Raw genomic sequence first — 57104 nt, 5'->3', positions numbered from 1 at the left:
ATGTCGCTGCAACCACTGCGCTTCGGTACGCGTCAGTCGAAGCTTGCGATCGGTCAGAAGCAGATCGCTGCCTGCGCTCCAGCGTTTGAATATGCTCGACCGCAGGGCGGAGGACTGACTGTCGAGCGTCGCATTGACCAGCGCGAGCAGCACCGTTTCTTGTTCGCGCAGGGCGAAGCCGAAGCCAAACGCTTCATGGTTGCCAAAGCTGGCCATGCGCAGCCTTGGAAGGTGACCGCGGTTGAGTTGGTAGTGGGTGGAGATCGTGTCGCCGATGAAGACGTCTGCCTGGCCGAACGCCACCGCATTCAGGGCTTCGCTGGATGACCCGAAGGCCAGGACCTTGGCATCGGGATAGACACTGAGTACCTCTTTCCTCGGCAGGTAGTGATACAGCATGCCTAGGCGCATGCCTGACAGGCCAGTATCCAGCGCCCGGTGTTCGTCTTCGCGGGTGACCAGCACGGGTTGGTCGATGGCGTAGGCGTGCGACAGCACCACGCCTTCATAGTTGGCGTCATAGCCGTTGGCACTGCCCAGCAGATCGATGTCGCCTTGTTTGAGCGCTTGCAGCGCCGTTTGGCGGCTTGAATAGCGCAGCACGCGGACCGGCAGATCAAGCGCCTTGCCCAATAGGCTGGCGTACTCTGCGGTGAGGCCCTGATAGTCGCGCCCGCCACTGCTGATGTCGAAAGGTGGATAATCCGGAGCAGATGTGCCAATCACCAGTTCGTGGCGAGCATTCAACCATTGCTGCTGTTCTGGGGTAATTGCAGGTATGGCGGGTCGCGCAGTGGAGCGGGCGACCAAGGACAACTGGGACGCGCCTTGCTGCCCGGCGTTAGCCAGGTTGCCCAGCAGCATGGCGACCAGGAGCAGGAGGGCGATAGAACGTGCCATGGAGCCCTCAGACCAGTGCGTTGCGCTTGGCCATGTCGATCAGGTCGACCAGCGTGCTGGCTTCGAGTTTGTGCATGAGGCGTTTCTTGTAAGTGCTGACCGTCTTGCTGCTTAGAAACATGCCCTTTGCAATCTCCTTGTTGGTCCGCCCTTGTGCAAAAAGTTGAAGAACCATCAGTTCCCGATCATTGACAGTGCTTAGAAGTTGCAAGTCGTTGTCAACAGGTAGATGAGGCTGCATGGCCTGGCTGGGAAAGTAATTGTACCCAGCCAATACCGCCTTTACCGCGCTGAGCAGTTCGCTCAGGTCTTCCTGCTTGCAGACATAGCCCGCCGCCCCTGATTGCATGCAGCGCACGGCGAACAGCGCCGGCGACTGCGCGGTCAGCACAAGGATTTTCTGTGGCATTGCCAGGGATTGAAACCTTGCCAACACTTCCAGGCCATCGAGCTTGGGGATGCTGATATCCAGGATGATCAAGTCTGGGTTGGTTTCGCGGATCATCTGCATGGCGTCCACGCCGTTGTCCGATTCGCCAGCGATTGTGTAATTCTGATTTTCCAGAAGCATGCGCACTGCCAGCCGGATCACCGGATGGTCGTCGACGATGAATATGGAGTACATGTTTTACTTCCCTGCTATCAATGAGGGTGACAGTTGGCACCTTAACCCAGTTGAAAGCGGCAAGTAATGCGAGGGCGGCTCAATAACCGTATATAGGAAATGGCCTACAAACTTAACCAAAACTACTTACGTACAATTGCATTAATAGCTAAAGTCAAACCTTGTTTGTTAACTGATGTTTAGGGTTTCAACTCAGTGTCCAGCGTTGGTTGAATCTGAAGTAAGGTTTTCCCTACTGGACCGTTTGAGGCGAAGGTCGGCGACTTTCCAGGCGTGTTTAGGCAGGACCGGAACGACCTGTCATCTCCCGTGCCATTTCGGTGGCGTAACTGTCCGTCATCCCGGCTATGAAATCGATCATGCGCAGGAAGGCCTGATAAAGCGAACCATGGGGGTCGGGGGCATTGTTGCCGAGCAGATCCAACACCCTGCGGCTCTTGAACGAGGGCGTGCGGCCACCCTGTTGTTCCAATGCGGCGCCACAGAAGGTGTTCAACAGGATCTCCAGCGTGGTGTAGGCACCGATCTCGTGAAGCGTTTTGCGCTTGTCCTGGAAAATCTTGTTCCGCGCCATCGCCTTGGCGTGCAGTACACAGCGTTTGGCGGGGCCGTGCATGTGCTCGACAAGATCGCCGGTCAACTGGCCGGCAAGCAGTGCATCTTGCTGTTCCACGAAGGCATATGCCGCCGCATTGGTCAGATGTTCGATCGCCTTGCCGCGCAGGATCGCCAACTTACGACGCCTTGAGTCACCTGGACCGAGCTGCCTGTAGGTTTCTGGCAGGTCGTTGCCCACCAGATCGAGTAGCAGCGCTTCGACTTCAGCGTACTGTAGAAGCTCCATTTCCAAGCCATCTTCCAGGTCGATCAGGCCATAGCAGATGTCATCGGCAGCCTCCATCAAATACACCAGGGGATGACGTGCCCAGCGCTGATCATCTACCTGGGGCAGGCCCAGACGACTCGCAATCTGCTCCAACAGAGGCAATTCGCTTTGGTAACACCCGAACTTGTGCTTTTTGTAGCCCAGGGCATCGGCATGACGAGCGCTCCAGGGGTACTTGAGATAGGTTCCGAGGGTGGCATAGGTCAAGCGGGTGCCCCCATCGAACTGGTGGTACTCCAGCTGCGTCAGTACCCGAAAGCCTTGGGCATTGCCTTCGAAATTGAGGAAGTCAGCCCGTTCATCGTCGCGCATGTCGTCCAGCCAACCACGATTGGCGGCCTGCTGAAACCAATGACGGATGGCATCTTCGCCGGAGTGTCCGAAGGGGGGATTGCCGATGTCATGGGCAAGGCAGGCTGACTGCACCACCATGCCCAGATCACTCGGTTCACACCAGTCGGGTAGGCTCGTACGTAGCGTTTCCCCAACGCGCATGCCAAGCGAGCGGCCTACGCAACTCACCTCCAGCGAATGCGTCAGGCGCGTGTGGATATGATCGTTGCTGGTGACAGGATGAACCTGGGTCTTGCGCCCCAGGCGACGAAAAGCGCCGGAGAAAATGATGCGGTCATGGTCTTTGTGAAAAGGGCTGCGCCCCAATTCTTCAGCACTGTATAGCGCTTTGCCCAGGCGTTCGCGGGTAAGCAGGGTATGCCAATCCAAGGCGCAGTCTCCTGAAGGGGTAGAGCCGAGCATACGCCGTGTCAGGGGTTCCTGTGCGCGATGAACCCCTGACGCGGCGTGAGGTGTGGGTTACCGGCGCCGACGGTTGCTCTGCATGAACAGCTTCACCAGGGGAATCAAACTGGCACCCAGGCGCACTAGGCGGGGAAGGCCACCACTTCGAACACCCTTGCCAGTCAAAAAGCCCATGGCCACTACCGCCCCTATGCCCCACAGTGGCGCATGCTTGATGCCGAGCCCGGCATGCAGCGAGCTTCCCATGCCGCGTATGCGCCGTACAGGTTCGAGCAGTTGGCCGGTTTCATGGCGGATTTCCTGGCGGTGCATTTCCATGCGCAAGCGCAGCAGCGCCTTGCGCAGTTCCCGCGGGTTACGTGTATTGGGCAAGTCAGGCAGGTTCATGGCAGAAGGCGCTCCCGATCTTTGGCCAGTTCCTCAAGCGTGGAGTGGAAGGGCGAGGACTCGTCGAACACCGCGCTCTTGAGGCGCAGGCCACAATACAGCGCTGCCAGTCCATAAAACACGCACAGACCAATGATGCCGGCCAGGCGGTAGGTGTCCCAGAGCAAAACCAGCACCAACCCGGAAAGCGCTGTCAACAGCAGCAGCGCGAAAACCAGTGCCAGACCTGCGAACAGCAACAGGCGTAGTGTGCGTCCTTTCTGCTCCTGCAGTTCGATGCCGAACAGTTCTATATGGCTGTGTAGCAGCCCCAGAACAGCTGCACCGAGCCGTTTGCCGGTGGCGCCGGTGCCGATGGCGTCATTGTCCATGAAAACCCCTCAACGACGGTTCGCCAGCAGGCCGATCACCAGGCCCACGCCGGCTGCGATCCCAATGGCGTGCCAGGGTTTCTCCTGGACATACTGCTCGGCGCTGCCCAGTGCTTCCTGGCTGCGTTCGCGCAACGATTCCTGTGTGACTTCCAGCGTTTCGCGTGCCTGCGCCAGGCGCTCGTGCATCTGTTCGCGCAGCGCTTGCGCCTGGTCACCTGCCAAGTTGGCGGTATCGGCCAGCAGCTTCTCCGTGTCGCGGACCAGTGCCTGGAAGTCAGCCATCAGTACATCTTGTGCATGCTTTGCCGAATTGCTGGCCATGTGTCTCTCCCTGTCGGTTGATGTTGGTACTTCGAGTGACGTGGCTGCTGGAAGGTTCAAGTCACCACACTGGTACAGGCTTTGCTTAAGTTTTGCATCGTTGCAGGGCATCTGTTGAATGCACTGCGCCGCTTCGGGGCGTGTACCCACCGCCATGCCTAAACATTAACCCAAAATGCCCAGACTGCCAGATACGGCGTCCATCCATTCGTGGCAAGCGCCCAACCCGCCTTGCCTGGCACCGAATCGGTGCAGGGTGAGCCTCGACTGAGCGTTAATGGTGCCGACAGGTGCTTTTGCTTCATGGATATGACATCAAGCGCGATGCAGTCTCAGGTCAACGGTGCAAACACGTTGTTCATTCTGGTAGGCGCCATTCTGGTGCTCGCCATGCACGCCGGCTTCGCGTTTCTTGAAGTCGGCACCGTGCGCTACAAGAATCAAGTCAACGCACTGTCGAAGATTCTGAGCGATTTTGCTGTGTCGGCAATTGCCTATTTCTTCATCGGTTATTGGGTAGCCTACGGGGTCGAGTTTTTTCAGCCTGCTGCCACGCTGGCTATCGATAACGGCTACAGCCTGGTCAAATGCTTTTTCCTCCTGACGTTTGCAGCGGCTATACCGGCGATCATCTCGGGCGGGATCGCGGAGCGAGCGCGCTTTGCACCGCAACTGTGCGCCACGGCGTTGATCGTGGCATTGGTGTATCCGTTTTTCGAGGGGATGGTGTGGAATGGCAACTTCGGTGTCCAAGGGTGGTTGCATGAGCACTTTGGAGCGCCGTTCCATGATTTTGCCGGCTCGGTAGTGGTGCATGCCATGGGCGGCTGGCTGGCACTGGCTGCGGTCCTGCTGCTGGGCCCCAGGCGCGGGCGTTACCGTGAAGGGCGATTGGTCGCGTTCGCGCCATCGAGTATCCCTTTTCTGGCCTTGGGCTCCTGGATACTGATCATCGGCTGGTTCGGCTTCAACGTGATGAGTGCGCAAACCTTGCAGGGCATCAGCGGCCTGGTCGCTATCAATTCATTGATGGCCATGGTCGGCGGCACCTTGGCCGCCTTGCTGGTCGGTCGCAACGACCCGGGTTTCCTGCACAACGGCCCGCTGGCCGGGCTGGTCGCCATTTGTGCAGGCTCCGACCTCATGCATCCCGTGGGCGCGCTGACTACGGGTCTGGTGGCGGGAGCGTTGTTCGTATGGGCATTCACCGCTGCGCAGAATCGCTGGAAGATCGACGATGTCCTGGGTGTCTGGCCCCTGCATGGGTTGTGTGGGGTGTGGGGCGGTATCGCCTGCGGCGTTTTTGGCCAGGTCTGGATGGGTGGCTTGGGTGGGGTCAGCGTCTGGAGTCAACTATTGGGAACGTTGACCGGGGTAGGGGTGGCACTGATCGGCGGCCTGGCGGTCTACGGCGCGATCCGCAAGGTGCTGGGGTTGCGGCTCAGTCACGAACAGGAGTTCGAAGGGGCTGACCTGTCCTTGCATCGCATAGGCGCCACAAGCCAGGACTGACAGGCTAGAGGTGCAGGCATCGGCAGTGCGGCCTAGAATAATGACCTGCGAAAGCCATTGGGGATGCGTGTCATGTTGCCAGAATGCCAGCTGTTCAGCACCTTGGGATGCCACCTGTGCGAGGTGGCGGAGGCCGTGCTGATGCCTTTCGTCGACCATGGGTTACTGGTCGAGTTGGTCGACATTGCCGAGAGCGAAGCGCTGTTTGAACGCTACGGTCTCGTCATCCCCGTCCTGCGCCGCTGCGATAACGAGGCTGAATTAGCCTGGCCGTTCGATGCCGATCAAGTAGCGGCCTTCCTGAGGTAATCAACCCTCTATAGGAGCCGTGACCCTGCTCCATTGCAGCGGGCGCCTGTCCGATGATCGCGTCCAGGCACCTACCAAGCCTCTGGTGCCGACCTCGCCAATCGCCATCGGACCTCTATGCCATGTTGCTCACTCCACATTTTACGCTCGATGAAATGATCGTTTCTCGGGTCGCCGCTCGGGAAGGTTTGGACAACACCGCACCGCAACCGGTCATCGACAACCTTCGAATGCTCTGCACCACCCTTGAGCAGGTGCGCAGATTGCTCGCGGCGCCGATCATCATCAGCAGCGGCTATCGCAGCGAGCACCTCAATCGGCTAGTGGGTGGCGCCGCCAGTAGTCAGCACCTGCAAGGGCTTGCCGCTGATTTTACGGTCAGCGGGCTATCCCCCAGGAACACGGCGCGCCGGATAAGCACAAGCCTGATCGCATTCGATCAGCTCATACTGGAATTCGACAAATGGGTGCATCTGTCCGTGACCCATGGCGTACCACGCCGACAGGTACTCACCTTGCGCGGGGGGGACGGTTACCTGCCTGGGCTGGTATGACATCGATTGACGGCAACGGAAGGATATTCGTATGCTGTACATAAATACAGTATTAGGGTGAGTCCATGCTCAACGTCGAGCAATTGAAGTACAGCGTCAACCGGATGCCCGTCGACAGGGTGGCCGACGCTGTCCTGGAGCTTCGGTTTGAAGGCCTGGTCACCGATGATCGCACGCCTTTCGGCAAGGTGCATTTCAATACCTGCTTCGCCGAGGTCGAGGCGCTGTTTCAGCGGGCTGGCTATCACCGAGGACTGGATGTGGTGGGTTATGAAGGGCTGGTGTATGCGCTGTACGACCCCAGCCGCTGGGAGCCTGTTCAGGTGCTGCGCTGGCTCAAGGCGCGCAGCGAGTCGCTGGCCCAGGCTGGCTGATCGGCGGGGCTTGAAGGATAATACGCCGCCAAGCCAGGTTCCGAGCCCAACGATGACCTCATTCGACCCCGCCCGACTGCAAGCCAGCACGGTATGTCTGCCCCCAGGTCAATGGGCTACGGTGCTCGATTGCCTGTGCGATCACTTCAAGGCCATCGACCGTAGCCAGTGGGTGGACCGTTTTGCCCGGGGGCGTGTGCTGAGCGCCGACGGCCAGGCTATTTCGGCAAATCATCCCTATAAGCGCGGCCTGCGCCTGCACTATTTTCGCGAGGTACCCAACGAGCGTGTGATTCCCGTGCAGGAAGCGATACTGCATGTGGACGAACACCTCGTTGTGGCTGACAAACCCCATTTTCTGCCGGTGACGCCGGGGGGTGAGTACGTGGAGCAGACCTTGCTACGCCGTCTCATTCATCGTCTGGACAATCCGCACCTGGTGCCCCTGCACCGTATCGATCGGCACACGGCCGGGCTGGTACTGTTTTCAGCCAACCCTGAGTCACGCAGCGCTTACCAACGCTTGTTTCCAGAGCGGCGGATCGATAAACGCTACCAGGCCATTGCTGCCCCCCTTGAGCAACACGTGTTTCCATTGGTGCACCGCAGCCGCCTGGAACACGCAGAGCCGTTCTTTCGCATGCATGAGGTGCAGGGGCCGACCAACAGCGAGACGCACGCCCGCGTATTGGAAAAGAACGGGGAGCAGTGGCGGTATGAGCTCTCGCCCATCACGGGCAAGACGCACCAGCTGCGGGTGCACATGGCTGCGCTGGGGGCGGGCATCAGCAATGATCCGTTCTATCCGTCATTGCTCGAGGGTCAGGATGACTATCAACGGCCGCTGAAACTGTTGGCGCAAAGTCTGCGCTTCGATGACCCGTTGACCGGGCAAACTCGCCATTTCGAAACCCAACTGCGGCTTGATTGGTAGCGCTGGTCAATACGAGGGGCCGGCGATGCCGACCCCTCGCAGGCTGTCAGGTCTAGCGGTTGAAACGCTCAACCAGTGAATATTGACTACCCGCCGTGCTGTTGAGGGCCTCGCTCAACACCGCCGAATGCTGTGCCTGTTCGGCCGTCTGGTCGGCCAGGTCGGCAATGGTGCTGATGTTGCGGCTGATCTCGTCGGCTACCGCAGTCTGCTCCTCGGTCGCAGCGGCAATTTGCGTGGCCATGTCGGTGATGTTCGCCACAGCTTCACTGATGCCCACTAGCGCCTCGTCAGCCTGCATCACCCGATCGACACCCTCCTGGGCCTGGCGGTGACCACTTTCCATGGTCGTCACGGCGTTGCTGGCGGTTTGCTGGAGCTTGGCGATCAGGCCGTGAATCTGCCCGGTCGACTCAGCCGTGCGCTGGGCCAGCTGCCGCACTTCGTCGGCAACCACGGCAAAGCCCCGGCCCATTTCGCCTGCCCGTGCCGCTTCGATGGCGGCGTTCAACGCCAGCAGGTTGGTCTGGTCGGCAATGCCTTTGATGACATCGACCACACCGCCGATCTCGTCACTGTCCTTGGCCAATTGCGTCACGGTCTGCCCAGTTTCTCCAACGGCCGCCGACAGGCGTTCGATGGCTGCCCGGGTCTCACCGGCAATTTGACGGCCCTGGCCTGTCAAGCGATTGGCCTGCTGGGTCGCATCGGCGGTGCGTTGCACATGGTTGGCCACCTCCTGGGTGGTAGCAGCCATCTGGTTCACTGCGGCAGCGACCTGCTCGGTTTCCACGCGCTGGCGTTCCAGGCCTGATGAACTCATATGCGCCAGCTCGTCGGACTGACGGGCCTGATCGCTCAGATGCTCGGCGCTATCCTGCAACCGTGTCAGGCAGGTCTTCATCCGGGCATCCTGGCTGAGCATGGCCATTTCCAGGCGCGCCTGCACGCCGCGGCTGTCGGTATACATCTGCGCAATCAGCGGATCGGACGTGGTCTGCTCGGCCAGGCGCAACAAGCGCTTGAGCCCACGTTGTTGCCAGGTCAGCCCAAGCAGGCCCAGGGGGACAGATAACGCTGCTGCCAAGGCAAAGCCCCATGAGTGTCCAAGCCAGTTGCCGATCAGGAAGCCGATCTGGCTGATCAGGATGAAGGGCAACCAGTCCTGCAAGATGGGGAGCCACCGGTCACGCCGCGGTACTGCCGGTTTACCTTGGTTGATACGCAGGTACAGGGCCTCGGCACGACGAATCTGCTCAGCGGTGGGCTTGACGCGCACCGACTCGAAGCCGACGACTTGGTTGTTGTCGAAAATCGGTGTGACATACGCGTTGACCCAATAGTGGTCACCCGACTTGCAGCGGTTCTTGACGATGCCCATCCAGGGCTGGCCCTGCTTGAGGGTCTGCCACATGTGAGCAAACACGGCGGGCGGCACATCAGGATGACGCACCAGGTTGTGCGCTGCGCCCATCAATTCGTCGCGGGTGAAACCACTGATTTCGATGAAGGCATCGTTGCAGTAAGTGATCACACCTTTGGCATTGGTGGTGGAAATCAACCGCTGCTTGGCAGGGAAAGTCCGTTCTCTCTGGGTAATGGGCTGGTTGTTGCGCATGGCTAGGATGTCCGCAGGGCTTTGGACTGGTATCGGCACGGTGCGCGGATTATTGAGGGGATATTTACAGGGGTTGATCCATGGCAGTGCATGGCAGGTACGGGTGAGCTACTGGCAGTTGCTCGCCGTTGGTTCGCACGGGGTTCTACATGAGTACCTTGAGGTGGCATGGGCTAGCAATGCCCGCTTGGGAAGAGGGTGCCAGCCTGCGCGCAGACTGGCACCCTCGCGGGGCCTACGCGGCGATCAACTGACGCAGCACATAGTGCAGGATCCCACCCGCCTTGAAGTACTCGACTTCATTGAGGGTGTCGATCCGGCAGAGCACTTCGATCTGCTCCTTCGTGCCGTCTTCGCGGGTGATGGTCAGTGCCAGGCTCATGCCCGGCACAATGGCCGTCCCCTCCAGGCCAGTGATATCGATCTGCTCTCTGCCTGTCAGGCCAAGCTGTTTACGATCCTGGCCTGCCTTGAACTGCAACGGCAGCACGCCCATGCCAACCAGGTTGGAGCGGTGAATACGCTCGAAACTTTCGGCCAGCACTGCTTTAACGCCAAGCAAGTTCGTGCCCTTGGCAGCCCAGTCGCGGCTGGAGCCTGTGCCGTATTCCTGGCCGGCGATCACGACCAGGGGCGTGTCTTGCTCCTGATAGCGCATGGCGGCGTCGTAGATCGACAGCTTCTCGCCGCTTGGCACATGCACGGTATTGCCGCCTTCTTCGCCTGCAAGCATCTCGTTGCGGATGCGAATATTGGCGAACGTACCGCGCATCATGACTTCATGGTTGCCGCGCCGTGACCCGTAGGAATTGAAATCGCGAGGCTCCACGCCCTTTTCGCGCAGGTAACGACCCGCAGGGCTATCGGCCTTGATGTTGCCGGCCGGAGAGATGTGGTCGGTCGTCACCGAGTCGCCCAGCAGGGCCAGGATGCGGGCGCTGTGGATATCGGTGATCCGCGGCGCCGGTCCTTCGATGCCTTCGAAGAAAGGCGGGTGTTGAATGTAGGTCGAGTCCGGTTGCCACACGTACGTGGCAGCCTGTGGCACTTCGATAGCCTGCCATTGCTCGTCGCCTGCGAACACTTCGGCATATTCCTTGTGGAACATGGCTGTGCTCACCTTGGCCACAGCCTCGGCCACCTCTTGCTGGCTAGGCCATATATCCTTCAGATAGACCGGCTGCCCCTGCTTGTCAGTGCCCAGTGGGTCGTGTGTCAGGTCGACTTTCACGCTGCCAGCCAGTGCATAAGCCACGACCAGGGGCGGTGAGGCGAGCCAATTGGTTTTGACCAGTGGATGCACGCGGCCTTCGAAGTTGCGGTTGCCGGACAATACCGAGGCGACGGTCAAGTCGGCGCTGCTGATGGCGTTTTCGATAGGCTCGTCCAGCGGACCTGAGTTGCCGATGCAGGTGGTGCAGCCATAACCGACCAGGTCGAACCCGAGCTCATCGAGGTAGGGCGTGAGACCGGCCGCGTCGAAGTATTCGGTGACTACCTTGGACCCCGGTGCCAGCGAGCTTTTAACCCATGGCTTGCGCTGCAAACCTTTCTCGAGGGCTTTTTTGGCCACAAGCCCAGCCGCCATCATCACACTGGGATTGGAGGTGTTGGTGCAGGAGGTGATGGCCGCAATGACCACGGCCCCGTCGCGCAGCGTATGGGTCTGGCCTTGATGGCTGTAGTCGGCTTCGCCCGCCTGATCGGCATTGCCCACGGCAACGCCCCCTCCGCCCTCGCTCTCGAGCCTGCCGACTTCCTTGGCGGCAGGTTTGGGTTGCAGCTCGACGAACTGCTCGAAGGCCTGCTTGACCTGGGCCAACGCAACCCGGTCTTGTGGGCGCTTGGGGCCCGCCAGGCTGGATTCGACGTCATTCATGTCCAGCGCCAGCGTGTCACTGAAGGTAGGCTCCTGGCCAGGTAGGCGCCACAACCCCTGGGCCTTGCAATAGGCCTCGACCAGTTGCACGGTCGCTTCAGGGCGACCCGACAGGCGCAGGTAATCCAGCGTTACTTGATCGACCGGGAAGAAACCGCAGGTCGCACCGTACTCTGGCGCCATGTTGGCGAGGGTAGCGCGGTCGGCCAAGGGCAGCTCGGCCAGACCGTCGCCATAGAACTCCACGAACTTACCTACCACGCCTTTCTTGCGCAGCATCTGGGTGACCGTCAGGACAAGGTCGGTGGCAGTGATGCCTTCGCGCAGCTTGCCCGTGAGCTTGAAGCCGATGACCTGTGGGATCAGCATCGACACCGGCTGGCCTAGCATGGCAGCCTCCGCCTCGATGCCGCCCACGCCCCAGCCCAGCACGCCCAGGCCATTGATCATGGTGGTGTGGGAGTCGGTGCCGACCAGGGTGTCCGGGAAGGCATAGGTGCGGCCGTCGGCTTCGCGGGTCCACACGGTCCGCCCCAGGTATTCGAGGTTCACCTGGTGGCAGATGCCAGTTCCAGGCGGTACCACACTGAAATTGTCGAAGGCACTCTGGCCCCAACGCAGGAACGCATAGCGCTCACCATTGCGCTGCATCTCGATGTCGACGTTCTCGCCGAAGGCCTGCGGTGTACCGTATCGATCAACCATCACGGAGTGGTCGATCACCAGGTCCACGGGCGATAGCGGGTTGATGCGCTGGGGGTCGCCGCCCGCTTTGGCCATGGCCGCGCGCATGGCGGCGAGGTCCACCACCGCAGGCACACCGGTGAAGTCTTGCATCAGTACCCGCGCGGGGCGGTACTGGATTTCACGGTCTGAGCGCTTTTCACCGAGCCACTGGGCCAATGCTTGCAGGTCTTCACCGGTGACGGTCTTGCCGTCCTCCCAGCGCAGCAGGTTCTCCAGCAGGACCTTCAGCGACATGGGCAATTGCTGCAGGTCGCCGAGCTGTCGAGCAGCTTTCGGCAAGCTGAAATAGTGATAGTTCTTGTCACCGACATCGAGCGACGTGAGGGTATTCAGGCTATCGAGCGAGGGCATTGCCAACTCCTTCTGAGCCGGTGCCCGGCAACGTCTCGAAGGGCTGCCGGTAGCACCGCTGTGTACAGGCCCGCACGGCACGGGTCCGACTGAATGGTCAGGTTAGTCCTGTTTGCCTGACCTGACCCTTTTCTGGACCAGCGGGGCATGTCCCAGGTTCCGATCTTCCTTTATCATCGCCGCCCTGCCGGCGCCTGTGTCGCGCCAGCCGTAGTGGAGTAAGAGATGGAAACCCTGTTCATGCATTGCCGGCCCGGCTTCGAGGGTGAGGTGTGCGCCGAAATCAGTGAACATGCCGCTCGCCTGGGAATTGCCGGCTATGCCAAAGGCAAGCCTAGCAGCGCCAGCGCCGAGTTCGTCTGCAGCGAGCAAGGCGGTGCCGATCGGTTGATGCACGCGGTGCGGTTCAATCAGCTGATTTTCCCAAGGCAGTGGGCGCGTGGCGCGTTCATCGAGCTGCCCGAGAGCGATCGCATCAGCGTATTGTTGGCGCACTTGGCGGACCAGCCGGTGTTCGGCAGCCTGTGGCTGGAGGTGCTCGACAGCAACGAGGGCAAGGAGTTGTCGACGTTCTGCCGCAAGTTCGAAGCGCCGTTGCGCAAGGCGCTGGAAAAGGCCGGTCGCCTGGTGGACGACTCGAGTCGCCCGCGTCTGTTGCTGACGTTCATCAGTGGCCGCCGGGTGTTCGTCGGTCAGGCTCTGGCTGACAACAGTGCATTATGGCCGATGGGCATTCCCCGCTTGAAATTCCCGCGTGAAGCGCCCAGTCGCTCGACCTTGAAGCTAGAGGAGGCCTGGCATCAGTTCATCCCACGCGAGCAGTGGGAGCAGCGGTTGGGCGATGACATGACCGGTGTCGACCTGGGTGCGTCGCCGGGTGGGTGGACGTACCAGCTGGTACGGCGCGGTATGCTGGTAACGGCCATCGACAATGGCCCGATGGCCGAGAGCCTGATGGACACGGGGCTGGTCCAGCATTTGATGGCCGATGGCTTTACGTGGCAGCCCAAGCACCCGGTGGATTGGATGGTGTGCGACATCGTCGAGAAACCGGCCCGGACGACGGCGTTGATCGAGACGTGGTTGGGGGAGGGGTTGTGCCGCGAGGCGGTGGTGAACCTGAAGCTGCCGATGAAGCAGCGGTATGCTGAGGTGCGGCGGTTGCTCGATCGCATGGAGGCGACGTTCAAGGCCCGGAAGGTGAGGGTGCAGATTGCGTGCAAGCAGCTGTATCACGATCGGGAGGAGGTGACGTGTCATTTGCGGCGGGTTGATTTGAAGGGGCGGTGAGGGTCTGGCTGGCCTGGGAGGTTGAGTCAGTTGTAGCTGTACTGCCTTCAACTAAATTGACATTAGGCTGGAAAGCAGGCCGACTCTTGTCGTTGTCGTTGTCGTTGTCGTTGTCGTTGTCGTTGTCGTTGTCGTTGTCGTTGTCGTTGTCGTTGTCGTTGTCGTTGTCGTTGTCGTTGTCGTTGTCGTTGTCGTTGCTTTGGCTTTTGCTTCTAAGCGCGCGGTAGTCCAGGCAACACAGATCGCGACTTCAGGAGGCCGAGCGCAGGGCTTGCGGAGGGAGGTGACAGGCATGGATGCCTGTCAAGCGCTGGGCCCCAGGATGGGGCCTGCAGCGCGGTCCTCCCGGGAGCAAGCCCGGAGCGAGGGGACCCCGGAGCGTAGCGTAGGGGCCGGATGATAGGAGCAGGCGGTTTTTGCTTACTTTTTGACAAGACAAAAAGTGAGCCGCCGTAAGGGCGGAAGGGTGACTGTGCGCCACCCGCGCCAATGAATACCAACTTGCTGTATGCGCCTACGCTTTGAAGTTTGAAGTTTGAAGTTTGAAGTTTGAAGTTTGAAGTTTGAAGTTTGAAGTTTGAAGTTTGATTGGGTTGGTGTGGGTGTTGATAGAGAGCATAGTCCGTTTGCGATGGCGACGCTTAATCACCTTTTCGCCCTTACGGCGAGTTACTTTTTGTCAAACGCCACAAAAAGTAACCAAAAAAGGCTGCGCTCCGTTCATACGGCCCCTACGCTGCGCTTCGGGGTCCCCTCACTCCGGGCTTGCTCCCGGGAGGACCGCGCTGCAGGCCCCATCCTGGGGCCCAGCGCTTGACGGGCATCCATGCCCGTCACCTCCCTCCGCAAGCCCTGCGTTCGGCCTTCTGAAGTCGCGAAGATCAAGATCAAGATCAAGATCAAGATCAAGATCAAGATCAAGATCAAGATCAAGATCAAGATCAACAGCAACAGCAACAGCAACAGCAACAGCAACAGCAACAGCAACAGCAACAGCAACAGCAACAGCAACAGCAACACGCATCGAGCATTTCATCCTGGCCGATATCATGATCTGTAATGTAAGGGCCGTGATCTATCAAAAGAAGGAGTTGGGTGAACTGGCAATGCCATACAACATGCATCTTACAAACTTTGGCAAACTCTTCCACTATGCATGGAGCGTCCGCCTTGCACCGTACTCCAAAGGCAACGAATTCCGCGTGGGAGCGGCCTCGTGCCGCGATGGGGCGCGCAGCGGCCCTGGCAATATCAGGTGCGAAGCTGAACGCTTGAGGCCACCGCGCCCCCCTCAAGCCCGGTCAGGCGCCCCTGAACCCGCGGGTGCCCCGACAGCCCCACTTGGCCCGCGTCCCTAGAATGCGCCACAATACCCATCATTTGCGGAGCCCTTCATGACCGACCTCACCCCCGATGCCACCCTCGACGCCACCGGCCTCAACTGTCCGGAGCCGGTGATGATGCTGCACCAACACGTGCGTGACCTCGCCGCCGGCGGTCTGTTGAAAGTCATCGCCACCGACCCCTCGACCCGACGCGACATCCCCAAGTTCTGTAACTTCCTGGGCCACCAACTGCTGGAACAACAGGAAGACGCCGGCACCTTCCTCTACTGGATCCGCAAGAAAGCCGACTGAGCCGCTCTGGAACACGCTCGGCGTTGAGCCTACACTGCGTTCCCCAGACAGGAGAGCGCCATGCTGATAGTTGCCGACGAAAACATCCCTTTGCTCGATGCCTTCTTCCAAGGGTTTGGCGAGATTCGTCGCTATCCTGGGCGTAGCCTCGACGCCGCTAGCGTCCGGGAGGCCGACATCCTGCTGGTCCGCTCCGTGACCAAGGTCGATCGGCACCTGCTCGAAGGCAGTCGCGTGCAGTTCGTTGGCACCTGCACCATCGGCACCGATCACCTTGACCTCGACTACTTCGACCAAGTGGGTATCCGCTGCAGCAGTGCCCCCGGTTGCAACGCCCGGGGTGTGGTGGACTATGTGCTGGGTAGCCTGCTGACCCTCGCTGACCTTGAGGGTGCATCGCTGCCCGAGCGCGTCTACGGTGTGGTGGGTGCAGGCCAAGTAGGCGGGCGGTTGGTGAGCGTGCTGCGCGCCTTGGGGTGGAAGGTGATGGTCTGCGATCCACTGCGCCAGGCCGCTGAAGGCGGTGATTACGTCGAACTCGATACGCTCCTGCAAGCCTGCGACGTCATCAGCCTGCACACGCCCCTCGAACGCGGTGGCCAGTACCCGACCTGGCACCTGTTAGGCCCTGCGGAACTGGCGAAACTGCGCCCCGGCGCCTGGCTCATCAACGCCAGTCGAGGGGCGGTGGTGGACAATGGCGCGTTACGAGCGCTCCTGCAGCAGCGCGATGACCTGCACGCGGTGCTGGACGTGTGGGAAGGCGAGCCCCAGGTCGACTTGCAGTTGGCAGACCTGTGTACCGTTGCCACCCCCCACATCGCCGGCTATAGCCTCGATGGCCGTCAGCGTGGCACCGCCCAGATCTACCGCGCGCTGTGTCAACATCTGGGCGTGAATGAGGTCATTCAGCTTGCCGACCTGTTACCGCGTCCACCCGTGGCGCAGATTGAATTGGATGCCGAGGTCGATCTGCAATGGGCACTGGCGATGCTGTGCCGCGCCGTCTACGATCCGCGCCGCGATGATGCCGATTTCCGCCGTAGCCTGAGCGAAGACGTGCAGCATCAACGTGCCGCTTTCGACGCGTTGCGCAAACATTATCCGCCGCGCCGTGAGATCGAAGGACTGTCCGTGCGCATCCGTGGGAGCTCGCCCGAGCTCGCGCGGCTGATTGACGCCCTGGGAGCCAAGAGGGTCTGACGCTCGGATGCAGCCCCAGGGCAGAGCAGCATGCATAAAAAACCCGGCGCGAGCGCCGGGTCAGGAATAGGGTGATCAGTTTTTCTGCGAGCGCTCGACCCGGCTTTCTTCCAGGGCCTTGCAGGCCTGCTGGATCATTTGCTCGGTGATCGGCACCTCCCGCCCTTGGGCGTCGATCAGGGCGCCGCTTGCCTGGGGCGACGGTGCGTGACGGGGCGTATGGTGTTCGCGGTCATGGTGCAAGCTCATGCAGGGTCTCCTCTTCAAATGACGACTGGGGTCAACCTTGCGCCTGGCAGATCGTCGACGCGGGTGCGGCGCAACCTGGGGCAGGGCCTTAGTCCACCAGAGATGGCGAAAAAGTGCCAGAGCGCGGTTAGAACAATAGGCTATAGCAGCACCGGACAGTTCCGTTCTGCGGCATGAATGGTAGGCTGCACGTTCCGCCTTCGTGAGCAGATCCATGGCCTCTACAACTCCGCGCCCTAGCCGCGCTTTGCGCCTTGGCTGGCATTTTGTTCGTCCGTATTGGCGGCGCCTGGTGATGGCCTTGCTGGCACTGGTGGTGACCGCCGGCATTACCTTGTCCATGGGGCAGGGCATCCGCCTGCTGGTGGATCAGGGGTTCATGACCGGTTCTGTCCATCAGCTCAACCAGACACTTGGGCTCTTCCTGCTGCTGGTGTTGGCCCTGGCGGCAGGGACCTTCAGCCGGTTCTACCTCGTCTCCTGGATAGGTGAGCGGTGCGTGGCGGACATTCGTCGCGCTGTTTTCGACCATCTGCTCGAGCTTCACCCTGGTTTTTTCGAAGACAACCGCAGCTCGGAAATTCAGTCTCGGTTGACGGCCGACACCACGTTGCTGCAATCGGTGATTGGCTCTTCCCTCTCCATGTTCCTGCGTAATGCGCTCATGGTGGTGGGCGGTGTCGCCTTGCTGTTCATCACCAACCCCAAGCTGACCAGCATCGTGGTCGTGGCATTGCCGGTGGTGCTGGCCCCGATCCTGCTGTTCGGTCGCCGTGTGCGCAGCCTCTCACGCCAGAGCCAGGACCGGGTGGCAGACGTGGGTAGCTACGTGGCCGAGACCCTGGGCCAGATCAAGACCGTGCAGGCCTACACCCATCAAGCCCATGACCGGGCACTGTTCGCCGATACGGTGGAGTCGGCATTTACAGTGGCCCGCCAGCGCATCGCGCAGCGGGCCTGGCTGATCACCGTGGTGATCGTGCTGGTACTGGGCGCTATCGGCACCATGCTGTGGGTCGGCGGCATGGACGTCATCGCCGGGCGCATGTCGGGGGGTGAGTTGGCGGCGTTCGTGTTCTACAGCCTGGTGGTGGGCAGTGCGTTCGGTACACTCAGCGAAGTGATTGGCGAGCTCCAGCGCGCTGCTGGGGCAGCAGAGCGTATAGCCGAATTACTGGCAGCGCAAAGCCAGATTCTGGCCCCGTCCAGTGGGCGGCAGCTGGCGGGAGGCCGTGCACGGGGCTGCCTGGCGTTTCAGCACGTGGTGTTTGCCTATCCGTCGCGACCCGAGCACAAGGCTATCGATGACCTGAGCCTGGTCATCCAGGCAGGCCAGACGCTTGCATTGGTCGGCCCTTCCGGTGCAGGTAAATCCACCCTGTTCGACTTGCTTCTGCGCTTCTATGACCCCCAGCACGGGCAGATTCTGCTCGATGATCAACCCATCGACCAGCTCGACCCCGACCACCTTCGCCAGCAGTTTGCACTGGTCGCACAGCAACCAGCACTGTTTCGGGGGACAGTGGCGGACAACATTAGCTATGGACGCCCTGACGCTTGCCTGGCCGACATCGAAGCTGCAGCGCGCGCAGCCCATGCCGACTCGTTCATACGCCAGTTGCCAGAGGGCTACCAGACTCGCCTGGGGGAGGGCGGGGTGGGTTTATCGGGTGGGCAGCGCCAACGGTTGGCGATCGCCCGTGCGTTGCTGGTGGATGCGCCGATCCTGCTGCTTGACGAGGCGACCAGCGCGCTCGACGCTCACAGTGAGCACCTGATCCAGCAAGCTTTGCCGCGCCTGATGGCAGGGCGGACGACAGTGGTGATTGCGCACCGTCTGGCCACGGTACAGCACGCCGACCGCATTGCCGTGGTCGACCAGGGCAAAGTGGTGGCCATTGGTACCCACAGTGAGCTGATAGAAACCAGCCCTTTGTATGCACGGCTGGCGGCGCTGCAATTCACGTCAGCCTGAAGGGCTAGCCGACTGATGCAGGTTGCAGGTACGAGCCTGAACCGTGAGTAACAAAAAACCCGCACAAGGCGGGTTTTCGAAAGGATTTGGTCGGAGAGACAGGATTCGAACCTGCGGCCTTCTCGTCCCGAACGAGACGCGCTACCTGGCTGCGCTACACTCCGATGAACAAAATCCTACTGCATCCGAAATTCGCCCGCAAGTCCTTGTAAAAGAACGAAGCTTTGGCCAGGTCGGATGGGCTATCAGAGTTCTTTGACGGTGCGAATCTGGTCTTTATTCAGACGCATGCGCTTGCCATCGAGCTGCTCGAACTCGTAGAAGCCGGAATCTTCATCATAGGACGGCTTGTCCACCGCCTGGATTTCGCGACCGTCGTTCAAGGTGATGACGGTTGGGGTCGAGCAGCCGGCCAGGGCAGCCAGGCCCAGGGCGAGCATGAAGGCGGGAAGGGTCCGTTTGATCATCGTGTTTCTCCAGTGCGATGGTGCAAGATGACTGTTAAGACGCGGGACGTTAGTGCAAGTTCCTTGCGCGTGCAGCATAACGGCATTCGCTTGACGCAATCCAGTGCAGGCAGCGCTCCCGCACGCCGGCGGGAGTGCCCTGTGATATAACTGCCGTCATTGCCATTACCAGTGACGGATACCTATGAAAGCCTCGGCAGACACCCCGTTCGTTCCCCTCAACATCGCAGTGCTCACGGTCAGCGACACGCGCACATTCGATAACGATTCGTCGGGCCAGGTCTTCGTTGACCGGCTGACAGCGGCAGGCCACCGGCTCGCCCAGCGCGTGCTGCTCAAGGATGATCTCTACAAAATCCGCGCCCAGGTCGCGACCTGGATCGCCGACGACAGCGTGCAGGTGGTGCTCATCACCGGCGGTACCGGTTTTACCGGACGTGACAGTACGCCCGAGGCGGTCACTTGCCTGCTCGACAAGCAGGTCGACGGCTTTGGCGAGCTGTTCAGACAGATCTCCGTGGCGGATATCGGTACCTCGACTGTGCAATCGCGGGCACTGGCAGGGCTGGCCAACGGTACCCTGGTGTGTTGCCTGCCTGGCTCGACCAATGCGGTGCGCACCGGTTGGGACGGTATCCTTGCCGAACAGCTCGATGCACGGCACCGTCCCTGCAACTTCGTCGCCCATCTGAAGCAGGCGGCGGCCTGTGAAAGCCGTGGCTGAGGCCGTGCAGCCCAGGCCACTGATGCCGGTGGAGCAGGCCCTTGAGCAATTGCTGGCTTTGGCCGATGCCGCGCCGATTCGCGAGACCGAGCACGTGCCGCTAGCCGAGGCACACGGCCGTGTGCTGGCCACTGCCCTAGTGGCTTCGCTCGACCTGCCGCCCTGGCCCAATAGCGCAATGGACGGCTATGCGCTGCGCCGGTCCGACTGGCAGGGGGCGCCGCTGCCCGTCAGTCAGAGAATCTTCGCCGGGCACGCACCTGAGCCACTGCAGCCTGGCACCTGTGCGCGGATCTTCACGGGTGCACCGGTTCCCGAAGGCGCCGACTGCGTGGAAATGCAGGAAAACACCCAGGTTCACGCCAATGGCCATGTGGCGTTTTTGCACCCCCTCAAGGCGCTGCAGAACATTCGTCCTCAAGGTCAGGAAGCCCGCAAGGGCGAGCAGGTGCTCGACGCCGGCACGCGTCTTGGGCCAATCGAGTTGGGCTTGGCCGCCACCCTGGGTTATGGACAGCTCGATGTGGTACGCAAGGTGCGGGTGGCGGTGCTGTCGACCGGGGATGAGCTGGTCGAGCCAGGGCTGCCGTTGGGGCCTGGGCAAATCTACAACAGCAACCGTCGCTTGCTGGTCAGTTGGTTGCAGCGCCTGGGATGCGACGTCACCGACGCCGGTATCCTGCCTGATGACCTGGCTCGCACCCGCGCGAGCCTGGCTCAGTTGCAAGGCGTGGACCTGATCCTCTCGACAGGGGGCGTCTCGGTGGGCGAGGCCGATTATCTGGGCGCGGCCCTGCGCGAGGCCGGTGAGCTGGCTTTGTGGAAACTGGCGATCAAACCCGGCAAACCGTTGACCTTCGGTCACTTCCAGGGCGTGCCAGTGATCGGCCTGCCCGGTAATCCGGCCTCTACACTGGTCACGTTCGGCCTGCTGGCGCGCCCCTACTTGTTGCGCCGCCAGGGCGTGATCGATGTCACCCCCCTGCGCGTGTGCCTACCCGCCGGTTTCGATTGGCCCAAAGCCGGGTCACGGCGTGAGTACCTGCGGGCGCGCATCGAGCAGGGCAGGGTATGCCTGTACCCTAACCAGAGCTCCGGCGTGTTGCGCAGCGCGGTGTGGGCCGATGGGTTGGTCGAGGTGCAGGAGGGCACTACGCCCAGCAAGGGTGACCTTGTACCCTTCATCCCCTTCAGCGACATCCTCGGTTGACGCGCGCCAGTGGCGCAGGCTCGCTGCAGTGCGCGAGCCCTGCGCCGCAATATTTGAACGGCCGTGCAACAATTAGTAACGGCTGAGCGTCAAGATGCAAATGGTCAATTATGGAGACACCCACATGCAAGCGCGCAAGGCAATGCTGATTCTGCACGGCAAGCAAGCCATGAACGAAGACGTACGTACCGCCGTGCACGACCTGCGCGACACTGGCTGGGCATTGGACGTGCGTGTGACCTGGGAGGGCGGTGATGCCCAGCGCTTGGTCAAGGAGGCACTTGCCGCTGGATACAGCCACATCGTCGCCGGCGGTGGTGATGGCACCTTGCGGGACGTGGCCGAAGCCATGGGGCTCGCGGGCACCGAAGCCAGCCTCGTCTTGCTGCCGCTTGGAACCGCCAACGACTTCGCCAAGGCGGCCGGTATTGCGCTTGAGCCTGCCCAGGCGCTGGCGCTGCTCAATGAGCCGGCCCAGGAAGTCGATCTTGGGCAAGTGGGCGAGCAGCTGTTCCTGAACATGGCGACCGGCGGCTTTGGTAGCCAGGTCACAGCCAGCACATCCGAAGACCTGAAGAAGTTGATGGGTGCCGCCGCCTATGTGTTCACCGGCTTGTCACGCTTCAGCGAACTGGAGGCTGCCTCGGTCGAGTTGAAAGGCCCTGACTTCCATTGGCAAGGGGAGCTGCTGGCGCTGGGGATTGGCAACGGTCGCCAAGCCGGGGGAGGGCAGGAGCTTTGTCCGGATGCGGTGGTCAATGACGGGTTGCTGGATGTTGCGATCCTGCCCAAGCCGCAGGAAGTGGTCGGTGCATTACGCGATTTGCTGGCAGGCGATGGCCTGTTCATCCGGACGCGATTGCCGTGGGTGGAGATCAACAGTCAACAGGGCCTGGATATCAACCTCGACGGCGAACCGCTCAAGGCGGACAGCTTACGTTTCGAGGCGCGTCCCAAGGCCTTGCGCCTGCACCTGCCGCAAGGGTGCCCATTGCTCAGTCATCGAGGCTGATGATCTTCTCGCGCACGGCAAACAGTACCAGTCCGGCGACGTCGTGAATCTGCAAGCGTTTCATCACTTGCGAACGATGGGTTTCGACCGTCTTGATCGACAAGCCCAATCCATTGGCGATTTCGCGGGTAGACTTGCCGCGCACGATCAGGCGCAGAATCTCCAGCTGCCGGGCTGTCAGGTTGTGTCGCTCGCATGCCGGGCGTCTGGCTGGCCTGGTATGACGTAAAGCCTGATTGATGACGGTGTGGGCAATGGCTGGGCTCAGGTAGCGCTCCCCGTTGCGCACAGCGCGCAGCGCTTGCTCAAGCTCCGATGCGCTGGTGTCCTTGAGCAGATACCCATGGGCACCGCCCTCGAGGGCGCGCATGATCAGCTCAGGGTCGGTGTGCATGGAGAGGATCAGCACTTTGCAGGCGCTGCCGCTGGAATTGAGCTGGGTGAGGGCGTCCAGCCCGCTGGTTGATCGCATGGAGAGGTCCAGCAGGATGATGTCAGGCATCAAGGTTCGCGCCTGATCCAGCAACTGCCCGCCATCGTCGGCCTCGCCGATTACCTCGTACCCGGGTATGTCACTGACCAGGGCGCGGACGCCCGCTCTGATCAACGAATGGTCATCCACAAGCAACAATCTACAGTTCATGGGTATCCACTCGGTCCGCGCGTTGCCGGCTGCGGGGCGGCCAAGGGAAGACGGCCTCGATCCGGGTGCCCTGGCCAATATCGCTGGTGATCTGCAGGCTGCCGTTCAGGGCAGTGACCCGCTCCAGCATGCCAGCCAGCCCACGCTGACTGGCAAGGTGCGGGTGCCTGGCAGGCTTGAAGCCGCAGCCATCGTCCTCGATCAATAAAGCCAGGCCCAGCTCGGTACGCTGCAGGTGGATGACAAGGTTGCGCGCTCCGGCGTGACGCAACATATTGGTCACCGCCTCCTGGGTGATGCGAAACACTGCCATTGCGACATTTTCGCCAATGCCCCCAAGGCGTTGCTTGCAAGACAGGCTCCACTGCACGCCGCTGCCATCCAAAGTGCGCAGCAAGTGCGCGCGCAGGCTGGCCTCAAGGCCAAGGCTTGCCAACTGACGGGGGTTGAGCAGGGCAGAAACGTCGCGCACAGCGCTCAACGTATCGTCCAGCGTGGCATGCAAGGCATCGCAATGCCCCTGCACATCCCCGGGCATTCGTCGCTGCAGCCATTGCAACTGCAATTTCGCAGCGGTCAGCAGTTGGCCGATGTCGTCATGAAGCTCCCTGCTCAGGTGCTGGCGCTCCTCTTCTTGCACTTTTAGCAGGCGCTCGGCGAGTTCCGCAGGGCGCAAGCTGATCGAGCGCGCCTCCCTACGCAGTTGCACGGCAGCGACCAAGGCAGCGGTCAGTTGCAGCAACACCAGGCCGATGGGCACAGGTCGCTCCGCCAGGTGTAACGCCAGGCAGGCGAGGCAGGAGACCACGCTGATGCCTGCCGTGGCCCAGCACAGACTGGTGTACGGGGCGCTGCAACGAAAAGAGGTCATCAAGCGTGGGAACATAGGTAGGGGAGCCACTGAAGTATTGCTGATGGAGGCCTTGCACATTACTGCTCAGAGGCTTTTGCGCCGTACTTTCGATGTTTTTCGACCACGTGTTCATTCAACCTTGCGTCAAGTTGAAGCGTTTCGGTGGGGCATACTACCACCTCGAATTCCTGCGGTCGCCGCCGAATACGACTTCCTCAAGGCAAAGCTTATTTGTGGTGAACTAGTACGTAGCATCGACGGACTTGCTTGGTTGAGGCTATTTCCTACAACTTTGTAAATCGAAGCTACAACTTTCAGTTTCATCAAAGTTGCACTTCTGGCATGCAACTGCGCGATGGCAATTTGCCCTACGGCTTGTCGCTGAGATCGGGCTGCTGACAGTCATGCGCTGCGCCTTCATCTGTGACGCAGGCTAATGCCAGAGAAGGTCGAGCTGCATTGGCCAGTTCGCCGAGCAACACAAATTGTTCTCCAGCGTCCAGGTCCAGCCGCCCCGTGTGCGTGTCCAGCAGCTCGAGCTGCCAGGCCAGGAGCCTTAGGCACGCAGCCGTAATGCGCAGCGTTGCGCGATGCAGGCACGCGCCTTGGCAACAGGGGGCCAGTATCTGCTGAACGGAGGTCGTGAAGTGGGCTACTTCAAGCAGCCCCAAACGCTGTGCGTCGTGTGCCAAGTCGCTTAACGCGGCGTCCAGGCACCTGCAGGCATCAGGGTCATTTTCGATGAGCTCAAGATGCTGCAAGCAGTCCTCTGCTCTGTTGAGGCGCTTCTGGGCCCTCTCGCGAAAACCCCTAAGCGCCTCGCAGAAGGGTAAGGCACTGTCCATCATGGTGTCTCCATGGGCAGGACAGGCGGTAGAGACGGGCACGCCGTTACGATAGCTAGCAAAGCCTGACTCCATTCATGCAGTGAGAATGGCGTCACATTAATGGCTAAAGGATAGAGCGAACATCAGGTTGTACCTGATTGCCACTAGGGGTTTCCCTGATAGGCAAGAAAAAAACGGAACTTTTCAGCGTGTGCGAGTGGAATTAGGAAACCAGTTAAGCATGCTGTTAAAGTGATATCAAATTAGGCAAGGGTGTGGCGTTTCTTGGGGTCAAGATGCTACTCCGGCTGCCGATATACACACAATCGCGCACATTTTCGACATGAGCCTGGGGGCTTACCAATGGCTGGCATTCTCGACACAGTAGACCAACGCACACAACTGGTAGGGGAGAACCGGCTGGAAATCCTGATGTTCCGGCTGGCTGGGCGTCAGCTTTTCGCGATCAACGTCTTCAAGGTGCAGGAGGTGTTACAACTGCCCAAGCTGACACTGATGCCGCAACGTCACGCGTTCGTCTGCGGTGTGGTGAACCTGCGAGGCCAGACACTCCCGGTAATCGACCTGTCCCAGGCGATCGGCATGCGCCCCATTCAGCCAGGCCCCGACAGCACCATCATCGTCACCGAATACAACCGCTCGGTGCAGGCGTTTCTGGTGGGCGGGGTCGACCGCATCGTCAACCTCAATTGGGAATCCATCATGCCGCCACCGACCAGTGCCGGCCGTCAGCATTACCTGACTGCCATCACCAAGGTGGACGACAAGCTGGTGGAGGTGATCGATGTGGAAAAGGTGCTTGCCGAAATCGTGCCTTACAACGCCCGCGTTTCGGGTGAGAAATTGGCCGATCCGGTACTGGCGAGGGCGCGTGGTCGCGAGGTGCTGCTGGTGGACGATTCCAGTGTGGCCCTGGCCCAGTTGCGCGACACGCTCTCGCAGTTGGGGATGAAACTGCACGTTGCCAGCGACGGCCTCAAAGCCTTGCGCATGCTCAAGGCGTGGGCCGATGCCGGGGAGGACATGTGCGAAAAGCTATTGATGATCTTCACGGATGCCGAAATGCCGGAAATGGACGGTTATCGCCTGACGACCGAAATCCGCGAGGATGCGCGCCTGCGCAAACTGTACGTGGTGCTGCATACGTCGCTGTCCGGCAGCTTCAACGAATCCATGGTCAAGAAAGTGGGTTGCGACAATTTCCTGTCCAAGTTCCAGCCTGATCGGCTGGTCGATGTGGTCAAGCAGCGCCTGTTGCTGGACACCACCAACGCGTGATTGCGCGCCCTGCTGGGTATAAGCTGGCGGTTTGGCGATTTATGAGGCAGCAGGGATGTTTCTCAGTGAGCTCTACCGGTATCCGGTCAAGTCGGGGCGGGCGCAAGGCCTGCAGGTCTCTCCCGTTGGTGTGCTTGGGCTTGAAGGAGACCGCCGTTGGATGCTGGTCGAGGAACAGAACGGGCGCTTTCTGACCCAGCGCGTCTGGCCCCAGCTCGGGCAGCTCGAGGCAGTCGAGACAGGCGGAGTACTGTTGCTGCGGGCGCCTGGGCAAGTGCCGCTGAAGGTGGTGTCCCCGGCCGACGATGCCCCGCTGCGAGGGGTGACCTTATGGCGCGACACCTTTCGTATGCCGGATGCCGGTGATGAGGCCGCCGCTTGGCTCAGTGGCTGGCTAGGCAAAGCGGTGAGGTTGGTGTATTGCCCGCAGCAGCGGGCCAGGTACCTGCCCAATGGCTATGGCACCGACCGGGACCGTGCCGCCTTTCCCGACGGTTTCCCGTTGCTGCTCATTGGCCAGGCGTCGCTCGATGAGCTCGATCGCCGTGTCGGCCGGCCCATGGACATGCTGCGGTTCAGGCCAAACCTGGTGGTGCAGGGGGCCGAGGCTTTCGCAGAGGATGGCTGGAAGCGCATTCGCATCGGTACGGTGGAGTTCCGTGTTTTGAAGCCAAGCGTGCGCTGCATTTTCACCACCATCGACCCTGCAACGGGGCAGCGCAGCCCTGACCGCGAGCCCATGACCACGCTTCGGACGTTCCGGGAAAAGGAAGGGGACATATTGTTTGGGCAAAACCTGGCCGCCGATGGCGACGGGCACCTGGAGGTTGGCATGAAGGTCCAGGTGCTCTGAGTTGTCGGGCAGCCGGACGCCGGTGTGGTCGGCGCCCTGGCTTGATCAGCCGCTAATGGCCTCCTTACATGTCGTCGAAGTAGCGCTCGTGCCAGTCCACCAGGGGTTGTGGCATGTTGAGCTTTTGTCCGTAAATCACCGAATAGGACAGCACGTTCTGAACGTACTGACGGGTTTCATCGAATGGAATGGACTCGACCCACACGTCGAAGCTCAGGTGTTTGGCGCCTTTGAGCCATTGCCGTACGCGGCCTGGGCCTGCGTTGTAAGCGGCTGAGGCCAGTACTCGGTTGCCGTTGAACTGGCTGTGCACCTGGCTGAGGTAGGCAGCCCCCAGCTGGATGTTCTTGTCCGGGTTCAGGACCTGTGCGGGCGAAGCCAGTGGGATGCTGAACTTGCGCGCGGTTTCCTTGGCTGTAGCAGGCATCAACTGCATGAGCCCGCTGGCGCCCACTGGGGAACGGGCATCCTCCATGAAGGCGCTTTCCTGACGGGTGATTGCGAATACCCAGCTCGAGTGCAGGCCGCGCACCTTGGCTTCGCGTACCAGGGTGTCGCGGTGCGCCATGGGGAAGCGTACGTCCAGGTCATCCCAGTATTTGGCCTGGCTGATGGTGCGGATGGCCGGGAAATACCAGCGCAACTCGTAACCCAGGCGCGCCTGGGCGACCATTTCGTCCCGGGTGAAGTGACGGCTCACGTGATACCACTCGCGGCGACCTTCGACGATCTGACCGCGGGCATGGAATTCGAGGGCGCGTTGGATGCCAGGTGTATTGCGCACCTTCTTGACCAGCTGTGGGCTGAGCACCAGGGGCTTGTTGTTCAGTTGGTAGGGGGCTTGCGCACGGTCTGCAGCCAGGAAGCCATAGAAATCGCGCTCGCGGGCAACGGCCTTGTACAACTGCGGGACTTGCGGGTTCTTCGGCTGCGCCAGCTCCAGGCTCCGCGCCTGCCAGTACTTCCAGCGGCTGCTCTGGGCCAGGTCGCCGCTCAGGCGCTTGGTGAGGGCATAGGCATCTTCCCACCGGCCCAGGCGCAGCAACAGGCGCAAGCGCCATTCACTGACGGTATCGTCCCGCAGTTCGGGGTCGTAGCGGGTCATGAGGTCAAGCGCGCGCGGGTCATAGCGCCGGGCCAGGGTCAGGCCGATCTCGCGGGCAATGGCCACTTTTTCATCGCGGGAAAAGTGCATGCGCTGGGCATAGTCGTCAAGCAGCCCCATGGCGCGCTCCGGGTCCTGCCGTGCAAGGCGGCGCAGCCCGAGACTGACGACGTCCGAGGTCGCTTCGTCGGCCTGGGTGAAGCGTGATGGCTGGTTGAGCAATTCGGGTTTCTGCGCCACATCGATCAGCAGACGGCCTTGTGGCGCCAGCGTGGTCAGGGTCTTGACCAGGTTCTCGGCCAGGCCGTAGTTGCGTGCCTGGGCTGCAAGCTTGGCCCGCTCCCAGCGCTTGGCCTCCGTGAGCTGCCCCTCGGCAGCCCACATGGCGAACAACGGGTCGCAGGCAGCAGGCTGGGACTTGCCCACCGACCACAGCTTGTTTGCCGTGGCAAAGCCTTCGGTGCGCATCCCGTGGCTGAGCTGGTACTGGCCGTTCAGGCAATCGAGCTCCGTGAAGTTGAGCTTGGGATCGTAGTACTTGGCGAAGGTCTGCCACTCACCGCGTTCGGCCAGCCAGCGCAACCAGCGCAGTTTCATCCAGTTGGCCTGGGGCAGGTCGCCGTGCTTGGCCAGGAAACCCTCGATCTCCTGGTTGCTGGCAGATTTCAGGCGCGCGGTCAGTTCGTCATAGGCCAGATACGGTGTCAGCGGATAATCGTCGAGCGCCTGGGCATAGCGCAGGTACGGGCCCTTGTCGCCCTTGGCCAGCGCACGCTTGGCTTCATCATAGTATTGGCGTTGCACGGTAATGTCGGTGGCCTGGGCCGCGCCGGTGGCAGCGGTGAGCAACAGGCATGAAGCAATTTGTAACAGGCGGCTGCGCATGATACGTCCGGGCAGTTGAACCATGGGAAAGTGGCGGCGGGGCCAGCACTGTTGAAAACGATGGCCCTAGCTTAGCCGTTTGCGGATGACAGGTGAAAGCACTGCGCTTGTATCGGGATATTAAGTTCGACCGGGTGTCGCCGTGGGCGACGGGTGCAGGCCGTGCGGATGTCGGCGCAGGGCTAACTCAGGTAGAATGCGCGCCCGATTTATGGAGACGAACATGACCCTGCTCAAATTCAGCGATGTGTCCCTCGCATTCGGCGCCATGCCGCTGCTGGACAAGGTGTCCTGGCAGATCGCTCGTGGCGAGCGGGTGTGCATCATCGGCCGCAACGGCACTGGCAAGTCGAGCATGCTGCGCCTGGTCAAGGGCGAGCAGAAAGGCGATGACGGTGACATCTGGCGCGCCCCTGGGCTGAAAATCGGCGAGTTGCCCCAGGAACTGCCGCTGGCCGACGAGCGCACGGTGTTCGACGTCGTGGCGGCAGGGCTGGATGGCGTCGGCGAGCTGCTGGCACAGTTTCATCACCTGAGCCAGAACATCCAGGGCGATGAAGACCTGGAAAAACTGATGCACGTGCAGCACGAGCTGGAGGCCCGCGATGGCTGGCGCCTGCAGCAAGTGGTTGAAAGCACCCTGAGTCGTCTGCAGTTGCCGGCAGACAAGACCCTGGCGGAGTTGTCCGGCGGCTGGCGTCGTCGTGTACTGCTGGCCCAGGCGCTGGTGTCCGAGCCCGACTTGTTGCTGCTCGACGAGCCGACCAACCACCTGGATATCGGTGCCATCGCCTGGCTCGAGGAAGCACTGCGCGGGTTCAACGGCGCCGTGTTGTTCATCACCCACGACCGATCCTTCCTGCAGAACCTGGCCACCCGCATCCTCGAATTGGACCGCGGCGGCCTGATCGACTGGAATGGCGACTATGCCAGCTTCCTGGTGCACAAGGAGGCCGCGCTGGCCGCCGAGGAAACCGCCAACGCGCTGTTCGACAAGCGCCTGGCCCAGGAAGAGGTGTGGATTCGCCAGGGCATCAAGGCCCGTCGCACCCGTAACGAAGGCCGCGTGCGGGCGCTCAAGGCCCTGCGCGTGGAGCGCGGTGAGCGCCGTGAGCGGCAGGGCAAGGCCAACATTCAGATCGAGGCGGCCGACAAGTCGGGCAAGCAGGTCATGGTGCTCGAGCACGTCAGCTTCTCGCACCCGGACGGGCCGATGCTGGTGAAGGATTTTTCCATGGTGCTGCAGCGCCAGGACCGGATCGGCCTGCTGGGCGCCAACGGCACCGGCAAGACCACCTTGCTCAAGCTGATGCTGGGTGATCTGGAGCCCACTTCGGGCAAGATCGAGCGCGGCACCAAGCTTGAGGTCGCCTATTTCGACCAGATGCGCCATCAGCTGGACCTGGAAAAGACCGTCATCGACAACCTCGCCGAGGGCCGAGACTTCATCGAGATCGAAGGGCAGAACCGGCATGTGCTGAGCTACCTGGGCGACTTCCTGTTCAGTCCGCAGCGGGCCCGCACCCCGGTCAAGGCATTGTCCGGCGGCGAACGTGCGCGCCTGCTGCTGGCCAAGCTGTTCAGCAAGCCGGCCAACCTGCTGGTGCTCGACGAACCCACCAACGACCTGGACGTGGAAACCCTCGAGCTGCTCGAAGAGGTGCTCTCCAACTACAAGGGTACCGTGCTGATGGTCAGCCACGACCGGGCGTTTCTCGACAACGTCGTGACCAGCACCCTGGTGTTCGAGGGCGATGGCTTGGTTCGCGAGTACGTGGGCGGTTACGAAGACTGGATTCGTCAGGGCGGTTCGCCAAAGCTGCTCGGCGTTACGGAGAGTAAAGGCGGCAAGTCGGCGCTCAACAGTGCGGTGGTGGAGAAGGTCGAGGCCAAGCCGCAAGCCGTCGCTGCGCCAGTGGCCGAGGAATCGAAGAAAAAGCTCAGCTACAAGCTTCAGCGTGAGCTGGAGATGCTGCCGGGGCAGATCGACGCGCTGGAACAGCGCATGGCCCAGGCTCAGGAAGAGGTGAGCGCGGTTGGTTTCTACCAGCGTCCGATCGCAGAAACGTCAGCGGTGCTGGCGAACATCGAGAAGCTGCAAGGTGAGCTCGATGCCCTGGTGGAGCGCTGGGCCGAGCTGGAAGGCTAAGCAGGCAGGGCGTTGATCGCCTGCGCGTAGCGGGCGAGCCCGCTGCCAGGTGCCAGAGGGAGGATGCAACCCCAAGGCACCTGGCGTGGCCGCTTAACCCCTGGCGGTAGACAGGCTCAGTCCTTTTTCTGCAGTCGCACTGCCAGCACATCGCAGGGTGCGCCGTGCAGCACGTCGTTGGCTGTGGAGCCCAGCAGCAGCGCCAGGCCGTGGCGACCGTGGCTGCCCACGACGATCAGGTCGCAGTGCTGTTCTTTGGCCAATTGATGGATTTCCTGGCGGGGCTGGCCGTAGGTCAAGTGCGAGTCGCCGCGCTGGATGCCCGGATACTTGCTGAACAGGCGATCCATGCGTTCCTTGGCCTGATCGAACTGCTGCTGTTGCAGTTGCGACAAGTCCATCGGCACGTCGCCGCCAAACGCCATGGCCATGGGTTCGACGATGTGCACCAGTGACACCTTGGCGTTGGTAGGCTGGGCCAGCGCCATGGCGCGCTTGATCACAGGGTCGCATTCTTCCGTCAGGTCGACGGCGACCAGCAGATGTTGGTAGGTCATGAGCTGTACTCCAGGCAATCGCTATAGAAGAAGTATGGTCGCTTTCGGGCGGGTCATGCGTGAAAAATGGCTAACCAGCTCATTTGCAACGGTTTATGGGAGCTACTGATATGACGGTATTGCTGGTGGTGTCAATCCTTGCGCTGATTCTCAGCCCGCTTTCCTGGCTGCGCAACTCGCGCAATCAGAGTGAGCAGATGCGCCTGCGCCTGGAGGCGCGGCGCATGGGCCTGGCCATGCAGCTGGCGCCTCAGCAGTGGCCGCACTGGCTGGAAAAACAGCCGCCGAGCCCTTGCCCGCAATATCACCGGGCACGCAAGCGGGGGCATGTCGACAGCTTCAGCTTCTGGCAGATCAGCCCTGGCGTATGGTGGAACCAGTGGCGCGAGCCGTGCGAAGACCCGCGCTTCTTGCAAGCCCTGGCCCGTCTGCCAGCAAGCGCCTACAAGGTCGAGGCCGATGCGCGGATGATAGCGCTCTACTGGACGGAGCGGGGGGACACGGCTGTATTGCAGGATGTTGCCTACGTGCTGGAGACACTGGCCTGACTCCAAGGGTGCTCGGCGGGCTGTCCATGGCCCCTGACACGCAGCGCAACGAGAAAGCGGCGATTCGGCGGTTCCTGACAGGAACCGGTCAATCGCCGCTTTCTCGTTCTACCACGCCAAAAGGCTGGGCAGGCCGTTGAATTCACTCCGTCAAGTAACGCCTGGCGCTTGTGCCTGGATCAGCCAGACTGCAAGGGGTGCCGAGGCTGGCAAGGTGTGAGGATTGCCAGCATGAATGGCCAGCGATCAGCGGCATGATCGGTCGTACCCGGCTTGTGGAAAGTGACCGCAAAGTCGGCTTTTCTCCCCGTGGGTGCAGCATTTGACAATGCAGATCTTTTCGGAGAATGTGTGCACACCCAAATCAAACGGGCGTATGAATTGAGCGTTTGCATTGCACGCCACTCATTCATGCGTACGACTCGCGCGCTGACGGGTGTGCCTGGAGCAGGTGGCCATGACGGCTGCGGTGCTGCAGTGATCGGCGTGTACAGTTCAGCTTCCATATCTTGGAGATCAGTTGATGATTTACGAAGGTAAAGCCATCACGGTTAAGGCTCTTGAAAGTGGCATCGTCGAGCTCAAGTTCGACCTCAAGGGTGAGTCCGTCAATAAGTTCAACCGCCTGACCCTGAGCGAGCTGCGCCAGGCTGTAGACGCCATCCAGACCGATGCTTCGGTCAAGGGTGTCATCGTTAGCAGCGGCAAGGACGTGTTCATCGTCGGTGCCGACATCACCGAGTTCGTCGACAACTTCAAGTTGCCCGAGGCCGAATTGGTCGCCGGCAGCCTGGAAGCCAACCATATCTTCAACGCCTTCGAAGACCTCCAGGTGCCTACGGTTGCAGCCATCAACGGTATCGCCCTGGGCGGTGGTCTGGAGATGTGCCTGGCAGCGGACTACCGCATCATGGCCACCACCGCGCGCATCGGCCTGCCCGAAGTGAAGCTGGGCATCTATCCAGGCTTTGGTGGCACAGTGCGTCTGCCGCGCCTGATCGGCTCGGACAACGCCGTCGAGTGGATTGCCGCGGGCAAGGAAAACAGTGCCGAAGACGCCCTGAAAGTCGGTGCCGTCGATGCCGTGGTAGTGCCTGAGTTGCTCATGGCCGGTGCCCTGGACCTGATCAAGCGCGCCATCAGTGGCGAGCTGGACTACAAGGCCAAGCGCCAGCCCAAGCTCGAGAAGCTCAAGCTCAATGCCATCGAGCAGATGATGGCCTTCGAAACCGCCAAAGGTTTCGTCGCTGGGCAGGCCGGCCCTAATTACCCAGCGCCTGTCGAGGCGATCAAGTCCATCCAGAAAGCGGCCAACTTCGGTCGCGACAAGGCACTTGAAATCGAAGCGGCAGGCTTTGCCAAGCTGGCTAAGACGTCGGTTGCACAGAGCCTCATCGGCTTGTTCCTGAACGATCAGGAACTCAAGCGCAAGGCCAAGGCCCACGACGAGATTGCCCGTGACGTCAAGCAGGCGGCCGTGCTGGGCGCCGGTATCATGGGCGGCGGCATCGCCTATCAGTCGGCGGTCAAGGGCACGCCGATTCTGATGAAGGATATTCGCGAAGAGGCCATCGAGCTTGGGTTGAACGAAGCGTCCAAGCTGCTGGGCAATCGGGTCGAGAAAGGTCGCCTGACGCCGGCCAAGATGGCCGAGGCGCTCAACGCGATTCGTCCGACCCTGTCGTACGGCGATTTCGCCCACGTGGACATCGTGGTCGAGGCGGTGGTTGAAAACCCCAAGGTCAAGCAGGCCGTGCTTGCCGAGGTGGAAGGGCAGGTGAGGGAGGATGCGATTCTGGCATCCAATACCTCGACCATTTCCATCAATCTGCTGGCACAAGCGCTGAAGCGCCCGGAAAACTTCGTGGGCATGCACTTCTTCAACCCGGTGCACATGATGCCGCTGGTGGAAGTGATCCGTGGCGAAAAATCCAGCGAAGTGGCAGTTGCTACCACCGTCGCTTACGCCAAGAAGATGGGCAAGAACCCAATCGTGGTCAACGACTGCCCAGGGTTCTTGGTCAACCGTGTCCTGTTCCCGTACTTCGGCGGCTTCGCCAGGCTGGTTAGCGCGGGGGTGGACTTCGTGCGCATCGACAAGGTCATGGAAAAATTCGGCTGGCCCATGGGCCCGGCGTACTTGATGGACGTGGTGGGCATCGACACCGGGCATCATGGCCGTGACGTCATGGCCGAGGGCTTCCCCGATCGCATGAAGGACGAGCGCCGCTCGGCCATCGACGCCTTGTACGATGCCAACCGCCTGGGCCAGAAGAACGGCAAGGGCTTCTACGCCTATGAAACCGACAAGCGTGGCAAGCCGAAGAAAGTCGCCGATGCCGGCGTGCTTGAGGTACTCAAGCCCATCGTGTACGAGCAGCGTGAAGTCAGTGACGAGGACATCGTCAACTGGATGATGATCCCGCTGTGCCTGGAAACCGTTCGCTGCCTTGAAGATGGCATCGTCGAGACGGCCGCCGAGGCGGACATGGGCCTGGTCTACGGCATTGGCTTCCCACCCTTCCGTGGCGGCGCGCTGCGCTACATCGATACCTTGGGTGTAGCCGAATTCGTCGCCCTGGCCGATCGCTATGCCGACCTGGGGCCGCTGTACCACCCGACCGCCAAGCTGCGTGAGATGGCCAAGACGGGCCAGCGCTTCTTCAACTGAGCGGTCAACGAGCTAGAGCGAGAGATTTGATATGAGCCTTAATCCAAGAGACGTGGTGATCGTCGACTTCGGTCGCACGCCAATGGGCCGCTCCAAGGGTGGCATGCACCGCAATACCCGTGCCGAAGACATGTCGGCGCACCTGATCAGCAAGTTGCTTGAGCGCAACGACAAGGTCGATCCCAAGGAAGTCGAGGACGTGATTTGGGGCTGTGTGAACCAGACCCTGGAGCAAGGCTGGAACATCGCCCGCATGGCCTCGTTGATGACCCAGATCCCGCACACCTCTGCGGCGCAGACCGTCAGCCGGCTGTGCGGCTCGTCGATGAGCGCACTGCACACCGCCGCCCAGGCGATCATGACTGGCAATGGCGACGTGTTCGTGATTGGCGGCGTCGAGCACATGGGGCACGTGAGCATGATGCATGGCGTAGACCCCAACCCACACCTGGCGCTGCATGCGGCCAAGGCCTCGGGCATGATGGGCCTGACGGCCGAGATGCTGGGCAAGATGCACGGCATCACGCGTGAACAGCAGGATCAGTTCGGCGTGCGCTCGCACCAGCTGGCGCACAAGGCCACCATCGAGGGCAAGTTCAAGGACGAGATCATCCCCATGCAGGGGTATGACGAGAACGGTTTCCTGAAAGTGTTCGACTTCGACGAAACCATTCGTCCGGAAACCACCCTCGAGGGCCTGGCGTCGCTCAAGCCGGCCTTCAACCCCAAAGGCGGAACCGTGACCGCAGGTACTTCTTCCCAGATCACCGACGGTGCCTCGTGCATGATCGTGATGTCAGGCCAGCGTGCGATGGACCTGGGTATCGAGCCTCTGGCGGTCATTCGGGCCATGGCAGTGGCGGGCGTCGACCCCGCGATCATGGGCTACGGCCCAGTACCGGCCACCCAGAAAGCCCTCAAGCGCGCGGGCTTGAGCATGGCCGACATCGACTTCATCGAACTCAACGAGGCGTTCGCCGCACAGGCGCTGCCTGTGTTGAAAGACTTGAAAGTGCTCGACAAGATGAATGAGAAGGTTAACCTGCACGGCGGCGCGATCGCCTTGGGTCACCCGTTTGGTTGCTCCGGGGCGCGTATTTCCGGCACCCTGCTCAACGTCATGAAGCAAAATGGCGGCACGCTGGGGGTTGCGACCATGTGCGTCGGCCTTGGCCAAGGTATCACCACTGTCTTTGAACGCGTCTAAGGCGCAGGAGAAGGACAGCAACCGGGGCCTCGTGCCCCGGTTTTGTTTTTTGGGTTTCGATGGCATCAGGAGGTAGACGACATGCAGATCCAGCCAGGTGTGTACCGGCATTACAAGGGCCCGGAGTACCGCGTGTTCAGTGTTGCGCGGCACTCCGAGAGCGAGGAGTGGATGGTGTTCTACCAATGCCTGTATGGTGATTACAGCTTCTGGGTGCGCCCGCTGTCGATGTTCCGCGAGTCGGTGGAAGTCGATGGCGAACAGGTGCCCCGCTTTGCGTTGATCAAGGCCGAAGAAGGGCTTTGCGGGATGTCGGACAAGTCGCAGGCGTGATGTTCTGAACTTGACCTCGCAGTTTTGCCACTATATATAGCGGTGCCGCGTCTGGTACCTGACGTGTTTTCAATCTTCAGATTCAGGAATACTCCGATCCATGGGCAAATCGCTGGTCATTGTGGAATCCCCGGCCAAGGCCAAGACCATCAACAAGTACCTGGGCAACCAGTACGTGGTGAAGTCGAGTATCGGCCATATCCGAGACCTTCCCACCAGCGGTTCGGCTAGCGCGAGCAAAGAGCCGGCCGCCAAGCGTGGCAAGGCGGCGGGTGAGGCACCGGCCCTTTCGCCCAAAGAAAAGGCGCGTCGCCAGCTGGTTGCACGCATGGGCGTCGACCCGGACCAGGGCTGGAAAGCCAAGTACGAGATCCTTCCCGGCAAGGAAAAGGTGATCGACGAGCTGCGCCGCCTGGCCAAGGACGCCGACACCATCTACCTCGCAACCGACTTGGACCGCGAAGGGGAGGCGATCGCCTGGCACCTGCGTGAGGCCATCGGTGGCGACGACACCCGCTATAAGCGCGTGGTGTTCAACGAAATCACCAAGAAAGCCATTCAGGAAGCGTTTTCGCAGCCCGGTGAGCTCGACATCGATCGGGTCAACGCGCAGCAGGCGCGCCGTTTTCTCGATCGCGTAGTGGGGTACATGGTGTCCCCGTTGCTGTGGTCCAAGATTGCCCGTGGCCTGTCGGCCGGGCGTGTGCAATCGGTAGCCGTCAAGCTGGTGGTCGAACGCGAACGCGAGATTCGTGCCTTCATTCCTCAGGAATACTGGGAAATCCATGCCGATCTCGGCACTGCCAAGAACGCCAAGGTTCGCTTCGAAGTCGCCCGTGAAAATGGCGAGGCCTTCAAGCCGCTGAACGAAACCCAGGCCATGGCCGCGCTGGAAAAGCTCAAGGCATCGAGCTATAGCGTCGTCAAGCGTGAAGACCGCCCGACCAGCAGCAAGCCTTCAGCGCCCTTCATCACCTCGACCCTGCAACAGGCGGCGAGCAATCGCCTGGGGTTCGGCGTGAAGAAAACCATGATGATGGCCCAGCGTCTGTACGAAGCGGGTTACATCACCTACATGCGTACCGATTCGACCAACCTGTCGAGCGATGCGCTGGAAATGGCCCGTAGCTACATCGAGCGGGAATTCGGCAAGCAGTACCTGCCCGAAACCTCGCAGGTCTACGGCAGCAAAGAGGGGGCTCAGGAGGCGCACGAAGCCATCCGGCCTTCGGACGTGAGCACCCACCCGACCAAGCTCAGCGGTATGGAGCGCGATGCCGAGCGGCTGTACGAGCTGATCTGGCGTCAGTTCCTGGCCTGCCAGATGCCGCCGGCCCAGTACCTGTCCACCAGCGTGACCGTGGCGGCAGGCAGCTTCGAGCTGCGTGCCAAGGGCCGTATCCTGAAGTTCGATGGCTACACCCGCGTGTTGCCGCAGCAGAGCAAGCCTGGTGAAGACGACGTGCTGCCCGAAATGGTCCAGGGTGAAGCGCTCAAGCTGATGCAGCTTGATCCTACCCAGCACTTCACCAAACCGCCTGCACGGTTCACCGAGGCCAGCCTGGTCAAGGAAATGGAAAAACGCGGTATCGGCCGTCCATCCACCTATGCGGCGATCATCTCGACCATCCAGGACCGCGGCTACGTGACGTTGCACAACCGTCGCTTCTACTCGGAAAAGATGGGCGATATCGTGACCGAGCGGCTTTCCGAGAGTTTCTCCAACTTGATGGATTACGGTTTCACCGCCGGCATGGAGGAGAACCTCGACGACGTCGCCCACGGCGAACGCGACTGGAAGAACGTGCTGGACGAGTTCTACGGCGACTTCAGCAAAAAGTTGCAGACGGCCGAATCCAGCGAAGGCGGCATGCGTGCCAACCAGCCGACGATGACCAACATTCCTTGCAAGGAGTGCGGCCGGCCGATGATGATCCGTACAGCGTCCACGGGCGTGTTCCTGGGCTGCTCTGGTTACAGCCTGCCACCCAAGGAGCGCTGCAAGTCCACGGTCAACCTCGTGCCTGGTGACGAGATTGCTGCAGACGACGAGGGTGAATCGGAGTCGCGCGTCTTGCTTGGCAAGCACCGCTGCCCGGTCTGTGCGACGGCGATGGACGCCTACCTGCTCGATGAAAAGCACAAGCTGCACATCTGTGGGAATAACCCCGATTGCCCGGGTTACGAGATCGAAGAGGGCAGCTATCGCATCAAAGGCTACGAAGGCCCAAGCCTTGAGTGCGACAAGTGCGGCAGCGAAATGCAGCTCAAGACCGGGCGCTTCGGCAAGTTCTTCGGGTGCACCAACCCTGCGTGCAAGAACACGCGCAAGCTGCTCAAAAGCGGTGAAGCGGCGCCGCCGAAGATGGACAAGGTCGACATGCCTGAGCTCAAGTGCGAGAAGGTGGACGACACCTATGTGCTGCGCGATGGTGCTTCGGGGCTGTTCCTGGCTGCCAGCCAGTTCCCGAAGAACCGCGAAACGCGTGCGCCCCTGGTGTGCGAGATTGTTCCGCACAAGCATGAGATCGATCCCAAGTACCATTTCCTGTGCGAAGCGCCCCAGAAGGATCCGGACGGTCGTCCTACCGTGATCCGCTACAGCCGCAAGACCAAGGAGCAATACGTCCAGTCCGAAGTGGACGGCAAGCCTACTGGTTGGAAGGCGTTCTACGATGGCAAGACCTGGAAAGTCGAAGACAAGCGCTGAGGACTAGCGTTCAAGGATGGGGCCGCGCGGCGGCTTTTCGTGAGCTGATGCCACGAAAGGCCGCAGCACGGCCCCTTTCATTTATGATGCAGCAATCCGCTTAGCCACCTGATGGGAGGGCGACACATGGCCCAGGAGCTCTATACCCGTACCAATCAAAAACTGTTCTTTGCCGGGCTGGCACTGGAATCGATGGCCAAGGCTGAACAGAGTCAGGCCATGAACGCCCAGGGGCTGGTGCAGGCTGAGCGGGAGTCGGCATTGTTTCATCTGCACGGTGCATTGCTTGGCCTGTGTCACGAAATCAGTGGGTACTATCGCTTGCCTGCGCTGGCAACCGTCGAGCAGGCCCTGGCCCATGACGCCTTCAACGGCATCGCCATACCAGAAGTTGCCGAGCTTCTGGAGCTTGCCCGGCAACGGGAGACCTGGCTGGCGCAGATGCTGGCTGCGTATGCTGACTTGTTCCGAGCGCCCGTGATGCGCAAACCACCCAAGACTGACGTCACCCAGCCGCTGATCCAGGCCGTCAGCCTCGATGAGCAGGTGCCTGCGCCGCTGTCCCGTGCCGAGCTTGAAGCGTGGCGCAGCAACCTCAAGGCGCTTGTCAGGCGTTTTCGTGATGCGTTGAGTGAGTGCTGACGGCCTCGAGCGCTGGTACAATGCTCGCCTTTCGTGGAGAACCGCCCTTTATGTCTACGTCTTTTCTGGAAATTGTCGAGTTGCCTGATGGCCGCATCGAACTGCGTCGCGCCGAGGATGAAGGCTCACTGGTAACCCTGGATTTCTCAGAGGATGCCAAAGTATTTCTGCAAGGTCAGCACGTCGAGGTGGCCAAAGCCATGCTCAGCGTGGGGGTACAGATGGCTGGACGGCTTGTGGATGGCGAGCTCGAACGTGACGAAGGGCCGCGCGTTCTGCACTGAAACGCGCAGTCGTGTGATCGCTGTCACCGGCCTGGCCGGTGATGGCGGCAAGCGTATCAGACGGATGAATGTGGGGCAGTCGGAAAGGCGTTGCGCTTTCCCGGCGATCTTTACTCGTCAGGGTGAGCATGGCCTGGGAGCGGTCAGGCTGGTAGCGCGAATGCCGCAGTGTTAGCCGAAACGAATGTTCAGGCTTTGCGCGTTACCCACGCTTGCTGCACGCAACAGCAACTGACGTGCATTGGCATTGACGCTCCCCAGCCAGCTGACCACGGTGTGGCTACGGCCCAGGCGTAGGGCTTCACACGCCAACTGAAGGGGAGGCTGGTTGCCGCGCGGATGAAGCAGCAGAATGCGCTCGCGGTTTAGGCCAGCCCTGCGCAGCCAGGCCTGTGTCAGGCTCGACGGTGGCGCAATGAGGGTCAGCCAGCGCGTTTCGTCTTCTTCGCTGAGTTCACGTAGTACAGGTGCCAGCAAGGTATGACAGTGACTGGGGGCGCCGTGCAGTGACAATTCGCTGAACAGGTCGGGCAAGTCACTCTTGCGCGCCAGTTCGCTGGCCTTGAGGCCAGGCAGGACGGGCTGGGCGAGGAATGCTTCGAACAGCGGCAACTGGACTTGCTCGGTTGTATGGGTGAATGGCTGCATGACGCCTCCTGATTCAGCGGCGAATGACGCCGACGCTCAAGCCCTCGATCACCAGTTCCTGATCTTTCAGGTTGACTTCGATAGGGGCGAATTCCGGGTTTTCGGCCAGCAGCCAGACCTTGTTGCCTTCGCGCTTGAAGCGCTTGACGGTGACTTCGTCGCCGATGCGCGCCACGACGATCTGGCCGTTGCGGGCTTCACGGCAGGTATGCACCGCCAACAGGTCGCCATCGAGGATGCCCACGTTCTTCATGCTCATGCCGTGAACACGCAACAGATAGTCGGCCTGGGGGTGGAAAAAGGCGGGGTTGATGTTGCAGGATTGCTCGATGTGTTGCTCGGCAAGGATCGGGGCGCCGGCAGCAACGCGGCCGATGATCGGGAGCCCGGCCTCCTCGGCCTTGGCTTCGAGGCCGGGAATGCGAATGCCTCGGGAGGCGCCTGGCGTCATCTCGATAGCGCCTTTACGGGCCAGCGCCTTGAGATGCTCCTCGGCGGCATTAGGGGATTTGAAACCCAGCTCCTGGGCAATCTCGGCACGGGTCGGCGGAAAGCCGTTGTCCTCGAGGCTGCGCTTGATGAAGGCGAGGATTTCGGCTTGGCGTGGCGTCAGTTTCAACATGATCAGCGCTCTGTCTTTTTGTACAGTGACTGGGATTATATACAGTATTGGTCTAGCCGCAAGCTTTGGCAGTCTCTAGGTAAGCCGACTGGAGCAGATCACCTCGAGATCACCGCTTCACGACCTTGCGATGGCTTGACTGACCGGCCGGTCACGAGCGCTTGACAGATGTGGGGTTGAAACGTATGTTTCAAACACCTGTTTGTATGGCGGAGTGCTCGGAGTAGTCATGGCCCAATCGGAAACCGTTGAACGCATCCTCGATGCTGCCGAGCAGCTGTTTGCCGAGCGCGGGTTCGCCGAAACCTCGTTGCGGCTGATCACCAGCAAGGCCGGGGTTAACCTGGCGGCGGTGAACTACCACTTCGGTTCCAAGAAAGCCCTGATCCAAGCGGTCTTCTCTCGTTTCCTGGGGCCCTTCTGCGCCAGTCTCGAACGCGAGCTGGAGCGGCGTCAGGCCCGCCCCGAGCACAAGCCTACCCTTGAAGAATTGCTGGAGATGCTGGTTGAGCAAGCCCTTGCCGTGCAGCCGCGCAGCAACAACGACCTGTCGATCTTCATGCGGCTGCTTGGCTTGGCGTTCAGCCAGAGCCAGGGCCACTTGCGCCGTTACCTCGAAGACATGTACGGCAAGGTCTTCCGCCGCTACATGTTGCTCGTCAACGAAGCCGCGCCACGCATTCCTGCGATCGAATTGTTCTGGCGTGTGCACTTCATGCTCGGGGCTGCTGCGTTCAGCATGTCGGGCATCAAGGCGCTGCGGGCCATCGCCGAGACTGACTTCGGCATCAACACCTCCATCGAGCAGGTGATGCGCCTGATGGTGCCGTTCCTGGCTGCCGGCATGCGTGCCGATACCGGCGTCACCGACGCGGCCATGGCCAGCGCCCAGTTGCGCCCGCGCAGCAAAACCGCCAACGGTGCAGCCCCCGTCAAGGCATAACTTGGCCTGTTGCCAGCCGCAAGCGGGCTTTTCCCTGTCTCTATTGAAGGATTTCTCATGACCGTCAGCCTGCAAGGCTCCTTGATGGTGGATATCGCCGGCACCTGGCTGACCGCCGAAGACCGGCAGCTGTTGCGCCAGCCTGAAGTGGCGGGGTTGATCATCTTCGCCCGCAACATCGAAAGCCCGCGGCAGGTGCGCGCGTTGTGCGCCTCCATTCGCGCACTGCGCCCTGACCTGATCCTGGCCGTCGATCAGGAGGGAGGCCGAGTGCAGCGTCTGCGCCAGGGGTTCGTGCGCTTGCCGGCCATGCGTGCCCTGGCCGACACTGCCAATGCCGAGTACCTGGCCGAACAATGTGGCTGGTTGATGGCGACCGAAGTGCTCGCCGTTGGCCTGGACCTGAGCTTCGCCCCGGTGCTGGACTTGGATCACCAGCGCAGCGCGGTGGTGGGCAGCCGAGCCTTCGAGGGCGATCCGCTTCGAGCTACGCAACTGGCGGGCGCATTCATCCGCGGCATGAACGCGGCAGGCATGGCGGCCTGTGGCAAACATTTCCCAGGCCATGGCTGGGCAGAAGCTGATTCCCACGTAGCGATACCCACTGACGAGCGTAGCCTGGAGCAGCTGCGAGCGGCGGACCTGGTGCCGTTCAGCCGGCTGAGCGGTCAATTGGCGGCAGTGATGCCTGCCCATGTGATCTATCCGCAGGTCGACAACCGCCCGGCAGGCTTTTCCCGCCGGTGGCTGCAAGATATTTTGCGCGGCGAGCTGGGTTTTGACGGGGTCATCTTCAGCGACGACCTGTCCATGGCCGGTGCTCATGTGGTGGGTGATGCGGCCAGCCGCATCGAAGCTGCGTTCACTGCCGGGTGTGATATGGGGCTGGTTTGCAACGACCGGGCTGCAGCCGAATTGGCGCTGGGCGCGGCTCAGCGCCTGCGGGTCACGCCGTCGCCTCGGATCGCCAGCATGCGCGGTCAAGGCACGGCCTGCACCGATTATCGCCAACAGCCGCGTTGGCTGCAGGCGCTGGGTGCGCTCAAGGACGCGCAGTTGATCGACTAGCCGCTTATTGCCAAGCAGGCTGTCGGGACGCGTTCACCCAGCCAGTGCGCGTCCCGACAGGTTTTACCGACCCCGCTTGCCCGGCAAGGGCGCAAACAACGCTTCGATTTCCTCGTCCCCCAGTCGCCACTGCCCAGCCTTGCCTCCGTCAAGCAGGCTGGTGGCCAGCGCTGCTTTCTCCTGCTGCAACAGCTGGATCTTTTCCTCCACCGTGCCGCGGGTAATCAGCTTGAACACGAAGACGGGCTTGTCCTGGCCGATGCGATAGGCCCGGTCGGTCGCCTGGTTTTCGCTGGCCGGGTTCCACCACGGGTCGTAATGAATCACGGTGTCGGCTGCTGTCAGGTTCAAGCCCACCCCGCCTGCCTTGAGGCTGATCAGAAAGACCTGGCTATCCCCCGCCTGGAATTGCTGGACAGGGGTGCGACGGTCGCGGGTGTCACCGGTCAACAGGCTGTAGCGAATGCTGCGTTTTTTCAGTTCCTGCTCGATCAACGCCAGCATCGAGGTGAACTGGGAGAACAGCAGCACGCGGCGGCCTTCGCTCATCAGCTCTTCGAGCATCTCCAGCAGCGCGCCCAGCTTGCCCTTGTCGCTCTGGTTGCCCTTGATATCCACGCCCTTGACCAGGCGCAGATCGCAACACACCTGGCGCAGCTTGAGCAGTGCATCGAGAATGACGATCTGGCTGCGTGCGGCACCATTACGGGCTACCTCGTCGCGAACCTTCTTGTCCATCGCCACCCGCACGGCCTCGTAGGTGTCACGCTGTGCGTCGCTCAGTTCGACCCAGTGCACCAGTTCCGTCTTGGCTGGCAGTTCGGTGGCGACCTGCTCCTTCGTGCGGCGCAGCAGGAAGGGTCGAATGCGCGTGATCAGGTGGGTCAGGCGCTCGGTGTTGCCCTGGCGCTCGATCGGCGTGCGGTAGTCCTGGTTGAAACGCTTGAGGTCACCCAGCCAGCCGGGCATCAGGAAGTGGAAGATCGACCACAGCTCGCCGAGGTTGTTTTCCATCGGTGTACCGGTCAGGCACAGGCGCTGGCTAGCCTGCAGTTGGCACACAGCCATGGCGGCCTTGCTGGTGCTGCTCTTGATGTTCTGCGCCTCGTCGAGCAACAGCAGGTGCCATGGCTGCGCACGCAAATGCGCGAGGTCGCGGGGCACCAGGGCATAGGTGGTCAGGATGAGGTCGTAATCCTGCAGACGGGTGAAATGCTTGCTGCGTGCTGGCCCGTGCAGGGCCAGTACCCGAAGGTCAGGTGCAAAACGCTGCGCCTCGTCCAGCCAATTGGGTAGCAGGCTGGTCGGCATGACCGCCAGTGCTGGCGTCGTCAAACGGCCCGCTTCTTTTTCCAGCAGCACATGGGCAAGGGCTTGTAAGGTTTTGCCCAGGCCCATGTCATCCCCAAGGATGCCACCGGTGCCCATCTCCCGCAGTGCTTGCAGCCAGTTGAGCCCTTGCTGCTGGTAGCCGCGCAGGCTGGCGTGCAAGCCGGCAGGTGGGGTGACCTGCAGATCCCTGGCATCCCGCAGGCGGCGACCCAAATCGCGCACATGCTCCCCGCCTTCCCAATGCAGCGGCAGCGCTTCGATCCCGTTCAGGCGCGCAGCGTCTGCTCGGCTCATACGCAGTGCCGTTCCGGCTTCGGGTTCGCTCATGTACAGCTCGCCCAAGGTCGCCATCACGGCCTTGACCCGGCCATAAGGCAGTGCCACGCGCAGGGCGGAGGCGTCGATCCGGCCACGGTTGAGATCGATCAGCAGGTGCTCCTCGTCATTGCGCTTGGCCAGTTCGCTGGGGCGCAGCAGCTCAGGGCTATTGCGCAATAGTTGCAGCACGATGGGCAGCAGGCTGTGCCGCTGTCCATCGACGACGATACCCAGTTCGAGGTCGAACCATTCATGGCCTGGCGTTTCATCGACGGTGGCGTACCAGTCCTCCACTTCCTGCAAGTCGAACGCGAAGTCGCGGTTGACATCCACCTGCCAGCCCGCCTCACGCAGCCGGGGCAGGTCTGTACGCACGAACTGCAGCCAGGCTTCGTCGTCGGCGAGCAGGAACATCTCGCCCGCGCTGTCGGGCAGCGCCTTGCTCTGCCGGGTCGCGACCTTGAACCCCATGTCGCGCAGGGCATTGCGCAGGGCTTGCTCAGCCTTGGGTTGGCGGCTGATGCGCTGGCTCACACTGCCCACCAGGCGCGTGAGCGGCTTGTCGGTATTACCGCTGGCCGACAGGCCGTCGTAGTCGAACGACAACGCGGCACGATGCTGCATCTGGCGCTGCATGCGGCCGGTTTTGGGCATGTAGGCGGTGAACTCCAGGCTCCCGAGCGCCAGGTGCGCCTTGGGCTGGATGTCATCGACGTGTTGCTCCTCGACCTCGGTCGGCGTCGGCACGGCATGGCTCAAGGCATTGAGCTTGTGGCTGAGTGGCACGACCAGGTGCTCCGGCACTTCGGGTGCGAGGGTCAGTTGCATTGCAACGTGGGGGTTGAGCCCATGTTCGAGGATACCGATCTCATGGGTGACCATGTCCAGGTAGTACAGCGGAAGCAACGGGATGACGCAGTTGGTTTTATCCCCGCCGGTGAACCACAAGCCACGGTACGCACCATTGTCTTGGCGCACCCAGCGAAACTCGCCCTGGCGCGCCGGTCCGGCCAACAGTGGCGGTTGGGTGTCGAACAGGTACAGTCGGCCCGTGTCGATGATGCGCTGGAGCAACTCACCGCCTTCGGCCCCGGTCAGCCTGTAGCCTCGCTCCTGGCCGCCCCCCTGATTGAGCGAGGAGAGCAGACGCAGGATGCGCGCGTCTTCTTCGGTCACGAACTTCGGTCGGTCGTACAGGAAGTCGTAGACCGACTGCACCCGGCTGAAGCGAATGCCGTCTTCGGTTTCGGCGCCCTTGCGCACGACCACTGAGCAACTGGCATCGTCCTGAAGGCGCAAGTTGTAGCAGACCGAGCGCCCGCGCCTGTCCTTGCCCGGTTCGACTGGCGCGGGCGCTTGTTCGAGATTGCTGAGCCAATGTTGAAGCTCGGCTGACATCTTTGCAGAGGTGGGCTTGGCTATCAGTGGCGTGTCGAAGGGGTCGCTGATCAGCAGCAGCGCAGCCGCGCAGTGCTTGCAGTTGCGCGCAACAGGGCAACTGCACCGGCCTTTTACGAGCAGGCGCCCGGCATGCACGCTCACTTCGATGTCCTGCCGGTAGGTTTGTCCTGCACTGCCTTTGCACAGAGCGGAAAACCTTTGCCCGTTTAGGTACTCCAGCTCGGACATGCCCTCGCTCGCGTAAACCTCGCCTCGCCTCAGAGTGCCTGCGTCGAAACATTCGATCCAGTTGGGGTACTCGTTCAGCAGCTCGAAGGCATCCGGTCCATTGCGGCTCATGGGCTACTGCTCCAGCATGTCCAGCGATGGCATCTTGGGTGTGCCGGGTGGGGTGATCTTCAGGAGCATGGCCAGATGGCCGCCGTCCAGGTAGGTCAGTTGTCCGCCTTTCACATTGCTGTTGGCCTGGCGAAACTGCTCGCTCTGCAGCACGCTGCCGTTGCTGTCGAGCTGGTTGACCCAGAGGTTGGCTTCAACCTGGATGAAGCGGCCCTGGGTGATGCTCAGGTTGCCCTCGATCGGGAAATGGCCGAACTGCTCGGCACCCTCACCCAATGCGATGCGACTGGGCCCATCGCCTACCTGCTGTTGCCAGGCCCGATGCATGAGCACCGTGTAGTCGGCCGTGGCGCCCAGGCGCGTGGCCTCGTCTTCCAGGGCTGGGCGCTGCTCTGCGCTCTTGTCCAGCCGTGGCGCCCCAGCGCTCCAGTCTTCGGGAGCGAAGGGGCTGGTGAACGCGGGTACGTTGTTCTGCCGTACCAGGATCATTTCGACCTGGTACGGGCCCTGGGCGAATGCCGCTGGGGCAAACGCCACCAGCAGCAGGGTCAGACAGCGAATGGCGCGCATGGATCTTCCTTAGGCAGGCTTTGGTGTCAGGCGCTCGAACAGCGCCTCAAGGGTGTTGAAGCGCTCATCAGGCCGTTCCATTGGAACCAGGAAGCGGAACTGAGTGGCGCCCTCGAACTTGTAGCGCTTGGGCTGGCTCTGGATCAGCTTGATCAGGGTCAGAGGATCGACCGGCGTTTCGGCCTCGAACTCCAGCTTGCCGCCGTTGGGGCCGGCGTCGACTTTCTTGATGCCAAGTTTCTCCGCCTGCAACTTGAGCAGCGTCAGGCGCATGAGGTTCTTGGTGGGCTCTGGCAGAAGGCCGAAGCGATCGATCATTTCGACCTGCAGGTCCTTGAGCCCTTCCTCATCGGCTGCCGAGGCGATGCGCTTGTACAGGATCAGCCGCGCATGCACGTCCGGCAGGTAGTCCTCGGGGATCAGGGCCGGCAGGCGCAGGTTGATTTCCGGGCCGCCGCCCAGTGGTTGCTCCAGGTTGGGCTGGGTGCCCTTGCGGATCGCCTTGACGGCGCGCTCGAGCATTTCCATGTACAGGGTAAAGCCCACCGCCTGAATCTGGCCGCTCTGGCCATCCCCGAGCAATTCGCCAGCCCCGCGGATTTCCAGGTCGTTGGTCGCGAGCACGAACCCGGCGCCCAGGTCTTGAGTGTTGGCGATGGCTTCGAGGCGTTTTTCGGCGTCGCCGCTGACCTTCTGGCGCGTTGGCGTCAGCAGGTAGGCATAGGCCTGGTGGTGGCTGCGACCGACTCGGCCACGCAGTTGATGCAGCTGGGCCAGGCCGAACTTGTCGGCACGCTCGATGACGATGGTGTTGGCGCTGGGCACGTCGATGCCGGTTTCGATGATGGTCGAGGCCACCAGCACGTTGAAGCGCTTGTGGTAGAAGTCGCTCATCACCTGTTCCAGCTCGCGCTCGCGCATCTGGCCGTGGCCAATGCCGATGCGCGCCTCGGGGACCAGCTCGGCCAGGTCGGCGGCGCATTTCTCGATGGTTTTCACATCGTTGTGCAGGTAGTACACCTGGCCGCCGCGCAGCAGTTCGCGCAGCAGTGCTTCCTTGACGGTGCTGTTGTTCTGTTCCATGACGAAGGTGCGCACCGACAGGCGCCGCGCCGGTGGCGTGGCGATGATCGACAGATCGCGCATACCCGCCACAGCCATGTTCAAGGTGCGCGGGATGGGCGTGGCGGTCAGGGTGAGGATGTCCACTTCGCTGCGCAGCGCCTTGAGCTGCTCTTTCTGACGCACACCGAAACGATGCTCTTCGTCGATGATGGCCAGGCCCAGGTCCTTGAAGCGCACATCGTCCTGGAGCAGCTTGTGGGTGCCGATCAGGATGTCGATCTTGCCCTCGGCCAGCTCGGCCGCGGCGGTGGCCACTTCCTTGGCCGATTTGAAGCGGCTCATCACCTCGACGGTGACCGGCCAGTCCGCGAATCGGTCGCGGAAACTGTTGTAATGCTGCTGGGCCAGCAGGGTAGTGGGCACCAACACAGCCACCTGGCGACCGCTGTGCACGGCGATGAACGCTGCACGCATGGCCACCTCGGTCTTGCCGAAGCCCACGTCGCCGCACACCAGGCGGTCCATGGGCTTGGGCGCCAGCATGTCGGCGCGTACCGCTTCGATGGCCGCTTGCTGGTCGGGGGTTTCCTCGAACGGGAAGCCTGCGCTGAACGTGGCGTAGTCGGCGGCGGGGTCGGCGAACGCATAACCCTTGCGCGCTGCTCGGCGGGCATAGATGTCGAGCAGCTCGGCGGCGACATCGCGTACCTGTTCGGCAGCCTTGCGCTTGGCTTTCTGCCAGGTTTCCGAGCCCAGGCGGTGCAGGGGCGCCAGCGCGTCATCGCTGCCGGTGTAGCGGGCGATCAGGTGCAGGTTGGCAACCGGTACGTAGAGCTTGGCGCCCTCGGCGTATTCAAGGGTAAGGAACTCGGCGGCCTGGCCGTCGATTTCCAGCGTGGCCAAGCCCAGGTAGCGGCCTACGCCATGGTCGATGTGCACCACCGGTGCACCTTCGCGCAGCTCGGTCAGGTTCTTGATGACGGCGTCGTTGGCGGTTTCGCCGCGCTTGTCGCGGCGGCGGCGCTGCATCACCCGCTGACCGAACAGCGGGCTTTCGGCGATCAGGGCCATGGCCGGATCGTCGAGCAGCAGGCCTTCGTCGAGCGGTGCGATGGTGATGTTCAGGCGTTCGTTGCCGGTGACGAAGTCGGTCCAGCCTTCAACCGTGTTCGGGCGCAGCTTGAGCCGTTCGAGCAGCTCGAGCAGCACTTCGCGGCGCCCGGCCGATTCTGCGGTGAACAACACGCGGCCATCGAACTGGTCGAGAAACCCTGCCAATGCCGCCAGCGGCTGGTTGGCCTTGGCTTCGATGGCAAGGTCGGGCAGGGCGCGGGCGGCGAAGCGCTGGCGCCCGGCGCCGGGGTCCAGGTCATCGCGGCTGACCACCACCCTTGGCCACTGCTTGAGGCGTGCGAAACAGTCTTCCACTGGCATGAACAGCTCGGCCGGCGGCAGCAAGGGCCGGCTCAGGTCGCCCCGGCGGTCCTCATAGCGCCCACGCACGTCGTTCCAGAAATGCTCGGCCGCCTGCTCGACGCCCGGCAGCGAAAACACCTGGGTATCGGCTGGCAAGTAGTCGAACAGGGTCGAGGTTTCTTCGAAGAACAGCGGCAGGTAGTACTCGATGCCTGACGGGATGATGCCGCTGGCCAGGTCCTGGAAGATCGCGCTGCGGCGAAAATCCACGTCGAAACGCTCGCGAAAGCGTGCCTTGAACCGAGTGACTTCCTCTTTTTGCATCGGAAATTCGCGAGCCGGCAGCAGGCGAATGGAGTCGACCTTGTCGATCGAGCGCTGGGTCTCGGGGTCGAACGTGCGCAGCGTCTCGATTTCGTCGTCGAACAGGTCGATGCGGTAGGGCAGCTTGCTGCCCATCGGGAACAGGTCGATCAAGGCCCCACGCACGGCGAACTCGCCATGCTCATAGACGGTGTCGACGCAGCGGTAGCCACTGGCTTCGAGGCGGCTGCGCATCTGCTCCACATCGATGGTCTGGCCCACGTCCAGCACCAGGCTGCTGCCTAGCAGGAAGCGGGTAGGGGCCAGGCGATGCAAGGCCGTGGTAATGGGCACCACCAGGATGCCGTGGCTCAGCTCGGGCAACCGGTACAGGCTGGCGATGCGCTGGGAGATGATGTCCTGGTGGGGCGAGAACAGGTCGTAGGGCAGGGTCTCCCAGTCGGGAAACGGCAGCACTGGCAACTCGGGCGCGAAGAACTTCAGTTCCTGCTCCAGGCGGTCGGCGGCCTGGCTGTCTGCCGTCAGTAGCAGGGTAAAGCGGCCAGCGCTGCTGGCGGCCTCGGCGATGGCAAGGCTGAGGGCGGCACCGGGCAGGTTGCCCCAGGTTTGTTTGCCGGCGGTAGCCGACAGTTGCGGTAGGCGCAGAACTGACACGGGAGATTGCACTCCAAGCGTTTCGGCAAAGAGACCGATTGTACCGGTGACGCTGGCGGCTGTCAGGCTCCAATGGGGCAGGATGATCGATGTGCGTGACCTCGACAGGCGCTCATTGCCGGTTACGCATCGGGGCGTCATAATGTAGCCCCTTTTTTCTGTCCCTACATGTGGAAGGTTCCCGTGACTCAGAAGCCCGACCAGTGTCTTGGTGAGTGGATCGATCGTGAAGCCCTGGCTGAAGCGATGATCCCGCTTATCGGTCAGCTCTACCGCAACAACAATGTGGTGAGCTCGATCTATGGCCGCAGCCTGATCAACCGTTCGGTTATCTCGATCCTCAAGGCACACCGCTTTGCGCGTCATCGCCAGACCGACGAAACCGAACTGTCCGTTCACGAGACATTCCCCCTGCTCAAGGCCATGAGCGAGCTGAAGCTGGGCGCCGCCTCGGTCGACCTGGGCAAGCTGGCCAACAAGTTCAAGCTCGAAGGCAACGGCCGCAGCGCCGAGCAGTTCGTGCGTGAGGAGCTGGCCGACGTGGTGGGCCAGCAGAACGCCGCTGCGCGCAAGGGCACCGACGTCGTGCTGTATGGTTTCGGCCGTATCGGTCGCCTGCTGGCGCGTATCCTGATCGAGAAGACCGGTGGCGGCGACGGCCTGCGCCTGCGTGCCATCGTCGTGCGCAAAGGCGCCGAGAACGATCTGGTCAAGCGTGCCAGCCTGCTGCGTCGTGACTCGGTGCACGGGCCGTTCGATGGCACCATCACCATCGACGAAGCCAACAACACCCTGACGGCCAACGGCAACCTGATCCAGATCATCTATGCCAAGAACCCGAGCGAAGTCGACTACACCCAGTACGGTATCGACAACGCGCTGATCGTGGACAACACCGGCGTATGGCGTGATGCCGACGGCCTGGGCCAGCATCTGGCGTGCCCGGGTGCCAGCCGCGTGATCCTCACCGCACCTGGCAAGGGTGCCCTGAAGAACATCGTGCACGGCATCAACCATGGCGAGATCACGGCCGATGACAAGATCATCTCCGCCGCCTCCTGCACCACCAACGCCATCGTGCCGGTGCTCAAGGCCGTCAACGACCAGTACGGCATCGTCAACGGCCACGTCGAAACCGTTCACTCGTTCACCAACGACCAGAACCTGATCGACAACTTCCACAAGGGCAGCCGCCGTGGCCGCGCCGCGCCGCTGAACATGGTCATCACCGAAACCGGTGCTGCCACCGCCGCCGCCAAGGCCCTGCCAGTGCTCAAGGGCAAGTTGACCGGCAACGCCATTCGCGTGCCGACGCCGAACGTGTCGATGGCCATCCTCAACCTGAACCTGGAAAAGGCCACCAGCCGCGAGGAAATCAACGAGTACCTGCGCCAGACGGCCATGCACTCGGACCTGCACAAGCAGATCGACTACGTCAGCTCCCAGGAAGTGGTCTCCACCGACTTCGTGGGCTCGCGCCACGCCGGTGTGGTAGACGCCGAAGCCACCATCTGCAACGACAACCGCGTCGTGCTGTACGTGTGGTATGACAACGAGTTCGGCTACAGCTGCCAGGTCGTGCGCGTGATGGAAGACATGGCCGGGGTCAACCCACCTGCCTTTCCACGCTGATCGGCCGTTCAGACGCTGAACACACGGGAACCTTCGGGTTCCCGTTTTCGTTTGGGCGGCCGGGCACGGGTGCTTGTACTCGCAGAGCGCAGGGGGCACCGAGTGACTCAACGCGACATTTCAGGGACAATGACCGCCGTTTGGCAGGTGCCTGAGCGGTTTTTTCGCCTGAGCAGGTAGTGAAAGGTGATCGAAAGCGGGGACGAGGATGATTGCCGCCAAGGAGAAGGTGGTTTATGTAGTGCGGGCGAAATTGGCCTACGACGCGACCAAGGGTTAATGTGCGCGCCGTTCATGCTTGATTAGACTGCACCCGATTTTTTCTCATGGCGCCCAGGCGGCATGATCGTGCGCCGCAAGCGACCGTGGCTTGCGGGCCAGTTCTGAAGGAGTACGCATGGCTGTCTACAACTACGACGTAGTGGTGCTGGGTTCCGGCCCAGCCGGGGAAGGTGCGGCAATGAACGCCGCCAAAGCAGGGCGCAAGGTGGCGATGGTCGACACCCGCCGCCAGGTCGGGGGTAACTGCACCCACTTGGGCACCATCCCCTCCAAGGCACTGCGTCACTCGGTGCGGCAGATCATGCAGTTCAACACCAACACCATGTTCCGCGCCATCGGCGAGCCGCGTTGGTTCTCCTTCCCGGACGTGCTCAAGAGCGCCGAGAAGGTCATCGCCAAACAGGTGGCCTCGCGTACGGGCTACTATGCCCGCAACCGCGTCGACCTGTTCTTCGGCACCGGCAGCTTCGCCGACGAGCAGACCGTCGAAGTGGTCTGCCCCAATGGCGTGGTAGAAAAACTCAACGCCAAGCACATCATCATTGCCACCGGTTCGCGCCCTTACCGGCCAGCAGACATCGACTTCAACCACCCGCGTGTGTACGACAGCGACACCATCCTCAGCTTGAGCCATACCCCGCGCAAGCTGATCGTCTATGGCGCCGGCGTGATCGGGTGCGAGTACGCCTCGATCTTCAGCGGCCTGGGTGTGCTGGTCGAGCTGGTGGACAACCGTGGGCAATTGCTCAGCTTCCTGGATTCGGAAATCTCCCAGGCCCTGAGCTACCACTTCAGCAACAACAACATCACCGTGCGCCACAACGAAGATTATGAGCGGGTCGAGGGGCTGGACAACGGTGTCATCCTGCACCTGAAGTCGGGCAAGAAGATCAAGGCCGATGCCTTGCTCTGGTGCAACGGGCGTACCGGCAACACCGACAAGCTGGGGCTTGAGAACATCGGCATCAAGGTCAACAGCCGCGGCCAGATCGAAGTGGACGAGGCCTACCGCACCAGCGTGCCGAACATCTACGGCGCCGGCGACGTGATTGGCTGGCCAAGCCTGGCCAGTGCCGCGCACGACCAGGGCCGCTCGGCCGCAGGGAGCATCGTCGACAACGGCAGCTGGCGTTTCGTCAACGATGTACCGACGGGTATCTACACCATTCCGGAGATCAGCTCGATCGGCAAGAACGAGCAGGAACTGACCCAGGCCAAGGTGCCCTATGAAGTGGGCAAGGCCTTCTTCAAGAGCATGGCCCGGGCGCAGATTGCCGGTGAGCCCCAGGGCATGCTGAAAATCCTGTTCCACCGCGAGACGCTGCAGGTGCTGGGTGTGCACTGCTTCGGCTATCAGGCGTCGGAAATCGTGCATATCGGTCAGGCGGTGATGAACCAGCCGGGCGAGCTGAACAACCTCAAGTACTTCGTGAACACCACGTTCAACTACCCGACCATGGCCGAAGCCTATCGGGTAGCGGCCTATGACGGTCTGAACCGGCTTTTTTGAGCGGCTCCGACCGGTGGCCTGAGCCGGTCGGAGAGACCGAATTCAACCCTGCCCGAGGGTGGTCCTGGCCAAACCGGGAAAGTCTGTAATCAGGCTGTCCACGCCAAAATCAGCGAGCCGGCGCATCAGTGCCGGCTCGTTGACCGTCCATACCGACACGTGCAAGCCCTGCTTTTGCGCTTTTTGCAGGCGTTCCGGGGTGCACAGCGTCCAGTTCAAGGCCAGCATCTGGCAACCATAGTTCTGTGCAACTTTCAGCGGGTCGAGCCAGGCGTACTCGGCCACCAGGCCGCGTTGCACATCCGGCACCAGTTCTTGAGCGGCGCCCAGCACTTCGCGTGAACTGGAGGTGATCGTTACCTTGTCCAACAAGCCAAACTGTTGGGCCAGTTCGCGAATGGCCAGCACCGTGCTGGCTGCGCGGGTGCGCGAGGCGCTCTTGACCTCCAGCTGCCAGTGCTCGAACGGGCATTTCTCGAACAACTCTTCCAGGCGTGGGATGGGGCAGGGCTGGACCCAGCCCGGGCCACCCTGACGTGCGTCGAGCTTGACCAGGTCTTCGGCCGGGTGCTCGACCACCTTGCCGCGCTTGCCGGTGGTGCGCTTGAGGGTAGGGTCATGGATCACCATCAGCTGGTTGTCGGCCGACAGGTGCAGATCCAGCTCGCAGCGCATGATGCCGTGGGACAGGCACTGGCGGAAGCTGTTCAGGGTGTTCTCGGGCGCTTCGCCCTTGGCGCCGCGATGGCCATAGATCAGGGTCACGTTCGTTCCTTCAGTGAGAAAAATGGAGTCAGGATGATGGGGCGTTCTGTTCCAGTTGCTGGCGTCTTTGCTGCTGCTGGCGCTGCAGGATGTAGCGGGCAAGCAGCTGGCGCTGGGCATCGACCATGTCGATGAACTCGATGCCGACCTCGAAGCCCTCCTCGGGCCTGGCCTCGCAATGGGTGATCTTGCCACGCAACAGCAGGCCATGGGCGCGTGGCATCAGCACCATTTGTACCTTCACTTGGGTACCCGGTGCAAAAGGCCCTGGCTGGACGCACTCCAGGCCGCCTTCGGACATCACCACTGCCTGCGGTTGGCCTACCTCGCCCAGCAGGGTATGGGCGACCACGGCGCTGAGCACGTCCAGGCGCTTGTTCTGTACCCGCAGAAACGCTGCGAGGGTGCGGTCCTTGTCGCTGAGCTGGCGCAGCAGGTGCTGGGCCTCGAAGTCGGCCAGGTGCAGCTCGCTGAGCAGATTGAACAGTGGGGAATCATCCTGCAACACATCTGGATCAAGGGCTTGGGCCGCGCTCAATGGGCTGATTTGAAGTGCGATCCGATCAGCAATGCGGTAGTATTCGCGGCGATCTTCTTCGTCTAATGTCGTCATGGCGAACCCATGGTAGCGGCGGTGGTCCGAGTGTAAAGCCGCCGTAGGCGCCTCGCCACAAGGACGTTCCCTTCCATCCGAACAAGCCCCGACATGTTCAGACCTCTTTTCGCATTCATCGGCACGCGTTATACCCGTGCCAAACGTCGCAATCACTTCGTCTCGTTCATTTCCCTGACCTCGATGATCGGCCTCGCCCTGGGCGTGGTAGTCATGATCGTGGTGCTGTCGGTGATGAACGGGTTCGACCACGAGATGCGCACCCGCGTGTTGGGCATGATCCCTCACGCCACGCTCGAGAGCGGCCAGCCCATCGCCGACTGGCCTGCCCTTGCCGAACAAGTAAAGCAGAATCCGCAGGTGGTGGCGGTCGCGCCCTTCACCCAGATGCAGGGTTTGCTTACCCATGACGGCAAGGTGCAGAAGGTGTTGCTCAACGGCATCGATCCGGCCCGGGAACGGGAGGTGTCGATCATCGATAACTTCGTCCAGCAGGGCCAGCTGGACCAATTGGCGCCCGGTGAGTGGGGCATCATGATCGGCGACAAGGCGGCAGCCAAGCTGGGCGTGGCCGTCGGTGACAAACTCACCTTCGTGGCCCCGGAAGTCAGCGTTACACCGGCCGGCATGTTCCCGCGCATGAAGCGCTTCACCGTGGTCGGCACCTTCCATGTGGGGGCCGGCGAAATCGACGGTTACCTGGGGCTGACCAACATCGCCGACCTGTCGCGCCTGCACCGCTGGAAGCCCGACCAGGTGCAGGGCCTGCGCTTGAAGTTCGATGACCTGTTCCAGGCCCCGCGGGTGGCTTACGACATCGCCCAACAGCTGGGCGACCAGGACTTCTACAGCCGCGACTGGACTCGTACCCATGGCAACCTCTACCAGGCCATTCGCATGGAAAAAGCCATGATCGGCCTGCTGTTGCTGCTGATCGTCGCTGTTGCCGCGTTCAACATCATTTCCACGCTGGTGATGGTGGTCAACGACAAGCGAGGGGACATCGCCATTCTGCGCACGTTGGGTGCCACCCCCGGGCAGATCATGCTCATCTTCATGGTGCAGGGCACCGTGATCGGTGTCGTGGGCACGTTGATCGGCGCCGTGGTGGGCATCATCGCCGCGCTCAACGTCAGTACGGCCATCGCCGGGATCGAGCATTTGATCGGCCACAAATTCCTCAACGCCGACGTGTATTTCATCGATTACCTGCCCTCGCAGATCCAAGCCCAGGACGTGTACATGGTCTGTGGTGCGGCATTGGTCCTGAGTTTCTTCGCCACCCTGTACCCTGCCTGGCGTGCGGCACGCACCCAGCCGGCAGAGGCGTTACGTTATGAGTGAGTCGCGCATGAGTGATAAAGCCGTTCTGAGTTGCCGCAACCTGGGCAAGTCCTACGACGAGGGCCCCGAGTCGGTGCAGGTGTTGTCTGGCCTGAACCTGGAACTGCACGCCGGCGAGCGCATCGCCATCGTCGGCAGTTCGGGGTCGGGCAAGAGCACCTTGCTCAACCTGCTGGGCGGCCTGGATCGCCCCACACAGGGCAGCGTGTGGTTGGCCGGCGAGGAGCTGTCGGCGTTGGGCGAGCGCGCCCGTGGCCTGCTGCGCAACCGCGAGTTGGGCTTCGTGTACCAGTTTCATCACCTGCTGCCCGAATTCACGGCCCTGGAGAACGTGTGCATGCCGCTGCTCATCGGCCGTACCGCTATCCCAGAGGCGCGTGAACGTGCCGAGGCGC

52 protein-coding genes and 1 tRNA gene (2 of these 53 only partly in view) are annotated in these 57104 nt (G+C 61.6%); 30 read left to right on the top strand and 23 right to left on the bottom strand.

Features of this window, described 5'->3' with window-relative positions:
• The 6 genes from FH041_RS10250 to FH041_RS10225 all read right to left on the bottom strand — a co-directional run.
• Positions 1-900, bottom strand: partial view of an ATP-binding protein gene (locus FH041_RS10250; protein ID WP_140174544.1) — the 5' end (the start) only. It extends 2733 nt beyond the left edge of the window; only the first 900 of its 3633 coding nucleotides appear in the window; it begins with the start codon at positions 898-900; its stop codon lies off the left edge, out of view.
• Positions 901-907: 7 nt separating this feature from the next.
• The gene (locus tag FH041_RS10245; RefSeq protein WP_027916549.1) at positions 908-1525 is read right to left on the bottom strand and encodes a response regulator transcription factor; all 618 of its coding nucleotides are present in this window, start codon (positions 1523-1525) and stop codon (positions 908-910) included.
• Between the two features lie 277 nt (positions 1526-1802).
• Positions 1803-3134, bottom strand: coding sequence for a deoxyguanosinetriphosphate triphosphohydrolase (locus FH041_RS10240; protein ID WP_140174542.1), 1332 nt, complete (start codon positions 3132-3134; stop codon positions 1803-1805).
• Positions 3135-3224: 90 nt separating this feature from the next.
• Positions 3225-3557: a hypothetical protein gene (locus FH041_RS10235; protein WP_027916551.1), complete on the bottom strand. Its 333-nt coding sequence runs from the start codon at positions 3555-3557 to the stop codon at positions 3225-3227.
• Complete coding sequence (locus FH041_RS10230; RefSeq protein WP_023533670.1) at positions 3554-3928, bottom strand: phage holin family protein; 375 nt, start codon at positions 3926-3928, stop codon at positions 3554-3556. Before FH041_RS10230 ends, FH041_RS10235 begins: the two co-directional genes overlap by 4 nt.
• 9 nt (positions 3929-3937) lie before the next feature.
• Entirely contained in the window at positions 3938-4252 is a 315-nt protein-coding gene (locus FH041_RS10225) for a YqjD family protein (RefSeq protein ID WP_027916552.1), read from the bottom strand.
• A gap of 303 nt (positions 4253-4555) precedes the next feature.
• Between FH041_RS10225 and FH041_RS10220 the strand changes: the two genes are divergently transcribed.
• The 5 genes from FH041_RS10220 (at position 4556) to FH041_RS10200 (ending at position 7935) form a co-directional block, all read left to right on the top strand.
• Positions 4556-5764: an ammonium transporter gene (locus tag FH041_RS10220; protein WP_028688162.1), complete on the top strand. Its 1209-nt coding sequence runs from the start codon at positions 4556-4558 to the stop codon at positions 5762-5764.
• A gap of 72 nt (positions 5765-5836) precedes the next feature.
• Positions 5837-6073, top strand: a complete 237-nt coding sequence (locus FH041_RS10215; protein ID WP_027916554.1) for a glutaredoxin family protein — start codon at positions 5837-5839, stop codon at positions 6071-6073.
• 122 nt (positions 6074-6195) lie between these two features.
• The gene (locus FH041_RS10210) at positions 6196-6627 is read left to right on the top strand and encodes a D-Ala-D-Ala carboxypeptidase family metallohydrolase (RefSeq protein WP_140174540.1); all 432 of its coding nucleotides are present in this window, start codon (positions 6196-6198) and stop codon (positions 6625-6627) included.
• Positions 6628-6692: 65 nt separating this feature from the next.
• Positions 6693-7001, top strand: a complete 309-nt coding sequence (locus tag FH041_RS10205; RefSeq protein WP_027916556.1) for a hypothetical protein — start codon at positions 6693-6695, stop codon at positions 6999-7001.
• A 52-nt stretch (positions 7002-7053) separates the two neighbouring features.
• Positions 7054-7935 (top strand): pseudouridine synthase, encoded by an 882-nt coding sequence (locus FH041_RS10200; RefSeq protein ID WP_059183175.1) that lies wholly within the window; start codon positions 7054-7056, stop codon positions 7933-7935.
• Positions 7936-7987: 52 nt separating this feature from the next.
• Here the strand turns inward: FH041_RS10200 and FH041_RS10195 are convergent, their stop codons facing one another.
• Both FH041_RS10195 and acnA read right to left on the bottom strand, forming a co-directional pair.
• Complete coding sequence (locus FH041_RS10195) at positions 7988-9553, bottom strand: PAS domain-containing methyl-accepting chemotaxis protein (protein ID WP_027916558.1); 1566 nt, start codon at positions 9551-9553, stop codon at positions 7988-7990.
• A gap of 235 nt (positions 9554-9788) precedes the next feature.
• Positions 9789-12530 (bottom strand): aconitate hydratase AcnA, encoded by a 2742-nt coding sequence (acnA, locus tag FH041_RS10190; RefSeq protein WP_125922562.1) that lies wholly within the window; start codon positions 12528-12530, stop codon positions 9789-9791.
• Between the two features lie 225 nt (positions 12531-12755).
• Here acnA and rlmM point away from each other — a divergent pair, with 225 nt between their 5' ends.
• From rlmM to pdxB, 5 genes are all read left to right on the top strand, one after another.
• Positions 12756-13820: a 23S rRNA (cytidine(2498)-2'-O)-methyltransferase RlmM gene (gene rlmM / locus FH041_RS10185; protein WP_125922563.1), complete on the top strand. Its 1065-nt coding sequence runs from the start codon at positions 12756-12758 to the stop codon at positions 13818-13820.
• Positions 13821-13906: 86 nt separating this feature from the next.
• Positions 13907-14047: a hypothetical protein gene (locus FH041_RS22775; RefSeq protein ID WP_168199535.1), complete on the top strand. Its 141-nt coding sequence runs from the start codon at positions 13907-13909 to the stop codon at positions 14045-14047.
• A 599-nt stretch (positions 14048-14646) separates the two neighbouring features.
• Complete coding sequence (locus FH041_RS22770) at positions 14647-14880, top strand: hypothetical protein (protein ID WP_168199534.1); 234 nt, start codon at positions 14647-14649, stop codon at positions 14878-14880.
• A 334-nt stretch (positions 14881-15214) separates the two neighbouring features.
• A complete protein-coding gene (gene tusA / locus FH041_RS10165; protein WP_023534172.1) occupies positions 15215-15457 on the top strand; it encodes a sulfurtransferase TusA in 243 nt (80 codons plus the stop codon).
• A 60-nt stretch (positions 15458-15517) separates the two neighbouring features.
• The gene (gene pdxB, locus FH041_RS10160; RefSeq protein ID WP_125922361.1) at positions 15518-16660 is read left to right on the top strand and encodes a 4-phosphoerythronate dehydrogenase PdxB; all 1143 of its coding nucleotides are present in this window, start codon (positions 15518-15520) and stop codon (positions 16658-16660) included.
• 75 nt (positions 16661-16735) lie between these two features.
• On the opposite strand, the gene FH041_RS22765 is transcribed toward pdxB, so the two are convergent.
• A complete protein-coding gene (locus FH041_RS22765; protein WP_165919263.1) occupies positions 16736-16909 on the bottom strand; it encodes a PA1571 family protein in 174 nt (57 codons plus the stop codon).
• Between the two features lie 214 nt (positions 16910-17123).
• On the opposite strand from FH041_RS22765, the gene FH041_RS10155 reads away from it, so the two are divergent.
• Positions 17124-18884: an ABC transporter transmembrane domain-containing protein gene (locus FH041_RS10155; RefSeq protein ID WP_033695066.1), complete on the top strand. Its 1761-nt coding sequence runs from the start codon at positions 17124-17126 to the stop codon at positions 18882-18884.
• Positions 18885-18971: 87 nt separating this feature from the next.
• Here FH041_RS10155 and FH041_RS10150 read toward each other — a convergent pair.
• Positions 18972-19048 (bottom strand) — tRNA-Pro (locus FH041_RS10150).
• An 81-nt stretch (positions 19049-19129) separates the two neighbouring features.
• Complete coding sequence (locus FH041_RS10145) at positions 19130-19351, bottom strand: YgdI/YgdR family lipoprotein (protein WP_023534255.1); 222 nt, start codon at positions 19349-19351, stop codon at positions 19130-19132.
• A 184-nt stretch (positions 19352-19535) separates the two neighbouring features.
• On the opposite strand from FH041_RS10145, the gene moaB reads away from it, so the two are divergent.
• From moaB to yegS, 3 genes are all read left to right on the top strand, one after another.
• Entirely contained in the window at positions 19536-20075 is a 540-nt protein-coding gene (moaB, locus tag FH041_RS10140) for a molybdenum cofactor biosynthesis protein B (protein WP_023534262.1), read from the top strand.
• Positions 20059-21285, top strand: a complete 1227-nt coding sequence (gene glp, locus FH041_RS10135) for a gephyrin-like molybdotransferase Glp (protein ID WP_140174538.1) — start codon at positions 20059-20061, stop codon at positions 21283-21285. The genes moaB and glp overlap by 17 nt, the downstream gene beginning before the upstream one ends.
• A gap of 124 nt (positions 21286-21409) precedes the next feature.
• On the top strand, positions 21410-22297 hold the full coding sequence (gene yegS, locus FH041_RS10130; protein WP_027915100.1) for a lipid kinase YegS: 888 nt from the start codon (positions 21410-21412) through the stop codon (positions 22295-22297).
• Here yegS and FH041_RS10125 read toward each other — a convergent pair.
• The 3 genes from FH041_RS10125 to FH041_RS10115 form a co-directional block, all read right to left on the bottom strand.
• Complete coding sequence (locus FH041_RS10125; RefSeq protein WP_104926025.1) at positions 22281-22940, bottom strand: response regulator transcription factor; 660 nt, start codon at positions 22938-22940, stop codon at positions 22281-22283. The two genes, yegS and FH041_RS10125, sit on opposite strands and share 17 nt — an antisense overlap.
• Positions 22930-23826, bottom strand: a complete 897-nt coding sequence (locus FH041_RS10120; RefSeq protein ID WP_104926026.1) for a sensor histidine kinase — start codon at positions 23824-23826, stop codon at positions 22930-22932. The genes FH041_RS10125 and FH041_RS10120 overlap by 11 nt, the downstream gene beginning before the upstream one ends.
• Positions 23827-24161: 335 nt before the next feature.
• On the bottom strand, positions 24162-24641 hold the full coding sequence (locus tag FH041_RS10115; RefSeq protein ID WP_097223522.1) for a histidine kinase: 480 nt from the start codon (positions 24639-24641) through the stop codon (positions 24162-24164).
• 342 nt (positions 24642-24983) lie between these two features.
• On the opposite strand from FH041_RS10115, the gene FH041_RS10110 reads away from it, so the two are divergent.
• Together FH041_RS10110 and FH041_RS10105 are read left to right on the top strand one after the other, a co-directional pair.
• The gene (locus FH041_RS10110; protein ID WP_027915097.1) at positions 24984-25919 is read left to right on the top strand and encodes a chemotaxis protein CheV; all 936 of its coding nucleotides are present in this window, start codon (positions 24984-24986) and stop codon (positions 25917-25919) included.
• Between the two features lie 55 nt (positions 25920-25974).
• Positions 25975-26772, top strand: a complete 798-nt coding sequence (locus FH041_RS10105) for an MOSC domain-containing protein (protein ID WP_027915096.1) — start codon at positions 25975-25977, stop codon at positions 26770-26772.
• 64 nt (positions 26773-26836) lie between these two features.
• Here the strand turns inward: FH041_RS10105 and FH041_RS10100 are convergent, their stop codons facing one another.
• The gene (locus FH041_RS10100; RefSeq protein WP_049696307.1) at positions 26837-28762 is read right to left on the bottom strand and encodes a transglycosylase SLT domain-containing protein; all 1926 of its coding nucleotides are present in this window, start codon (positions 28760-28762) and stop codon (positions 26837-26839) included.
• Between the two features lie 223 nt (positions 28763-28985).
• On the opposite strand from FH041_RS10100, the gene FH041_RS10095 reads away from it, so the two are divergent.
• Positions 28986-30911 carry an ATP-binding cassette domain-containing protein gene (locus tag FH041_RS10095; protein ID WP_028687365.1) on the top strand — a complete coding sequence of 642 codons (1926 nt, stop codon included), beginning with the start codon at positions 28986-28988 and terminating at the stop codon, positions 30909-30911.
• 116 nt (positions 30912-31027) lie between these two features.
• On the opposite strand, the gene FH041_RS10090 is transcribed toward FH041_RS10095, so the two are convergent.
• Complete coding sequence (locus tag FH041_RS10090) at positions 31028-31468, bottom strand: universal stress protein (RefSeq protein ID WP_027915093.1); 441 nt, start codon at positions 31466-31468, stop codon at positions 31028-31030.
• A 110-nt stretch (positions 31469-31578) separates the two neighbouring features.
• Here FH041_RS10090 and FH041_RS10085 point away from each other — a divergent pair, with 110 nt between their 5' ends.
• From FH041_RS10085 to FH041_RS10055, 7 genes are all read left to right on the top strand, one after another.
• Positions 31579-32016, top strand: coding sequence for a hypothetical protein (locus FH041_RS10085; RefSeq protein WP_027915092.1), 438 nt, complete (start codon positions 31579-31581; stop codon positions 32014-32016).
• A 523-nt stretch (positions 32017-32539) separates the two neighbouring features.
• A complete protein-coding gene (gene fadB, locus FH041_RS10080) occupies positions 32540-34687 on the top strand; it encodes a fatty acid oxidation complex subunit alpha FadB (protein WP_027915091.1) in 2148 nt (715 codons plus the stop codon).
• Between the two features lie 31 nt (positions 34688-34718).
• Positions 34719-35894 (top strand): acetyl-CoA C-acyltransferase FadA, encoded by a 1176-nt coding sequence (gene fadA / locus FH041_RS10075; RefSeq protein WP_027915090.1) that lies wholly within the window; start codon positions 34719-34721, stop codon positions 35892-35894.
• An 81-nt stretch (positions 35895-35975) separates the two neighbouring features.
• Positions 35976-36227 (top strand): DUF1653 domain-containing protein, encoded by a 252-nt coding sequence (locus tag FH041_RS10070; protein ID WP_027915089.1) that lies wholly within the window; start codon positions 35976-35978, stop codon positions 36225-36227.
• A gap of 100 nt (positions 36228-36327) precedes the next feature.
• Entirely contained in the window at positions 36328-38937 is a 2610-nt protein-coding gene (topA, locus tag FH041_RS10065; protein WP_049696305.1) for a type I DNA topoisomerase, read from the top strand.
• A gap of 126 nt (positions 38938-39063) precedes the next feature.
• Positions 39064-39579, top strand: coding sequence for a DUF6586 family protein (locus FH041_RS10060; RefSeq protein ID WP_028687363.1), 516 nt, complete (start codon positions 39064-39066; stop codon positions 39577-39579).
• Positions 39580-39629: 50 nt separating this feature from the next.
• Positions 39630-39863: a hypothetical protein gene (locus tag FH041_RS10055; RefSeq protein ID WP_023534164.1), complete on the top strand. Its 234-nt coding sequence runs from the start codon at positions 39630-39632 to the stop codon at positions 39861-39863.
• Between the two features lie 171 nt (positions 39864-40034).
• On the opposite strand, the gene sulA is transcribed toward FH041_RS10055, so the two are convergent.
• Complete coding sequence (gene sulA / locus FH041_RS10050; protein WP_023534256.1) at positions 40035-40511, bottom strand: SOS-induced cell division inhibitor SulA; 477 nt, start codon at positions 40509-40511, stop codon at positions 40035-40037.
• A 13-nt stretch (positions 40512-40524) separates the two neighbouring features.
• Positions 40525-41133: a transcriptional repressor LexA gene (gene lexA / locus FH041_RS10045; protein WP_023534260.1), complete on the bottom strand. Its 609-nt coding sequence runs from the start codon at positions 41131-41133 to the stop codon at positions 40525-40527.
• A gap of 229 nt (positions 41134-41362) precedes the next feature.
• Here lexA and FH041_RS10040 point away from each other — a divergent pair, with 229 nt between their 5' ends.
• Both FH041_RS10040 and nagZ read left to right on the top strand, forming a co-directional pair.
• Positions 41363-42076 carry a TetR/AcrR family transcriptional regulator gene (locus FH041_RS10040; protein WP_028687362.1) on the top strand — a complete coding sequence of 238 codons (714 nt, stop codon included), beginning with the start codon at positions 41363-41365 and terminating at the stop codon, positions 42074-42076.
• 69 nt (positions 42077-42145) lie between these two features.
• A complete protein-coding gene (gene nagZ / locus FH041_RS10035) occupies positions 42146-43144 on the top strand; it encodes a beta-N-acetylhexosaminidase (RefSeq protein WP_177438167.1) in 999 nt (332 codons plus the stop codon).
• Between the two features lie 63 nt (positions 43145-43207).
• Here the strand turns inward: nagZ and FH041_RS10030 are convergent, their stop codons facing one another.
• From FH041_RS10030 to mfd, 3 genes are read right to left on the bottom strand one after another with little or no spacing between them, the layout of a single operon-like run.
• Entirely contained in the window at positions 43208-46534 is a 3327-nt protein-coding gene (locus FH041_RS10030) for a DEAD/DEAH box helicase (protein WP_140174536.1), read from the bottom strand.
• Positions 46535-46537: 3 nt separating this feature from the next.
• Positions 46538-47104: a peptidoglycan binding protein CsiV gene (locus FH041_RS10025; protein WP_027915084.1), complete on the bottom strand. Its 567-nt coding sequence runs from the start codon at positions 47102-47104 to the stop codon at positions 46538-46540.
• 9 nt (positions 47105-47113) lie between these two features.
• Entirely contained in the window at positions 47114-50563 is a 3450-nt protein-coding gene (mfd, locus tag FH041_RS10020) for a transcription-repair coupling factor (protein WP_140174534.1), read from the bottom strand.
• Positions 50564-50731: 168 nt separating this feature from the next.
• Between mfd and FH041_RS10015 the strand changes: the two genes are divergently transcribed.
• A complete protein-coding gene (locus FH041_RS10015; RefSeq protein WP_027915082.1) occupies positions 50732-52195 on the top strand; it encodes a glyceraldehyde-3-phosphate dehydrogenase in 1464 nt (487 codons plus the stop codon).
• 397 nt (positions 52196-52592) lie between these two features.
• Positions 52593-53987, top strand: coding sequence for a Si-specific NAD(P)(+) transhydrogenase (gene sthA, locus FH041_RS10010; protein ID WP_023534167.1), 1395 nt, complete (start codon positions 52593-52595; stop codon positions 53985-53987).
• 42 nt (positions 53988-54029) lie between these two features.
• Here the strand turns inward: sthA and FH041_RS10005 are convergent, their stop codons facing one another.
• Both FH041_RS10005 and FH041_RS10000 read right to left on the bottom strand, forming a co-directional pair.
• Positions 54030-54752, bottom strand: coding sequence for a glycerophosphodiester phosphodiesterase (locus FH041_RS10005; RefSeq protein WP_027915081.1), 723 nt, complete (start codon positions 54750-54752; stop codon positions 54030-54032).
• 28 nt (positions 54753-54780) lie between these two features.
• On the bottom strand, positions 54781-55365 hold the full coding sequence (locus FH041_RS10000) for a PilZ domain-containing protein (protein ID WP_028687361.1): 585 nt from the start codon (positions 55363-55365) through the stop codon (positions 54781-54783).
• 93 nt (positions 55366-55458) lie between these two features.
• Here FH041_RS10000 and FH041_RS09995 point away from each other — a divergent pair, with 93 nt between their 5' ends.
• Positions 55459-56709, top strand: coding sequence for a lipoprotein-releasing ABC transporter permease subunit (locus FH041_RS09995; RefSeq protein ID WP_028687360.1), 1251 nt, complete (start codon positions 55459-55461; stop codon positions 56707-56709).
• 7 nt (positions 56710-56716) lie between these two features.
• Positions 56717-57104, top strand: partial view of a lipoprotein-releasing ABC transporter ATP-binding protein LolD gene (gene lolD, locus FH041_RS09990; protein WP_174435400.1) — the 5' portion only. 296 nt of this gene lie beyond the right edge of the window; only the first 388 of its 684 coding nucleotides appear in the window; it begins with the start codon at positions 56717-56719; its stop codon lies beyond the right edge, outside the window.

The sequence above is a fragment of the Pseudomonas sp. SWI7 genome, assembly GCF_006351945.1.
Classification (GTDB): domain Bacteria; phylum Pseudomonadota; class Gammaproteobacteria; order Pseudomonadales; family Pseudomonadaceae; genus Aquipseudomonas; species Aquipseudomonas fulva.
Note: the sequence above shows the minus strand (reverse complement) of the source record. Positions and strands in the feature narration are given on the sequence as shown.

Coding starts and splice junctions, on each gene's coding strand:
- lexA (WP_023534260.1), bottom strand. CDS start 41,133: ATGTTGAAACTGACGCCACGCCAAGCCGAAATCCTCGCCTTCATCAAG.
- FH041_RS09995 (WP_028687360.1), top strand. CDS start 55,459: ATGTTCAGACCTCTTTTCGCATTCATCGGCACGCGTTATACCCGTGCC.
- FH041_RS10245 (WP_027916549.1), bottom strand. CDS start 1,525: ATGTACTCCATATTCATCGTCGACGACCATCCGGTGATCCGGCTGGCA.
- FH041_RS10120 (WP_104926026.1), bottom strand. CDS start 23,826: ATGTTCCCACGCTTGATGACCTCTTTTCGTTGCAGCGCCCCGTACACC.
- FH041_RS22770 (WP_168199534.1), top strand. CDS start 14,647: ATGCCCGTCACCTCCCTCCGCAAGCCCTGCGTTCGGCCTTCTGAAGTC.
- rlmM (WP_125922563.1), top strand. CDS start 12,756: ATGGAAACCCTGTTCATGCATTGCCGGCCCGGCTTCGAGGGTGAGGTG.
- FH041_RS10225 (WP_027916552.1), bottom strand. CDS start 4,252: ATGGCCAGCAATTCGGCAAAGCATGCACAAGATGTACTGATGGCTGAC.
- FH041_RS10115 (WP_097223522.1), bottom strand. CDS start 24,641: ATGATGGACAGTGCCTTACCCTTCTGCGAGGCGCTTAGGGGTTTTCGC.
- moaB (WP_023534262.1), top strand. CDS start 19,536: ATGAAAGCCTCGGCAGACACCCCGTTCGTTCCCCTCAACATCGCAGTG.
- FH041_RS10025 (WP_027915084.1), bottom strand. CDS start 47,104: ATGCGCGCCATTCGCTGTCTGACCCTGCTGCTGGTGGCGTTTGCCCCA.
- tusA (WP_023534172.1), top strand. CDS start 15,215: ATGACCGACCTCACCCCCGATGCCACCCTCGACGCCACCGGCCTCAAC.
- fadA (WP_027915090.1), top strand. CDS start 34,719: ATGAGCCTTAATCCAAGAGACGTGGTGATCGTCGACTTCGGTCGCACG.
- yegS (WP_027915100.1), top strand. CDS start 21,410: ATGCAAGCGCGCAAGGCAATGCTGATTCTGCACGGCAAGCAAGCCATG.
- FH041_RS10070 (WP_027915089.1), top strand. CDS start 35,976: ATGCAGATCCAGCCAGGTGTGTACCGGCATTACAAGGGCCCGGAGTAC.
- FH041_RS10215 (WP_027916554.1), top strand. CDS start 5,837: ATGTTGCCAGAATGCCAGCTGTTCAGCACCTTGGGATGCCACCTGTGC.
- topA (WP_049696305.1), top strand. CDS start 36,328: ATGGGCAAATCGCTGGTCATTGTGGAATCCCCGGCCAAGGCCAAGACC.
- FH041_RS10095 (WP_028687365.1), top strand. CDS start 28,986: ATGACCCTGCTCAAATTCAGCGATGTGTCCCTCGCATTCGGCGCCATG.
- FH041_RS10220 (WP_028688162.1), top strand. CDS start 4,556: ATGGATATGACATCAAGCGCGATGCAGTCTCAGGTCAACGGTGCAAAC.
- sulA (WP_023534256.1), bottom strand. CDS start 40,511: ATGCAGCCATTCACCCATACAACCGAGCAAGTCCAGTTGCCGCTGTTC.
- FH041_RS10125 (WP_104926025.1), bottom strand. CDS start 22,940: ATGAACTGTAGATTGTTGCTTGTGGATGACCATTCGTTGATCAGAGCG.
- FH041_RS10100 (WP_049696307.1), bottom strand. CDS start 28,762: ATGCGCAGCCGCCTGTTACAAATTGCTTCATGCCTGTTGCTCACCGCT.
- FH041_RS10000 (WP_028687361.1), bottom strand. CDS start 55,365: ATGACGACATTAGACGAAGAAGATCGCCGCGAATACTACCGCATTGCT.
- FH041_RS10195 (WP_027916558.1), bottom strand. CDS start 9,553: ATGCGCAACAACCAGCCCATTACCCAGAGAGAACGGACTTTCCCTGCC.
- FH041_RS10155 (WP_033695066.1), top strand. CDS start 17,124: ATGGCCTCTACAACTCCGCGCCCTAGCCGCGCTTTGCGCCTTGGCTGG.
- FH041_RS10230 (WP_023533670.1), bottom strand. CDS start 3,928: ATGGACAATGACGCCATCGGCACCGGCGCCACCGGCAAACGGCTCGGT.
- acnA (WP_125922562.1), bottom strand. CDS start 12,530: ATGCCCTCGCTCGATAGCCTGAATACCCTCACGTCGCTCGATGTCGGT.
- FH041_RS10040 (WP_028687362.1), top strand. CDS start 41,363: ATGGCCCAATCGGAAACCGTTGAACGCATCCTCGATGCTGCCGAGCAG.
- FH041_RS10015 (WP_027915082.1), top strand. CDS start 50,732: ATGTGGAAGGTTCCCGTGACTCAGAAGCCCGACCAGTGTCTTGGTGAG.
- FH041_RS22765 (WP_165919263.1), bottom strand. CDS start 16,909: ATGAGCTTGCACCATGACCGCGAACACCATACGCCCCGTCACGCACCG.
- FH041_RS10060 (WP_028687363.1), top strand. CDS start 39,064: ATGGCCCAGGAGCTCTATACCCGTACCAATCAAAAACTGTTCTTTGCC.
- FH041_RS10030 (WP_140174536.1), bottom strand. CDS start 46,534: ATGAGCCGCAATGGACCGGATGCCTTCGAGCTGCTGAACGAGTACCCC.
- FH041_RS10200 (WP_059183175.1), top strand. CDS start 7,054: ATGACCTCATTCGACCCCGCCCGACTGCAAGCCAGCACGGTATGTCTG.
- FH041_RS10085 (WP_027915092.1), top strand. CDS start 31,579: ATGACGGTATTGCTGGTGGTGTCAATCCTTGCGCTGATTCTCAGCCCG.
- FH041_RS10210 (WP_140174540.1), top strand. CDS start 6,196: ATGTTGCTCACTCCACATTTTACGCTCGATGAAATGATCGTTTCTCGG.
- FH041_RS10090 (WP_027915093.1), bottom strand. CDS start 31,468: ATGACCTACCAACATCTGCTGGTCGCCGTCGACCTGACGGAAGAATGC.
- FH041_RS10235 (WP_027916551.1), bottom strand. CDS start 3,557: ATGAACCTGCCTGACTTGCCCAATACACGTAACCCGCGGGAACTGCGC.
- FH041_RS10205 (WP_027916556.1), top strand. CDS start 6,693: ATGCTCAACGTCGAGCAATTGAAGTACAGCGTCAACCGGATGCCCGTC.
- FH041_RS10105 (WP_027915096.1), top strand. CDS start 25,975: ATGTTTCTCAGTGAGCTCTACCGGTATCCGGTCAAGTCGGGGCGGGCG.
- pdxB (WP_125922361.1), top strand. CDS start 15,518: ATGCTGATAGTTGCCGACGAAAACATCCCTTTGCTCGATGCCTTCTTC.
- sthA (WP_023534167.1), top strand. CDS start 52,593: ATGGCTGTCTACAACTACGACGTAGTGGTGCTGGGTTCCGGCCCAGCC.
- FH041_RS10145 (WP_023534255.1), bottom strand. CDS start 19,351: ATGATCAAACGGACCCTTCCCGCCTTCATGCTCGCCCTGGGCCTGGCT.
- FH041_RS10055 (WP_023534164.1), top strand. CDS start 39,630: ATGTCTACGTCTTTTCTGGAAATTGTCGAGTTGCCTGATGGCCGCATC.
- FH041_RS10110 (WP_027915097.1), top strand. CDS start 24,984: ATGGCTGGCATTCTCGACACAGTAGACCAACGCACACAACTGGTAGGG.
- fadB (WP_027915091.1), top strand. CDS start 32,540: ATGATTTACGAAGGTAAAGCCATCACGGTTAAGGCTCTTGAAAGTGGC.